The 57,671-nt window shown below is 38.4% G+C and carries 54 protein-coding genes, 2 tRNA genes, 3 pseudogenes and 1 other annotated feature (1 of these 60 running past the window's edge); of the genes and pseudogenes, 46 read left to right on the top strand and 13 right to left on the bottom strand.

The features are described 5' to 3' along the window. The 3 genes and pseudogenes from rplS to O3658_RS02170 form a co-directional block, all read left to right on the top strand. Positions 1–146, top strand: partial view of a 50S ribosomal protein L19 gene (rplS, locus tag O3658_RS02180; RefSeq protein WP_001068669.1) — the 3' portion only. Its footprint begins 202 nt before the window's first position; only the last 146 of its 348 coding nucleotides appear in the window; its start codon lies off the left edge, out of view; its stop codon occupies positions 144–146. A 42-nt stretch (positions 147–188) separates the two neighbouring features. Next, positions 189–260: transfer RNA gene (locus O3658_RS02175), tRNA-Arg, on the top strand. 273 nt (positions 261–533) lie between these two features. Beyond that, positions 534–714 (top strand): annotated as a pseudogene (locus O3658_RS02170) (IS3 family transposase); the annotation flags it as partial. A gap of 120 nt (positions 715–834) precedes the next feature. Here O3658_RS02170 and O3658_RS02165 read toward each other — a convergent pair. Continuing rightward, positions 835–1,689 carry a helix-turn-helix domain-containing protein gene (locus O3658_RS02165; protein ID WP_371559113.1) on the bottom strand — a complete coding sequence of 285 codons (855 nt, stop codon included), beginning with the start codon at positions 1,687–1,689 and terminating at the stop codon, positions 835–837. A gap of 92 nt (positions 1,690–1,781) precedes the next feature. Here O3658_RS02165 and O3658_RS02160 point away from each other — a divergent pair, with 92 nt between their 5' ends. Both O3658_RS02160 and O3658_RS02155 read left to right on the top strand, forming a co-directional pair. Beyond that, entirely contained in the window at positions 1,782–3,020 is a 1,239-nt protein-coding gene (locus O3658_RS02160; RefSeq protein WP_371559112.1) for a caspase family protein, read from the top strand. Between the two features lie 12 nt (positions 3,021–3,032). Further along, a complete protein-coding gene (locus O3658_RS02155; RefSeq protein WP_371559111.1) occupies positions 3,033–4,121 on the top strand; it encodes an N-acetylmuramoyl-L-alanine amidase family protein in 1,089 nt (362 codons plus the stop codon). A gap of 48 nt (positions 4,122–4,169) precedes the next feature. On the opposite strand, the gene O3658_RS02150 is transcribed toward O3658_RS02155, so the two are convergent. Further along, a protein-coding gene (locus tag O3658_RS02150; RefSeq protein WP_371559110.1) for an IS3 family transposase occupies positions 4,170–5,518 on the bottom strand; the annotation gives its coding sequence in 2 pieces (ribosomal slippage) (positions 4,170–5,077 and positions 5,077–5,518; 1,350 coding nt in all). Positions 5,519–6,041: 523 nt separating this feature from the next. Further along, positions 6,042–6,938 carry a tyrosine-type recombinase/integrase gene (locus O3658_RS02145; RefSeq protein ID WP_371559109.1) on the bottom strand — a complete coding sequence of 299 codons (897 nt, stop codon included), beginning with the start codon at positions 6,936–6,938 and terminating at the stop codon, positions 6,042–6,044. Positions 6,939–7,030: 92 nt separating this feature from the next. Between O3658_RS02145 and O3658_RS02140 the strand changes: the two genes are divergently transcribed. Beyond that, positions 7,031–8,014 (top strand): hypothetical protein, encoded by a 984-nt coding sequence (locus tag O3658_RS02140; protein ID WP_371559108.1) that lies wholly within the window; start codon positions 7,031–7,033, stop codon positions 8,012–8,014. Here the strand turns inward: O3658_RS02140 and O3658_RS02135 are convergent. Then, positions 8,011–8,724: a methyltransferase domain-containing protein gene (locus tag O3658_RS02135; RefSeq protein WP_371559107.1), complete on the bottom strand. Its 714-nt coding sequence runs from the start codon at positions 8,722–8,724 to the stop codon at positions 8,011–8,013. The genes O3658_RS02140 and O3658_RS02135 overlap by 4 nt on opposite strands. A gap of 467 nt (positions 8,725–9,191) precedes the next feature. On the opposite strand from O3658_RS02135, the gene tnpA reads away from it, so the two are divergent. Further along, positions 9,192–9,656 carry an IS200/IS605 family transposase gene (gene tnpA, locus O3658_RS02130; RefSeq protein WP_371559106.1) on the top strand — a complete coding sequence of 155 codons (465 nt, stop codon included), beginning with the start codon at positions 9,192–9,194 and terminating at the stop codon, positions 9,654–9,656. Between the two features lie 205 nt (positions 9,657–9,861). Here the strand turns inward: tnpA and O3658_RS02125 are convergent, their stop codons facing one another. Beyond that, a complete protein-coding gene (locus tag O3658_RS02125) occupies positions 9,862–10,047 on the bottom strand; it encodes a hypothetical protein (protein WP_371559105.1) in 186 nt (61 codons plus the stop codon). A gap of 118 nt (positions 10,048–10,165) precedes the next feature. On the opposite strand from O3658_RS02125, the gene O3658_RS02120 reads away from it, so the two are divergent. The 15 genes from O3658_RS02120 (at position 10,166) to pyk (ending at position 29,037) form a co-directional block, all read left to right on the top strand. Beyond that, complete coding sequence (locus tag O3658_RS02120; RefSeq protein WP_371559104.1) at positions 10,166–12,640, top strand: bifunctional DnaQ family exonuclease/ATP-dependent helicase; 2,475 nt, start codon at positions 10,166–10,168, stop codon at positions 12,638–12,640. Between the two features lie 11 nt (positions 12,641–12,651). Next, the gene (locus O3658_RS02115) at positions 12,652–13,875 is read left to right on the top strand and encodes an FtsW/RodA/SpoVE family cell cycle protein (RefSeq protein WP_371559103.1); all 1,224 of its coding nucleotides are present in this window, start codon (positions 12,652–12,654) and stop codon (positions 13,873–13,875) included. Between the two features lie 10 nt (positions 13,876–13,885). Further along, positions 13,886–14,437: a DJ-1 family glyoxalase III gene (locus O3658_RS02110; protein WP_371559102.1), complete on the top strand. Its 552-nt coding sequence runs from the start codon at positions 13,886–13,888 to the stop codon at positions 14,435–14,437. 105 nt (positions 14,438–14,542) lie between these two features. After that, the gene (locus O3658_RS02105; RefSeq protein ID WP_371559101.1) at positions 14,543–15,106 is read left to right on the top strand and encodes an HAD family hydrolase; all 564 of its coding nucleotides are present in this window, start codon (positions 14,543–14,545) and stop codon (positions 15,104–15,106) included. A gap of 14 nt (positions 15,107–15,120) precedes the next feature. Next, complete coding sequence (gene gyrB, locus O3658_RS02100; protein ID WP_371559100.1) at positions 15,121–17,067, top strand: DNA topoisomerase (ATP-hydrolyzing) subunit B; 1,947 nt, start codon at positions 15,121–15,123, stop codon at positions 17,065–17,067. Positions 17,068–17,148: 81 nt separating this feature from the next. Continuing rightward, positions 17,149–18,876 (top strand): septation ring formation regulator EzrA, encoded by a 1,728-nt coding sequence (gene ezrA, locus O3658_RS02095; RefSeq protein WP_371559099.1) that lies wholly within the window; start codon positions 17,149–17,151, stop codon positions 18,874–18,876. 251 nt (positions 18,877–19,127) lie between these two features. Next, positions 19,128–20,519, top strand: a complete 1,392-nt coding sequence (gene pgdA / locus O3658_RS02090; protein WP_371559098.1) for a peptidoglycan-N-acetylglucosamine deacetylase PgdA — start codon at positions 19,128–19,130, stop codon at positions 20,517–20,519. An 87-nt stretch (positions 20,520–20,606) separates the two neighbouring features. Beyond that, positions 20,607–20,737 (top strand) — a sequence feature (ribosomal protein L20 leader region). Positions 20,738–20,752: 15 nt separating this feature from the next. Beyond that, positions 20,753–21,283 carry a translation initiation factor IF-3 gene (gene infC / locus O3658_RS02085; RefSeq protein ID WP_000848177.1) on the top strand — a complete coding sequence of 177 codons (531 nt, stop codon included), beginning with the start codon at positions 20,753–20,755 and terminating at the stop codon, positions 21,281–21,283. Positions 21,284–21,315: 32 nt separating this feature from the next. Next, positions 21,316–21,516 carry a 50S ribosomal protein L35 gene (rpmI, locus tag O3658_RS02080; protein WP_003003453.1) on the top strand — a complete coding sequence of 67 codons (201 nt, stop codon included), beginning with the start codon at positions 21,316–21,318 and terminating at the stop codon, positions 21,514–21,516. A 51-nt stretch (positions 21,517–21,567) separates the two neighbouring features. Then, positions 21,568–21,927 (top strand): 50S ribosomal protein L20, encoded by a 360-nt coding sequence (gene rplT, locus O3658_RS02075; RefSeq protein WP_000124830.1) that lies wholly within the window; start codon positions 21,568–21,570, stop codon positions 21,925–21,927. A 55-nt stretch (positions 21,928–21,982) separates the two neighbouring features. Next, entirely contained in the window at positions 21,983–22,369 is a 387-nt protein-coding gene (locus tag O3658_RS02070) for a VOC family protein (protein WP_000157160.1), read from the top strand. A 78-nt stretch (positions 22,370–22,447) separates the two neighbouring features. After that, a complete protein-coding gene (locus O3658_RS02065; protein WP_371559097.1) occupies positions 22,448–23,158 on the top strand; it encodes a B3/4 domain-containing protein in 711 nt (236 codons plus the stop codon). Positions 23,159–23,275: 117 nt separating this feature from the next. Beyond that, on the top strand, positions 23,276–26,377 hold the full coding sequence (locus tag O3658_RS02060; protein WP_371559096.1) for a DNA polymerase III subunit alpha: 3,102 nt from the start codon (positions 23,276–23,278) through the stop codon (positions 26,375–26,377). An 81-nt stretch (positions 26,378–26,458) separates the two neighbouring features. After that, a complete protein-coding gene (pfkA, locus tag O3658_RS02055) occupies positions 26,459–27,466 on the top strand; it encodes a 6-phosphofructokinase (RefSeq protein WP_371559095.1) in 1,008 nt (335 codons plus the stop codon). A 65-nt stretch (positions 27,467–27,531) separates the two neighbouring features. Then, entirely contained in the window at positions 27,532–29,037 is a 1,506-nt protein-coding gene (gene pyk / locus O3658_RS02050; RefSeq protein ID WP_371559094.1) for a pyruvate kinase, read from the top strand. A gap of 507 nt (positions 29,038–29,544) precedes the next feature. On the opposite strand, the gene O3658_RS02045 is transcribed toward pyk, so the two are convergent. Then, positions 29,545–29,617, bottom strand: a tRNA-Thr gene (locus tag O3658_RS02045). Between the two features lie 117 nt (positions 29,618–29,734). Then, the gene (locus O3658_RS02040) at positions 29,735–30,484 is read right to left on the bottom strand and encodes a 1-acyl-sn-glycerol-3-phosphate acyltransferase (protein ID WP_248034602.1); all 750 of its coding nucleotides are present in this window, start codon (positions 30,482–30,484) and stop codon (positions 29,735–29,737) included. Positions 30,485–30,615: 131 nt separating this feature from the next. Here O3658_RS02040 and O3658_RS02035 point away from each other — a divergent pair, with 131 nt between their 5' ends. Continuing rightward, entirely contained in the window at positions 30,616–32,952 is a 2,337-nt protein-coding gene (locus O3658_RS02035; protein ID WP_371559093.1) for a cation-translocating P-type ATPase, read from the top strand. A gap of 436 nt (positions 32,953–33,388) precedes the next feature. On the opposite strand, the gene O3658_RS02030 is transcribed toward O3658_RS02035, so the two are convergent. Next, positions 33,389–36,535: an SNF2-related protein gene (locus O3658_RS02030; RefSeq protein WP_371559092.1), complete on the bottom strand. Its 3,147-nt coding sequence runs from the start codon at positions 36,533–36,535 to the stop codon at positions 33,389–33,391. 225 nt (positions 36,536–36,760) lie between these two features. Between O3658_RS02030 and O3658_RS02025 the strand changes: the two genes are divergently transcribed. From O3658_RS02025 to O3658_RS02005, 5 genes are all read left to right on the top strand, one after another. Then, a complete protein-coding gene (locus tag O3658_RS02025; RefSeq protein WP_371559091.1) occupies positions 36,761–37,438 on the top strand; it encodes a tRNA (adenine(22)-N(1))-methyltransferase TrmK in 678 nt (225 codons plus the stop codon). Next, the gene (locus tag O3658_RS02020; protein ID WP_371559090.1) at positions 37,425–38,222 is read left to right on the top strand and encodes a Nif3-like dinuclear metal center hexameric protein; all 798 of its coding nucleotides are present in this window, start codon (positions 37,425–37,427) and stop codon (positions 38,220–38,222) included. Before O3658_RS02025 ends, O3658_RS02020 begins: the two co-directional genes overlap by 14 nt. Before the next feature lie 16 nt (positions 38,223–38,238). Beyond that, positions 38,239–39,336, top strand: a complete 1,098-nt coding sequence (locus O3658_RS02015) for an FAD-binding oxidoreductase (protein WP_153224920.1) — start codon at positions 38,239–38,241, stop codon at positions 39,334–39,336. 103 nt (positions 39,337–39,439) lie between these two features. Next, entirely contained in the window at positions 39,440–40,459 is a 1,020-nt protein-coding gene (gene galE, locus O3658_RS02010) for a UDP-glucose 4-epimerase GalE (RefSeq protein WP_153224919.1), read from the top strand. After that, the gene (locus O3658_RS02005; protein ID WP_371559089.1) at positions 40,443–41,390 is read left to right on the top strand and encodes a glycosyltransferase family 2 protein; all 948 of its coding nucleotides are present in this window, start codon (positions 40,443–40,445) and stop codon (positions 41,388–41,390) included. Before galE ends, O3658_RS02005 begins: the two co-directional genes overlap by 17 nt. A gap of 105 nt (positions 41,391–41,495) precedes the next feature. Here the strand turns inward: O3658_RS02005 and O3658_RS02000 are convergent, their stop codons facing one another. Continuing rightward, positions 41,496–41,693 (bottom strand): ferredoxin, encoded by a 198-nt coding sequence (locus O3658_RS02000; RefSeq protein ID WP_083303333.1) that lies wholly within the window; start codon positions 41,691–41,693, stop codon positions 41,496–41,498. A 45-nt stretch (positions 41,694–41,738) separates the two neighbouring features. Here O3658_RS02000 and O3658_RS01995 point away from each other — a divergent pair, with 45 nt between their 5' ends. From O3658_RS01995 to pdxT, 6 genes are all read left to right on the top strand, one after another. Beyond that, on the top strand, positions 41,739–42,227 hold the full coding sequence (locus tag O3658_RS01995; protein ID WP_281334601.1) for an SAG1386/EF1546 family surface-associated protein: 489 nt from the start codon (positions 41,739–41,741) through the stop codon (positions 42,225–42,227). 8 nt (positions 42,228–42,235) lie between these two features. Continuing rightward, positions 42,236–42,907 (top strand): (d)CMP kinase, encoded by a 672-nt coding sequence (gene cmk / locus O3658_RS01990; protein WP_075230401.1) that lies wholly within the window; start codon positions 42,236–42,238, stop codon positions 42,905–42,907. 139 nt (positions 42,908–43,046) lie between these two features. Then, positions 43,047–43,385 (top strand): zinc ribbon domain-containing protein YjdM, encoded by a 339-nt coding sequence (locus tag O3658_RS01985; RefSeq protein ID WP_075230400.1) that lies wholly within the window; start codon positions 43,047–43,049, stop codon positions 43,383–43,385. Positions 43,386–43,387: 2 nt separating this feature from the next. Beyond that, positions 43,388–44,020 carry a Pr6Pr family membrane protein gene (locus O3658_RS01980; protein ID WP_371559088.1) on the top strand — a complete coding sequence of 211 codons (633 nt, stop codon included), beginning with the start codon at positions 43,388–43,390 and terminating at the stop codon, positions 44,018–44,020. Between the two features lie 137 nt (positions 44,021–44,157). Next, positions 44,158–45,033: a pyridoxal 5'-phosphate synthase lyase subunit PdxS gene (pdxS, locus tag O3658_RS01975; protein WP_000138517.1), complete on the top strand. Its 876-nt coding sequence runs from the start codon at positions 44,158–44,160 to the stop codon at positions 45,031–45,033. After that, entirely contained in the window at positions 45,034–45,606 is a 573-nt protein-coding gene (gene pdxT, locus O3658_RS01970; protein WP_371559087.1) for a pyridoxal 5'-phosphate synthase glutaminase subunit PdxT, read from the top strand. 28 nt (positions 45,607–45,634) lie between these two features. Here the strand turns inward: pdxT and O3658_RS01965 are convergent, their stop codons facing one another. Continuing rightward, positions 45,635–46,282: a hemolysin III family protein gene (locus O3658_RS01965; protein WP_315639336.1), complete on the bottom strand. Its 648-nt coding sequence runs from the start codon at positions 46,280–46,282 to the stop codon at positions 45,635–45,637. Next, a complete protein-coding gene (locus O3658_RS01960) occupies positions 46,272–46,727 on the bottom strand; it encodes a DUF1836 domain-containing protein (protein WP_371559086.1) in 456 nt (151 codons plus the stop codon). Before O3658_RS01960 ends, O3658_RS01965 begins: the two co-directional genes overlap by 11 nt. A gap of 134 nt (positions 46,728–46,861) precedes the next feature. Between O3658_RS01960 and O3658_RS01955 the strand changes: the two are divergent. The 7 genes and pseudogenes from O3658_RS01955 to trxB all read left to right on the top strand — a co-directional run bounded on the left by O3658_RS01955 (position 46,862) and on the right by trxB (position 51,217). After that, positions 46,862–47,362 (top strand): annotated as a pseudogene (locus O3658_RS01955) (N-acetyltransferase family protein). After that, positions 47,355–47,864 (top strand): annotated as a pseudogene (locus O3658_RS01950) (methylated-DNA--[protein]-cysteine S-methyltransferase); the annotation flags it as partial. The pseudogenes O3658_RS01955 and O3658_RS01950, both read left to right, overlap by 8 nt. 15 nt (positions 47,865–47,879) lie before the next feature. Continuing rightward, a complete protein-coding gene (locus O3658_RS01945) occupies positions 47,880–48,236 on the top strand; it encodes a Spx/MgsR family RNA polymerase-binding regulatory protein (RefSeq protein ID WP_371559133.1) in 357 nt (118 codons plus the stop codon). A gap of 156 nt (positions 48,237–48,392) precedes the next feature. Next, entirely contained in the window at positions 48,393–49,193 is an 801-nt protein-coding gene (locus tag O3658_RS01940; protein ID WP_045762916.1) for an amino acid ABC transporter permease, read from the top strand. Further along, entirely contained in the window at positions 49,193–49,936 is a 744-nt protein-coding gene (locus tag O3658_RS01935; protein WP_311522753.1) for an amino acid ABC transporter ATP-binding protein, read from the top strand. Before O3658_RS01940 ends, O3658_RS01935 begins: the two co-directional genes overlap by 1 nt. A 79-nt stretch (positions 49,937–50,015) precedes the next feature. After that, positions 50,016–50,240, top strand: coding sequence for a DUF4059 family protein (locus tag O3658_RS01930; protein WP_000960970.1), 225 nt, complete (start codon positions 50,016–50,018; stop codon positions 50,238–50,240). Between the two features lie 65 nt (positions 50,241–50,305). Next, the gene (gene trxB / locus O3658_RS01925) at positions 50,306–51,217 is read left to right on the top strand and encodes a thioredoxin-disulfide reductase (RefSeq protein ID WP_371559085.1); all 912 of its coding nucleotides are present in this window, start codon (positions 50,306–50,308) and stop codon (positions 51,215–51,217) included. A 179-nt stretch (positions 51,218–51,396) separates the two neighbouring features. Here the strand turns inward: trxB and rlmB are convergent, their stop codons facing one another. Together rlmB and def are read right to left on the bottom strand one after the other, a co-directional pair. After that, positions 51,397–52,125 carry a 23S rRNA (guanosine(2251)-2'-O)-methyltransferase RlmB gene (gene rlmB, locus O3658_RS01920; RefSeq protein ID WP_000855759.1) on the bottom strand — a complete coding sequence of 243 codons (729 nt, stop codon included), beginning with the start codon at positions 52,123–52,125 and terminating at the stop codon, positions 51,397–51,399. Between the two features lie 44 nt (positions 52,126–52,169). Beyond that, entirely contained in the window at positions 52,170–52,781 is a 612-nt protein-coding gene (def, locus tag O3658_RS01915) for a peptide deformylase (RefSeq protein WP_001272935.1), read from the bottom strand. A gap of 160 nt (positions 52,782–52,941) precedes the next feature. On the opposite strand from def, the gene O3658_RS01910 reads away from it, so the two are divergent. The 5 genes from O3658_RS01910 (at position 52,942) to rpsU (ending at position 57,648) form a co-directional block, all read left to right on the top strand. Further along, the gene (locus O3658_RS01910) at positions 52,942–54,261 is read left to right on the top strand and encodes a CapA family protein (RefSeq protein WP_371559084.1); all 1,320 of its coding nucleotides are present in this window, start codon (positions 52,942–52,944) and stop codon (positions 54,259–54,261) included. A 24-nt stretch (positions 54,262–54,285) separates the two neighbouring features. Beyond that, positions 54,286–55,113 carry a Cof-type HAD-IIB family hydrolase gene (locus O3658_RS01905; protein ID WP_371559083.1) on the top strand — a complete coding sequence of 276 codons (828 nt, stop codon included), beginning with the start codon at positions 54,286–54,288 and terminating at the stop codon, positions 55,111–55,113. Between the two features lies 1 nt (position 55,114). Then, entirely contained in the window at positions 55,115–55,750 is a 636-nt protein-coding gene (locus tag O3658_RS01900) for an SGNH/GDSL hydrolase family protein (RefSeq protein WP_371559082.1), read from the top strand. Positions 55,751–56,260: 510 nt separating this feature from the next. Continuing rightward, positions 56,261–56,968 carry a glucosamine-6-phosphate deaminase gene (locus O3658_RS01895; protein WP_049526994.1) on the top strand — a complete coding sequence of 236 codons (708 nt, stop codon included), beginning with the start codon at positions 56,261–56,263 and terminating at the stop codon, positions 56,966–56,968. A gap of 503 nt (positions 56,969–57,471) precedes the next feature. After that, a complete protein-coding gene (gene rpsU / locus O3658_RS01890) occupies positions 57,472–57,648 on the top strand; it encodes a 30S ribosomal protein S21 (protein WP_000048054.1) in 177 nt (58 codons plus the stop codon). Positions 57,649–57,671: the final 23 nt, after the last annotated feature.

The raw sequence follows: 57,671 nt of genomic DNA, 5'->3' as shown, positions 1-57,671 counted from the left end.
TAGGTGTTGAACGTATCTTCCCAATCCACACTCCACGTGTTGAAAAGATCGAAGTTGTTCGTTACGGTAAAGTACGTCGTGCGAAATTGTACTACTTGCGTGCTCTTCAAGGTAAAGCAGCTCGTATCAAAGAAATCCGTCGTTAATTCGACCAAAAAACTCTGCTTATTCGGCAGAGTTTTTCTCTAGCTCCCTTAGTTCAATGGATATAACAACTCCCTCCTAAGGAGTAGTTGCAGGTTCGATTCCTGCAGGGGGCATTTTTACTAATGTAAAGAAAGACAAAGAATATGCAAAGTGTTTATTTAAAGGCAGTCATCACAAATTCATTTTTAAAAATAAATTAGTATTTTTTGTTTTTTTGACCAAATTTTGACCAAATTTTGACCAAAAATTATATTTTGGTCAATGATTATAGAATAAAATGGATCATGAAAATGTCTTTGATTTATAGTAGTGTTAAAAAGGACTTCCTTTATTGGAATGTCCTTATTTTTATTATGGAATTGACAAATGAGGTTAAGGTTTAGTTCTATGAATTAAGAAAACAAGAACAAAGCTTTAATCAGCTTTCAAAAAGATTTGGTATGGATATTTCTGGCTAAGGTATGTGACAAGGTGAATTGATCGTTATGGAACAGAGAGCGTTAAAAAAGGGAAGAATCGATACTATTCCCTGAATTAAAACAAGAAATAATTAACAAAAGCCTATATAATAACAAATATATTAAAAATAAAAAGATTTAGTTCAGTGTAATGCAGAACCAAATCTTATAGATAAATTATTTGTCTAATTTTTTAGGAATTATATCTCTAAACGATATCATTTAACAATTAAATTGTTAAATCTAGCTTAAATCTCTGGTTTAATTTATTTATTGTATCACTGTCATTATATTCCTTAAATATTCTCATAGCTTTAGAACATTCTTTTTTACCTAACTCTATTTGATTAGTTTTTATAAGATAAATACCTCTTAGAAAGAGCAAATAATTCTTTTCAAAATAATATCCTTGTCTAGTAAGTAAATTTTCTAAATCATCTATAAAAAATTGAGCGCTACCTAACAAATTATTTTCTAATAACATTTCTAGGTTAAATAAATATAGAGGAATTACTTTATGTGTTCCGGTATCCGTTTTTAAAAAATGTCGTGTTTTCTTGATTACTATTCTATATAGTAAGCTTATGGTCTTTGTATTCATAAAAAACACCGAATTATAGAAAATCTTTAGTTCATACTCCATCCAAGTATCTACAGAAAGCAGATATTTTATTAATTCATTGCATTTAGATGAATTATAAGGAAGGTTTGCAAGACGGTTGATCTGTTGTTCAGCAATCAATTTTATGTGATAATTGCATATACTTTTTTCATGCTTTTCTTTTAACTCTATTTTCTCCACTAATTCTTGAAGTAAAAATATATCTGAAGACTCTACAGCATGTTCTAATTCATCAAAAAGACATTCTTTTTTGGAATAATAACAATGAACCAATTCTTCAAATTCTGAAAATGATATTCCAAGACGATTTAACAGAATATAAAAATGGTTAATGGATAATTTTGTAACACCATTTTCGAAACGAGAAATAGTTGATTCACTAATTTCATTACATGATAAATCTTTAAGACGAAGGTTTTTTGAAATACGAATATCCTTTAAAACTGCTCCAAAATTTTCCATATTCATCCTCTTCCATTTTTGCAAAAAATAAAACACTTTTTTTAATTTTTGATATTATTATACAAAATTAAAAAAGAAAGGACAATAAATTTATGAAAAAAATTTTATTGTCAACAGTTGCTTTACTAAGCTTAGCAGCCTCCTTGCCAGCAAATAATCCAGTTTATGCTCAAGAATCATCCTCTCAAACGACTTATAGTAAGTCAAGTGGAAGTTGGATAAAATCTGGTAGCCGTTGGTGGTATAAACATTCTGATGGCTCTTATACTACAAATGGATGGGAAAAAATAGGTGGCACCTGGTACTATTTTGATAGTGAAGGTTGGATGAAGACAGACTGGATTAATGAATCTGGAAACTGGTATTATCTAGATGATAGTGGTGCTATGAAAACTGGATGGTGTTGGGTTTCTGGTAGCTGGTATTATTTAAATACTAGTGGTGTCATGCAAACAGGTCTACAGACTATCGAAGGTAAACAATATTACTTATCTAGTAGTGGTGATATGCAAGTTGGTTGGCACAATATCGGAGATGATACCTATTTCTTTGCTAATAGTGGGGAAAATCAAAATATCAATCGTCGGGCTTTAGTTCTTGGTGAAACATCAACGAGAGCAGTACCTATCGAAGATGTTAATGCTATGGAAAAGGTATTTAGTAACCAAAACTTTAGTGAAGTTGTTCGTTTTCCAGATAGAACCAAGTCCGAGATTATTGCAAAAATGCAAGAACTGTTTGAATCTTCTCGCGAAAGTGATGTGAACTATCTTTACTTTACCTGTCATGGAGGAGAAGATGGGACGATATCCATTGGTAGCGGTAAAACATCATTTTCAGGTTGGGAATTGGCATCTATACTGAAACAATACAAAGGTAAGTTTGTTGTTATGTTGGATTGTTGCTATTCAGGAACAATTATAGATGCAGATAAGCCAAACAAAAAGGTTGCCTCCAAGTCTGAAAAAAGATTTGATGAACAAGCATTTTTGGCAGGATTTTCAACAGGAGATATAGCAAGCAAGAATGGCGAAATGCTTGATTCTAAATTCCTCGTACTATGTGCCTCTTGTATGGGTGAAGAATCGTATAGTTTAGTCGGAGTAGGTAGTCTTGCCACCAGATACTGGGCAATGGGTACAGGTTGGGATCCACTTCAAAATAGAATTATTTCGCCTATGGCAGACACGAATACTAACGGAAAAATCACTTTAGAGGAACTGTATCAATACTCTTATCCTCTAGTCCTTCAAGCTGCATCACAAATTCACGAAGAGCAACATGTATCAGTTTATCCAGAAAACAGTCAATTTGTTTTATTCAAAAAATAAGGAGTTCATAAAATGAAAATATCACAAAAAATCACACTATTTAGTTTGTCTTTAGCAGGTTTAGCTATGCTGGCTCTCCCTCAATCTGCCAAAGCTTTTGAACTACAAGAGGTATGGCGTATTAAGGGTGGTGTTCAATATCAAGATGGCAAAATTCTTCGATTTGACAATGGCCATGACATAGATATTAAAGCATTGGATTTGCCAACAACTGAGAAAATCGAGTGGAAAGTTACTTTAGATGGTCAAGACCAGACTGTCAATTTCCTAGCTCAAGAAGTGGATAGATCCAATATTGGTGAAGAAGGACGTTATCTGAATTTCTATGTTCCATATGGCTATAGAGGAGATATCAAGGTAGAGGCCAAGAGCGGAAATGAAGTAAAGACCTGGTCCACTAAAGTGGTTGATGATGTATATCATGACGGTGGAAAGAGAGGCTACTACCATATTAAAGAATCAAATGATCAATACACCTATCTTGATACCAAATGGGACTATCAAACCAAGACTTACACTGCTACCTTACCAGAAACTGTCAATGGTCAAAAAGTCTATGCTTGGGCAGACGAATATGGTGGTATGAAACTTGTACAACCAGGTTCTATCAGTCATTCCTATAAGGGTGAGGGAGCTTTCCGAGAACTTTATCCGATTGTAAAAGCAGAAAGCTGGCTAAAGGTAAAAAATAATCACGGTGAAACCTGGTACTATCAAAAACAAGGTCAACTAGTTAAAGATGCTTGGATCAATGATCAGGGAACATGGTACTTTATGGATGATGAAGGGGTTATGTTTAATCAAACATGGCTATACCAAGGTGGTAGCTGGTATGCCTTTAAATCATCAGGAGCTATGATTTCAGCTGATTGGTTATATGATAATGGCTCTTGGTATTACCTAAAAGACTCAGGTTCAATGGCAACAGGTTGGCTTAAAAATGGTGGCTCTTGGTATTACCTAAACAATTCAGGTTCAATGGCAACAGGTTGGGTAAAAGATAGTGGTAAGTGGTACTATCTGGCTTCATCTGGTAATATGCTTAGCAATACACGCACACCAGATGGCTACTATGTAGATGCCAGTGGCGCTTGGAAATAAATTTTAAACAGAGAAAATGTACTGACCCCAAAAAGTTAGACAATTAATTTATTCAAAGGATTTAGTTCTGTATTGTACAGGACTAAGTCCTTTTAGTTTTACTTTAATTCTTTTATTGTTGTAGTAATCAATATAGTCTACAATAGCTTGTTCCAAGTGCTCAAGTGACTGAAACGTATTCTCATAACCATAAAACATTTCAGACTTAAGAATGCCAAAAAAAGATTCCATCATACCGTTGTCTTGGCTGTTTCCCTTGCGTGACATAGATGCTTGAATTCCCTTACTCTCTAGGAACCGATGATAAGAATCATGTTGGTATTGCCAACCTTGGTCACTATGGAGAATCGTATCCTCGTAGTGTTTCTCTGTGAAGGCCTGTTCCAACATCGTTTTTACTTGTTCTAAGTTGGGTGAAGTTGAAAGATTATAGGCGATAATTTCGCTATTAAATCCATCTAAAACTGGTGATAAGTAAAGCTTTTGAGTATTTGCTGGAATGGCAAATTCTGTCACGTCTGTGTAGCACTTTTCCATTGGTTTGGCTGCTTCAAATTGGCGTTGAATGAGATTATCTGCTTTCTTGCCAACGTCTCCTTTATGAGAAGAATATTTTCGTTTCTGTCGCATTTTAGCTTGTAAATTGAGTACTTTCATCAAGCGTTGAACTCTTTTATGATTGACTACATAACCACGATTTCTTAATTCTAAATGAATTCGACGATATCCGTAATTTCCTTTGTGTTCAGTAAAAATGGATTGAATTTCAGCTTTAAGCTCTTGCTCCTTATCTGGTTTGTCTAGCTGTTTCACGTGATAGTAGTAGGTCGAACGAGCGAGCTTAATAATCTTTAGAAGAATCTCTAACGAAAACTCAGTGATTAATTCTTGAACAATTTCTGTCTTTCTTCTTTCTCTTTTTCCTCCTTCAATCGGAGTTCTCTCAACTTTTTTAGGATTGCATTCTCCGCTCTCAGATATTCATTTTCTTCTTGAAGGCGTTCTAACTCTGTCAATTCCTCATGCTTTTTCTTTGGCTTACGTCCCATTTTAGATGGTCTCCCTCTTGTTTTCTCAACAATAGTATACCCGTTTTTCTTGTATTGTGCTAGCCAATTAAGAAGTATCGTACGACTTGGGAGGCCGTATTCAAGTGAAACTCTATCTTTAGTCCAGCCTTCATGTAAGACTTTATTAATCATTTCTTGTTTTAAATCAGGAGAATAGTAACGATTTTTTCCTTTTTTGACGAACTCTATTCCGTAACGATCAATCAATTTAATCATGTACCTAATATTAGAATTGTTTATCCCAAATTTATTTGAAAGCTTCTCTAAGCTATATCCTTGTTTTCTAAGTTCATAGATCTGAACTTTATCATCATAAGTTAATTTCATAATAAAAATACCCCAAAAGTTAGATTTTTTCTGTCTAACTTTTGGGGTGCAGTTCAAAATCTACTGAGAAGGTAGATTTTCTTTTTTAGTTAATGAATATAGAATAAAGTAGATTAGAAATTTGGAGTTTTTTTCTCTATTGCTAACAATCTGCTTACAAAGATTAAACTTATTGTGACCCTTACTAGTAAGTGAAATGCTAGGTAAAGAGTCTTAAAAATAAGAAAAAGGCATAGTATCAGATGTTGAAAATAACTTGATACTATGCCTTTTATTGTGGGAAGAATTACTTCATTTTATCCAGGAATCGTTTTTTGACAAAACTTTTTTTGTTTTATTTGAGGATGTTTTAAGATTGTATTTTAGAAAAACAATTACAGAAGTGCTTAATACGGAATATAGTATAAATGCTGGTTCAAAGTGAAGTTTTGTATGCTTTTGGTGAGTATAAAATCTATTAATTAAGGTTGAACTACAAAAATTAATTTTATATGAAGTGAACTGTAGACTTTGAGGATGTCTCTTACTCGCTTTCAGAATGAATCGCTGATATAGGATTAAAAGAACTAAGTATTTCTTTTTGTTTTGAATGGGATACGTGAGTATAGATTTGTGTGACTGATATAGAACTGTGTCCAAGAATTTGTTGAATGTATCGAATATCTACATCATTATCCAGAAGCATTGTTGCAAAGCTATGTCTAAACATATGTGGTGTAATAGTTCTAGATAAGTTATTTTGTTCAACGATTCTCTTTAAAATTAAACGTACACTTTGCTCTGACAATGGTTTTGGCGAATGTTTCCCTGGGAATAGAAAACCATTGGATTCCTTCCCTATTTTATTTATATATATTTCTAATAAATTAATTGTTGTTTGATCTCCTAAAAATATGATACGTTCTTTCTTCCCCTTTCCTATAATATGGAGTGTCTTATTGGAAAGATTAATATCTTTGAGATGAATGTGACAAAGTTCAGAAATTCTGATACCCGTCGAAAGTAAAAGAGAAATGATTAGTAGATTTCTTTCAGCTTTTTGTTTTTGAAAGTCAGTTTTAGAAATAACTACTCTCTGCTCTAAATATAAAAAAATATTTTTCAAAATATTATACGGAATCGTTTTAGGCAATATTTTTTCAGTTCTAAATTGAAAGCGCAATTGATTGAAGGGATTCTCTTCAATTATGTTCTGGTATTTTAGATAATTATAAAACACCTTCATACAAGCAATTTTTCTTCTTAGTGTATTCGTTTTTATGTTAGATTGTGTCAAGTGTTCGATATAGGATTCGACATTATCATAGTTTGAGTTATAAAATTGCATAAGATCATTTTTATAAGCTCGAATCGTATGTGAACTCAAACGTTTATGAGTTTTGCAATAATCTAAGTAAGTAGAAATAAGTTTATAATCCATGAAAATCTCCTTCATCAATAATCATGCTATTATAAACTTATTTGGGTGCTTTGTATAGTGATAATAAATAGTTATCGGTAGGAGAATGAAAAATGAGCAATCAATATCTTGAAAATAATTACAAAATTAAGTTAATTGAGTCATCATCCGATATTGACTATATTGATTCTGTTAAGATTTATTCAAGAGTTACTCCTTCAGACATTAGAACAAACACAAATGAGCTAACATATTGGTTAGATAATAAAACTGTAGAATTTGAGAGCTACTTTTTTTCTCTCTTCCTAAATGATACAAATATTGGCTTAGCAATGTGTACATACTTAAAGTCCACTAAAACAGTCGTAATTGAGTATATAGCTGTTGAAGATGCATACAGAAAAAATAATACTTACCTTAGCTATTTAAATGAACTTAGAATGTTTATATCAAGCTTATTAGAGGTCACATATTTCATTTGTGAAATCAGTAATAAGAATAACGGAGTTGAAGTTGACGATGAGAGTAAAATATTTAAAACTATTCTATCAATAGAGAATTTTTTCACTATAGATGCTGATTACCATACACCACCTTTAGGGATTAATAATGAGTTCAGCAGCTTCGAAGCTAAATTAATGATTAATTCAAATACTAACATAAAGACGATTCCCAAAGAGACTTATATTAGAATTATCCAATCTTTATATTTTGAATACTATATAAATTGGTATACACCGTTTTTTAGTGAAAGTGAAAGACTTCAATACAATAAGCAAATCCAAAATACTTTTGCTAGTATTCAAAATAAACTTGAAGAGTTGCCTGAACCATTGCAGTTTATTGAAGTTCATAAAGATAAAATCAAAAGTGCAGGTAGCGTTGAAAAGCTACCTGCACCTAAAAAGAAACTAAACCATAGTTTAACATCTATGTTTATATCAATATTCGTCTTTCCAATTGTTATCATTATATATTATAAAGTATTTAATTATTTTGGAATTGATACAACTACAAGCTTTACCCCAATAATTGGTGGAATTTCTAGCATAATCGTTAGCATACTCCCGTTCTTACTAAAAAAAGATACTGTCTAGTGAATTTTAGTACATTTCAAAATTATATTACTAGAACAGTTCCGGATTCCTGGAAAAAATTTAAAAATCTTATCTAGTCTAGTGAACTTTGCTGCAAAATCGTAGTTATTTGTTATTCTCAGAATGATAGAACTTATTATATGAAATTGCTGTTTTTTATTAATTTGAAATCCTTGTGATTTCAATAAATTTTCAATATATTTTATAGAAAAAATCCAATTACGATGTCTAGTCTTTAAGTAATCCGTTTCAATTATAGAGACGGATTTTTTATATTTATTACTTCCAAAATACTCGAAACTATTGCTAGGTTCAAATTCTAAATATAAAGTACCATCAACTTTTAACACACGCTCAAATTCACTAATCACTTTGCTGGCATCACAATAATTTATCACCGAACCTACACAGATAATATGGTCAAAGTACTTATCGTTAACAGGAATGTTCTCTACATTCCCAATAATTTTGTTAGAGACTGCACTTAATGTTTTTTCAGCAATATCCATATGGATTGTGTATCCTGATAAACCGTATGTATTCCCCCCAGATCCGGCATTCAGAATAATTTCATCATTAGTAAAAGTACAGTTTTTCTTTAAAAATAAATCAATTGACTTATTCGTATATCTATACCAATTGTTATACCAGATAACTTCATGTTCATTATAAAACTTTTCTATTTCAACTAAATCTACTTTAGTATTCACTGTAACTCTCCTACCGATAACTATTTATTATCATTAGTATACCATAAATTCATCTTTAGTAGATTGATTTGTATAATGATTTTTTTAGTTAAATTTAAATAGCAAACTATGATATTGGTCAACGAGAGCTTAAAACACGATTTTTAAATTATATCTAATACTTTTGATTTAATTACAAACTTGAAACAATGGGGTATTAGTATAGGTTGAAGGAAATAAGTACAAATTTATTAGAAAATCAAGATTTCATAGAATTAGCACGAAAAATTTCAATTTTAGAATTGTATTCTCTAATGATTTTGAATCGGTCTTTTTTATTATATGGCTTTCAGTTCGTCTCGCTCCGTTAGGTGCGAGACAAATAAACCACCCGCTATGCGGGTGCGCGTCGAAGGTTATACCAAAAAAACTCCGAACGCGATACAATAAAGGTGTTCAAGCCAATTGTAAAGCGAAAGGAGAAAAATATGGCACAAAAGGCTCATAGTTTATCACACACAAAGTGGCACTGTAAGTATCACATTGTGTTCACCCCTAAGTATAGACGAAAAATCATCTATAATCAATATCGAAGTAGTTTAGGCGAGATATTTCATCGATTGTGTAGTTATAAAGGAGTTGAAATTATTGAAGGACACTTGATGCCAGACCATGTACATATGTTAGTAAGTATTGCACCGAGGATAAGTGTTTCGAGTTTCATGGGTTATTTAAAAGGAAAAAGTGCGCTCATGATGTTTGACAAACACGCCAATCTCAAATACAAGTTTGGGAATCGGCATTTCTGGGCGGAAGGATATTATGTGAGTACGGTTGGACTCAATGAAGCCACAATTAAGAAATATATTCAAGAACAGGAAAAGCATGATATAGCACTAGATAAATTAAGTGTAAAAGAATATGAGGATCCCTTTAGGGATAGTGGTAAGTAATACCAAAGCCTCTTTGAGAGGCAAGTGACGAGTCAAGAGCAATAAGGCTTGAACAAAGTGAAAACCAGCGTCTTTAGGCGCTGGCTGGTAATTTGGGCTTATAGCCCTGCTACAAACCACCCGTTAGACGGGTGGTCATGATTTTATTAAAAGTAAGAGAGTTACTTTTTCAGTGGGCTCGAGGTTTTCAGGTGCCTTTTAAGAATTAGAAGAGGCCTTTGACCTTATCAACAAGATTACTGATCCCTTCTGTTCCTGAAATCAGGCTTTGAGCTTGACTAAGGTATTCACCGAGTTGGTCCTTATTTTCTTCGACAAAGGTTTTTGCGGCAGCCAAATCTTTTTTCTCGATTAGCTCTTTTACTTGATTAAACAAATCTAATGGGTTCATGATGTCCCTCCTTTTCTACATTTCTATTCAATCATTTTTTAGAAAAACTCGCAAGAAACTTGCCCCTTGCAATAAAGTTCATGGATGTCAAATGCTGTAAATTTTGATATAATTTTTAATGATGAATTTTAGAAATGATCGGTACGTTGTCGTGGATTTAGAGGCGACCAGTACCGGAAGCAAGGCAAAAATTATCCAAGTAGGAATCGTGGTCATTGAAAATAGCGAGATTGTTGACCAATTTGCAACGGATGTCAATCCCCATGAACCCTTGGATTCTCATATCAAAGAATTAACGGGCTTGACCGACCAGCGACTAGCAGAGGCACCAGAGTTTTCTCAGGTGGCTGGAAAAATTTTTGACTTGGTCAAGGACGGTGTTTTTGTTGCGCACAATGTCCAGTTCGATGCTAATTTGTTGGCAGAATTTCTCTTTTTTGAAGGTTATGAATTGCGCACTCCCCGTATCGATACAGTGGAATTGGCTCAAGTCTTTTATCCTCAGCTTGAAAAGTATAACCTGGGGATTCTCTGTCAAGAGTTGGGTATTTCACTAGAAAAAGCCCATACGGCCCTATCAGATGCCCAAGCAACAGCAGAGCTCTTTCTCTGTATGCGACAAAAAATGTTTCAACTGCCAAAAGGCTTATTGGAACGCTTGTTAAGTTTGTCAGATGGTTTATTATATGAGTCTTATCTGGTCATTGAGGAAGTTTATCAGAAGCAGTCCATCCTTGTAGAACATGACTTAGTTGAGGTGCAGGGTCTGTTTTTGAAAAAGGAAAAACCAGCCCTTTCTCCACGCAAACTCTCAAAAGATTTCCAGACCAATATTGCCTTGTTGGGGTTGGAGGAGAGAAACTTGCAAGAACGCTTCGCCCAGAAGGTTCAAACTTTTCTACAGAATGAGAATCTTGCCTTTGTGCAAGCTCAGACTGGAATTGGAAAAACCTACGGCTATCTCCTGCCAGCCTTATCACTAGAAAACGAAAAAGGAATCCTCCTCAGTGTTCCTACTAAAGTTCTACAAAATCAAGTGATGCAAGAAGAGGCTCGTAGATTGGAAGAGGTCTTTCACCTTTCGATTCATAGTCTGAAAGGACCACAAAATTACTTAAAACTAGATGCCTTTCATGTAGCGCTAGAGGAAGAAGAGTCCAATCGCTTGTACACACGTTTCAAGATGCAACTTCTAGTTTGGTTGACTGAAACAGAAACGGGGGACCTAGATGAGATTGGCCAGCTTTACCGTTACCAGCAATTTTTGCCAAACTTGGTACATGATGGGAAACTTCCCAAAGCTTCTCTCTTTTGGTTGGAGGATTTTTGGAGACGGGGGCAGAAAAAAGCTCGCTCTTGCCAGCTACTTGTGACCAATCATGCTTATCTCGTTACCCGACTTGAGGACGATCCCAGTCTACTAGAGGGCCGTCTCTTGATCTTGGATGAGGCCCAGAAGATCTTATTAACTTTGGAAAATCTTTCGCAGAAGAGTTTCGTTTTAAACGACATAGTAGACCAACTAGATCAAGCCTTAGTTCGAGAAAAAGGGACGCTTCAGAGACGCTTGATGGAGAGTATTCGCTTTGAGCTTTGTCACTTGATGGACCAGTTCCTATCTGGCAAACGAAGAATGTGCCCGACGACTACAATAGCACAACTCCAGCAGGATTTCTCTGAGCTAGACGTTCAAGCTTTCCAGGACTATCAGCGATTTTTCTGCACTGATGGAGAATTTTGGCTATCAGCCTCAGACTTGTCTAGCAAGAAGGTTGTCATTTCTTCCAGTCGCAATCAACGTCTGCTCTTTTCGGAGATCTTTCCAGAAAGCTGTCAGCTCTTAGCTGTCTCTGCAACCTTGGAAATTAGTAGCAGGGTATCTTTACCAGAACTAATGGGATTTCCTCATGCAGCTTTTGACAAATTGGATGAGAATTTTCAAGAAAATCAAGAAATCTTGGTTGTTAAGGATTTTCCATTGGTGACAGAAACCTCTCAAGAAGACTATGCTCAGGCTCTCGTAGAAGTACTGGAAGATTTGTCCTATCTTGAAGAACCCATGCTCGTTTTATTCACTTCAAAAGACCTTTTGTTGCAGGTATCAGATACTCTATCTCTTTCTCATCTAGCCCAGTATAAGAACGGAGATCCTGCTCAACTCAAGAAACGATTTGAAAGAGGAGACTCTCAACTCTTACTAGGGGCAGGAAGTTTTTGGGAGGGAGTTGATTTTGCAACTCACCCTCGAGTAATTGAAGTGGTGACACGCTTGCCCTTCCAAAATCCAGAAGATCCCTTTACGAAAAAAATGAATCAGGAACTTCGCATTGAAGGGAAAAATCCTTTCTATGACTATCAACTGCCGATGGCTATCATTCGCCTTAAACAAGCGATTGGTAGAACCATGCGTCGTCTTGGACAGCGCTCATCTGTCCTTATCTTGGATAGCCGAATGACAAGCAAACGATATGGAAAGCAGATTAGCAAGGCTTTGTCACAGACTAGTCGAGTGAGAGAAGTTGGCAAAGAGCAAGTATTCTCAAAAGTTCAAGAATTTTTACACAAAAAACAAAATAAACATCTGAAAGAATGAAGGAGACCTTTATGAAACGTTCTCTCGACTCTCGAGTCGATTATAGTTTGATTTTACCAGTATTCTGTTTGCTGGTGACTGGAGTGGTAGCTATTTACATTGCTGTCAGTCATGACTATCCACATAATATTTGGCCTATTCTCGGTCAGCAACTAGCTTGGATCGTATTGGGAATTGTTATCAGCTTTGTAGTCATGTTCTTTAATACAAAATTTTTATGGCAGGCGACTCCCTATCTCTACGCCCTAGGTCTAGTCCTTATGGTTTTACCCTTGATTTTTTACAATCCCAATTTAGTGGCAGCAACAGGGGCTAAAAACTGGGTGTCAATTGGAGGAGTGACACTTTTCCAACCTTCCGAATTCATGAAAATTTCCTATATTTTGATCTTGGCTCGGGTTGTTGTTCAATTCACACAGAAACACAAGGAAAGTGAACGAACGATTCCTTTAGATTTCCTCTTGATACTGTGGATGATTATCTTCACGCTGCCAGTCTTAGGTTTACTGGCCCTGCAGAGTGACTTAGGAACGGCCTTGGTCTTTGTCGCAATCTTTGCGGGACTGGTCTTGCTTTCTGGGGTATCATGGAAAATCATCATTCCAATTTTTGTAACAGCTGTATCGGGAATTGCAGGATTTTTGGCAATTTTCATCACAAAAGATGGGCGTGCTTTCATACATCAAATCGGGATGCCAACCTATCAGATTAACCGTATCCTTGCCTGGCTCAATCCCTTTGATTATGCACAAACGACCACCTATCAACAGGCGCAAGGGCAAATCGCCATCGGTAGTGGAGGTCTGTTTGGTCAAGGATTTAATGTATCCAATCTCCTCATTCCCGTTCGTGAGAGTGATATGATTTTTACAGTCATTGCAGAAGATTTTGGTTTTATCGGCTCTGTCCTTGTAATTACACTTTATCTCCTACTTATCTATCGAATGTTAAAAATCACTCTGAAGTCTAATAATCAATTTTATACCTACATTTCAACTGGATTTATTATGATGCTCTTGTTCCATATCTTTGAAAATATCGGTGCAGTGACAGGTCTCCTTCCTCTGACGGGGATTCCTCTACCATTTATTTCCCAAGGGGGATCAGCCATTATCAGTAATCTGATTGGTGTTGGATTGCTTCTATCGATGAGTTATCAAACGCATCTAGCTGATGAAAAGAGCGGTAAGACAAGATTTAAACGGAAGAAAGTTGTTTTGAAAAAAGTTAAATAAGGAGTAAATCATGGCTAAAGTTGCAGTTATCTTAGCAGATGGCTTTGAAGAAATCGAAGCCCTAACAGTTGTGGACGTATTACGTCGTGCCAATATTACTTGTCATATGGTTGGTTTTGAAGCCCGAGTGACGGGATCACATGCCATCCAAGTACAAGCAGATCGTGTGTTTGATGGTGATTTATCTGACTACGACATGATTGTCCTACCAGGAGGTATGCCAGGTTCAGCTCACTTGCGTGATAATGAGCAATTGATTGCTGAACTTCAAAAATTTGAGCAAGTTGGTAAAAAAGTAGCAGCCATTTGTGCAGCACCAATTGTACTGAATCGAGCTGGTCTCCTCAAGGATAAAGAGTTCACCTGCTATGATGGTGTTCAAGAGCAAATTGCTGCTGGTCACTATCGTAAGGAAACAGTAGTTGTTGATGGTCAACTGACTACCAGTCGCGGTCCAGCAACTGCCCTAGCCTTTGCTTATAACTTAGTAGAACAACTTGGTGGAGATGCAACTGCTTTGAGAGAAGCCATGCTCTATCGTGATGTGTTTGGATTAGATTAACTAAAACGAGAGGAATCTATCAATGAGGGGATTCTTCTCGTTTTTTACTGTTAAAATAGAAGGAAATCGTCGCTTTTTTGATGAAAAAATGTTATAATGAAGGGTATGAAATATCACGATTACATATGGGATTTAGGTGGAACTTTACTTGATAATTATGAGACTTCGACCGCGGCTTTTGTGGAAACATTAGCTCAATTTGGAATTGAAGAAGAACATGATAAAGTTTACAATGCCTTGAAAGTGTCAACTGCTTTTGCGATTGACCAATTTGCCCCAACAATAGAGCATTTTTTAGAAAAATATAAGGAAAACGAAGCGCGAGAGCTTGAACATCCTGCCTTGTTTGAGGGAGTACCTGCTTTATTGGAGGAAATCTCAGACCAGGGAGGACGGAACTTTTTGGTTTCGCATCGCAATGACCAAGTTTTGGATATCCTTGAAAAGACGGGTATTGCTGACTATTTTACAGAAGTAGTAACAGCTAGCTCTGGCTTTAAGCGAAAACCAAATCCAGAGTCTATGATCTATTTGCGAGATAAGTATAAGATTAGTTCTGGTATCGTGATTGGTGACCGTCCTATCGATATTGAAGCTGGACAAGCAGCAGGCTTAGCGACGCATCTATTTGAAAATATCGTGACATTGAGACAAGTATTAGAAATGTAAGAAAAAGGGAAAAAATGACAGAAGAAATCAAAAACCAACAGGCACAGGATTATGATGCCAGTCAGATTCAAGTTTTGGAAGGTCTGGAAGCCGTTCGTATGCGTCCTGGAATGTATATCGGATCGACTTCAAAAGAAGGTCTTCACCACCTAGTCTGGGAAATCGTTGATAACTCTATCGATGAGGCCTTGGCGGGATTTGCTAGTCATATTCAGGTCTTTATTGAGCCAGATGACTCTATCACGGTTGTTGATGATGGACGTGGTATCCCTGTTGATATTCAAGAAAAGACAGGCCGTCCTGCCGTTGAAACTGTTTTTACCGTTCTTCACGCTGGAGGTAAATTTGGCGGTGGCGGTTACAAGGTTTCAGGTGGACTCCACGGTGTAGGTTCATCGGTTGTAAATGCCCTTTCAACTCAGTTGGATGTTCGTGTTCACAAAAATGGAAAAATCCATTACCAAGAATACCGTCGTGGACATGTTGTTGCTGACCTTGAGGTGATTGGAGATACAGATAAAACAGGTACAACCGTACACTTCACGCCAGATCCAGAGATTTTTACAGAAACAACAACTTTTGATTTTGATAAATTAAACAAGCGGATTCAGGAGCTAGCTTTTTTGAACCGTGGCCTTCAAATCTCTATCACTGACAAACGTGAGGGACTTGAACAAACAAGACACTACCACTACGAAGGTGGAATTGCGAGTTACGTTGAGTATATCAATGAAGACAAAGATGTCATCTTTGATACGCCAATCTACACAGATGGAGAAATGGATGACATCACAGTTGAAGTAGCCATGCAATACACAACGGGTTACCATGAAAATGTCATGAGTTTCGCCAATAACATTCATACACATGAGGGTGGAACGCATGAACAAGGATTCCGTACAGCCTTAACCCGTGTCATTAACGACTACGCTCGTAAAAACAAACTCCTAAAAGATAACGAAGATAACCTTACAGGTGAGGATGTCCGTGAAGGATTGACTGCCGTTATCTCTGTTAAACATCCAAATCCGCAGTTTGAAGGACAAACGAAAACTAAACTTGGAAATAGTGAAGTTGTCAAGATTACCAATCGCCTCTTTAGTGAAGCATTTTCAGACTTCCTAATGGAAAATCCACAGATTGCTAAGCGGATTGTTGAAAAAGGGATTTTGGCAGCTAAGGCGCGTGTAGCAGCCAAGCGTGCGCGTGAGGTTACTCGTAAGAAATCTGGTCTTGAGATTTCAAACCTTCCAGGGAAATTAGCAGACTGTTCATCAAACAATCCAGCTGAAACTGAACTTTTCATCGTCGAAGGAGATTCAGCGGGAGGTTCTGCAAAGTCTGGTCGTGACCGTGAATTCCAAGCGATTTTACCAATTCGCGGTAAAATCCTCAACGTTGAAAAGGCCAGCATGGATAAAATCCTTGCCAATGAAGAAATTCGTAGCCTTTTCACAGCTATGGGAACAGGCTTTGGTGCTGAATTTGATGTTAGCAAGGCCCGTTACCAAAAACTCGTTATCATGACGGATGCCGATGTCGATGGAGCTCACATCCGTACCCTCTTGTTAACCTTGATTTATCGTTATATGAAACCCGTTTTAGAAGCAGGTTATGTTTATATCGCTCAACCACCAATTTACGGTGTTAAGGTCGGCAGTGAAATTAAAGAATACATCCAACCTGGAGCAGATCAAGAAATCCGTCTCCAGGAAGCCTTGGCTCGCTATAGTGAAGGACGTTCAAAACCAACTATTCAGCGTTATAAAGGTCTTGGAGAAATGGATGACCATCAACTTTGGGAAACAACTATGAACCCAGAACATCGTCTCATGGCGCGTGTATCAGTTGATGATGCTGCAGAAGCAGATAAAATCTTTGATATGCTCATGGGTGACCGTGTAGAACCACGTCGAGAATTTATTGAAGAAAATGCTGTTTACAGCACGCTTGACGTTTAAAAAAATTTGGAAATAGTTTCCATGGTTTGAAAAATATGATATAATCATTACAATTGTTTCAAGTATAAAAAGGAGTTTGATATGTCTGATAATCTGTTGATTATTATTATGATTGTAATCGCGGCTCTTCTGATCATTGCTTATGTTGTAGCGATTTTGTTACGCAAACGAAATGAAAAGAGGCTCGCAGTACTAGAAGGAAGAAAGGAAGAGTTGTATAACCTTCCAGTTAACGATGAAGTTGAAGCTGTTAAGAATATGCATCTGATTGGTCAAAGTCAGATTGCATTTAGAGAGTGGAACCAAAAATGGGTAGACCTATCCCTCAACTCATTTGCAGATATTGAGAATAACCTGTTTGAAGCAGAAGGGTACAATAATTCATTTCGCTTCTTGAAAGCTCAACACAAAATTGATCAAATTGAAAGCCAGATTACCCTTATCGAAGAAGATATTGCTTCCATTCGAAATGCTTTGGCAGATCTAGAAAAACAAGAATCAAAAAATAGTGGTCGTGTCTTGCATGCTTTAGATTTATTTGAAAGCTTGCAAAAAACAGTCGCAGAAGATTCTGAGAAATATGGTCAAGCACTTCCTGAAATTGAAAAACAATTGGAGAACATCCAATCAGAATTTTCTCAATTTGTGACGCTAAACTCTTCAGGAGATCCAGTTGAAGCAGCAGGAATTCTGGATAATGCTGAAAATCATATCCTCGCTTTGACGCATATCGTCGAGAGAATTCCAGCAATTGTTACTAAACTAACGACAGAACTCCCTGATCAACTTGAAGATCTAGAGGCTGGCTATCGTAAGTTGCTTGATGCCAACTATCACTTTGTAGAAACTGACATTGAATCACGTTTACAGTTATTGTATGAAGCTTTGAAAAATAACCAAGAAAATATTAAAAAATTGGAATTGGACAATGCTGAATATGAAAACACTCAGATTCAAGAAGAAATCAATGCTCTCTATAATATTTTCACACGAGAGATTGCTTCTCAAAAAGTTGTTGAAAACTTGTTGTCAACACTTCCAACCTATCTTGACCACTTAAAAGACAATAATCAAGTCTTGGTGAAAGATATTGAACGCTTGAGCAAAACTTACTTGATGTCTGAGAGTGATGTAAATCACGTCCGTCGTCTTCAAGTGGATTTGGATTCCCTAGAAGTTACAGTTAGTGATTTGACTTCAGAACAAGAGGAATATTCAGAAGCTTACTCTGTATTGGAAGAACGTTTAGAAAATGTTCAAGCTACATTAAAAGAAATTGAAGATGATCAAGTTTCAGTGAGCGAACGTCTAGTACAGATTGAAAAAGACGATGTCAATGCTCGTCAAAAGGCAAATGTCTACGTTAATCGACTCCACACCATTAAGCGTTACATGGAAAAGAGAAATCTTCCAGGAATTCCACAGAACTTCTTGAAATTGTTCTTTGCTGCTAGCCATAGTACTGAGGATTTGCTGGCAGAGTTGGAACAGTCACAAGTCAACATTGAGTCTGTTAATCGTATCCTAGAAATTGCATCACATGATATGGAAGTTTTGGAAACAGAAACTTACAGTATTGTGCAATATGCAACCTTGACAGAGCAATTGCTTCAATATTCTAACCGCTACAGATCATTTGATGAAGGGATTCAACAAGCCTTCCATGAATCTTTAGAAATCTTTGAAAATGCCTTTGATTATCAAGCATCTTTCGAAAAGATTTCCCAAGCTTTGGAAGTAGCTGAACCAGGAGTAACAAATCGCTTTGTTTCTTCATATGAAAAAACAAGAGAAATCATTCGATTTTAATTAATAAAAGGCGGTGGGAAAGAAATCGGTAGACAAAGTCTCGATTTCGTAGTCCCAGCCCCGCGAAGATGATTAGGAGTTTTTGGAGTCTCAAAGACGAACAAAAAGTCCAATCAGCTACCGCGTCAAAGTTTGATTGCTAATAAAAAGTGAGGTCGGGATCTTTTGTCCCAACCTCTTTCTTTTCTTAAAAAATGGACATTTTCCTATTTATCATTGAAATTATAGGCCTGATTTGATATGATAAGACTATGACTAAAAAAAGAACAAATTGTAAAATAAATGACAAGAAGAGAAGAAATTTGTGGATTATTGTGGGGCTTCTATTCTTCACAATCTTAACATTAGGTGCTGGTATTGCTTATAAAGTCTTGACGAAGCAAGCTTTTGAGCAAAAAATTGAAGCACTGAAAAAAGAAAAAGATGATTCTTATTCACAAGGAAGTCAGAAGGATCATTTTCGTAAGGGGCAGGCAGAAATCATCACCTACTATCCTATGACGGGGGACAAGGTCATTACCTCTGTTCAGGATATCATTGTAAAAGATATCACGGATAAGGTAGAAGATAAAGAACATTTGATTTTTTACTACTCTGAAAAAGATTCATCCTCTATCAAAGGTGTGGAGAGCCATCTTGTAAAAAAACAGGCCTATGACCTGAGTGATTCTACTGTGGTGGAATTAGAAAATACCTCATTAGATCAGCTTTATCTTAAGGAAGATGGGACCCTGTTTACATTAGATCAGCTCTTTACAGATGCTAGCAAAGCTAAAGAGAAGTTTCTTGAGGATATCAAGTCAACGCTCCAAGATAAAAAGATTGAACAAACTCTTGTTGATCAAGTAATAGCCGATTTTACAGCTAGCGATTTATCATCTTGGAAGTTTGCATACAAAGATAGTCAATTGGTTCTTTATCCAATCAAAGCAACCAATAATGTAGAAGAAATAGCTTTGCCTATTTCAGACTTCTTTGATGTTATCCAATCGTCCTATCTAACTGAAAAGGATGCAGAACTTTATAAGAAGGCTCAGGCTGAGAAAAATAAAAAAGTAGTAGCTCTTACCTTTGATGATGGACCAGATGGAAATACAACTCCACAAGCTTTAGATATTCTAGCCAAGTATAAGATCAAAGCAACCTTCTTTGTACAAGGAAAGAATATTGCAGGTAATGAGTCGATTCTTAAACGTATGCAGTCTGAAGGTCATGAAGTTGGAAACCATAGTTGGAATCACCCGGTTTTAACAAAACTGTCATTAGAAGACGCTAAGAAACAGCTTACAGATACCGAAGATGCTATTACAAAAGTTCTTGGGAAAAGCTCTAAATTGATGCGTCCACCATACGGTGCAATCTCAGATGATATTCGTAATAGCCTTGATTTAAGCTTTATCATGTGGGATGTGGATAGTTTGGATTGGAAGAGTAAAAATGAAGCAGCGATTTTGACAGAAATTCAGCGTCAGGTAAGCAATGGATCTATCATTTTAATGCATGATATCCATCAAACATCTGTTAATTCACTACCAAAAGTAATTGAGTATCTACAGGAACAAGGATATAGTTTTGTGACGGTATCAGATCTACTCAACACTCGTTTGAAGCCACATGAGATTTACTATTCTCGTAACCAGTAAGTTCACAGTAGGCAAATATTTAAAAAAATTAAAAAAAGATAGTTTTAATCTTGACAAGTAGGGGAAAACTTGATATCATATAAAAGTTGAGAAAAGCAGAAGTGAGAACTTCTCGCCTTGCGACTAACGTTGTCTGGCCCCTACGGATCAAATTTCAGAAATGAAATACAATCATGTAGTGCGGGTTTGCGTTAGCAAGTCCGCTCTTGTTTTTCTCTAAATTAAAAAAAGAGGTGAAAACCATAGCAAAGCAAGACTTATTCATCAATGATGAAATTCGTGTACGCGAAGTTCGCTTAATCGGTCTTGAAGGTGAGCAATTGGGTATCAAACCACTAAGCGAAGCGCAAGCACTTGCGGACGAAGCTAATGTGGACTTGGTTCTCATTCAACCTCAAGCTAAACCTCCTGTTGCGAAAATTATGGACTACGGTAAGTTCAAATTTGAGTACCAGAAGAAACAAAAAGAGCAACGCAAAAAACAAAGCGTTGTGACCGTGAAAGAAGTTCGTTTGAGCCCAGTTATCGACAAGGGTGATTTCGAAACTAAACTTCGCAATGCTCGCAAGTTCCTTGAAAAAGGAAACAAAGTGAAGGTATCCATTCGCTTTAAGGGGCGTATGATCACCCATAAAGAGATTGGTGCAAAAGTTTTAGCCGAGTTCGCTGAAGCAACTCAAGATATTGCTATCATTGAACAACGTGCTAAAATGGATGGACGCCAAATGTTCATGCAATTGGCGCCAGCAACTGACAAAAAATAATTGTCAGAAAGTTAAATAAAGGAGAAAAAATCATGCCAAAACAAAAAACACACCGCGCATCAGCTAAACGTTTCAAACGTACAGGTTCTGGTGGACTTAAACGTTTCCGTGCTTACACATCTCACCGTTTCCACGGAAAAACTAAAAAACAACGTCGTCATCTTCGTAAAGCATCTATGGTGCATGCAGGAGATTTCAAACGTATCAAAGCAATGCTTACTCGCTTGAAATAATCGCGTATTTGTAAGTAAACAATTCTAGGAAATATTTGGAGGAAATAAAACATGGCACGTGTTAAAGGTGGCGTTGTATCACGCAAACGTCGTAAACGTATTCTTAAATTAGCAAAAGGTTACTATGGAGCTAAACACATCTTGTTCCGTACTGCAAAAGAACAAGTAATGAACTCTTACTACTATGCATACCGTGACCGTCGTCAAAAGAAACGTGACTTCCGTAAATTGTGGATCACACGTATCAATGCGGCAGCTCGTTTGAACGGACTTTCATACTCACAATTGATGCATGGTTTGAAATTGGCTGAGATCGAAGTTAACCGTAAAATGCTTGCTGACTTGGCTGTTAACGATGCAGCAGCTTTCACAGCTCTTGCAGATGCAGCTAAAGCAAAACTTGGTAAATAATTATTCATAAGACTGGTACAAGTTTGTCCCAGTCTTTTTTAACAAAGGAGAAAAAATGGCTTCAAAAATGCTACACACATGCTTGCGAGTAGAAAATCTTGAAAAATCAATCGCTTTTTATCAAGATGCTTTTGGTTTTAAGGAATTACGTCGTAGAGACTTTCCAGACTATGCATTCACTATTGTTTATCTTGGACTTGAAGGTGATGATTATGAGTTGGAGTTGACTTACAACTATGATCACGGACCTTATGTTGTCGGTGATGGTTTTGCTCACATCGCCCTAAGCACACCTGATCTTGAGGCTCTTCACAAAGAACATAGCGACAAAGGCTATGAAGTGACAGCACCTAATGGACTTCCAGGGACTCAACCAAACTATTACTTTATCAAAGATCCAGATGGATACAAGGTAGAAGTGATTCGTGAAAATTCATTATAGTTCCTATCGAGTAGCTTGTATGCTACTCTTTTTTTTGAATTTGTGGTAGAATGAAAGAAAAAGAATGGAGGCAAGGTCATGAAAGTTCATGTAAAAGATGATTTTTGGCAACTATTTCCAGATGCTCAAATCTCTGTATTGGTGGTAAAAGGTCTCAACAATACTATTGATGAGAATGAGGATCCATATTTTAAAGCTTTACTAGATGAAGGGACGAAAAAAGCTCGGACTTTTATACCAGATGAAAATTTCACTCAGAATGAAGTGATTCAAGAATGGCGTCAGGCATTCACTAAATTCAAAACCAAAAAAGGTGCTCGTTCTTCTATTGAAGCTTTATTAAAGCGTGTAAGTCAAGGAAGAGAATTTAATCCAATAAATCCTTTGGTAGATATTTATAATAGTGTTTCACTTTCTTACGCTGTTCCTTGTGGGGGAGAGGATTTAGCTAAGATTGTTGGTGACTTATGTCTCGGAAGAGCTCAAGGGAATGAATCCTTCTTTCCACTAGGGGCCGAAAGTGATGCTCCTGCATTAGCCGATGAAATTATTTATTTTGATGAACAAGGTGCGGTTTGTCGGTGTTTAAACTGGCGTGAAGCCCAAAGAACCATGTTAACAGAAGAAACCAAAGATGCTGTTTTAGTCATTGAAGCTATCAATGAAGACCAAGCATCACGAGCTCGGGAAGCAATGCTAGAATTACATACTAAAATTGAGGAATATTTTGGTGTCAGTGGTAAGATCAGCCACTTGACAGCTACAAATCCTATCCTAGAGCTAGAATAATGAATGGGAATCACGGTTAATTCAACTGTGGTTCTTTTTTCTACAAGGGGAGAAAGAAATTGTTTTTCTATTTTCTAAAATGGTATAATATAAGGAGAAAAAGGGAGGTGATAGCGAGTGATTGCACAACTTGATACAAAAACGGTTTATAGTTTCATGGAGAGTATGATTTCCATTCGGAAGTATGTTGATCAAGGAAAAGCATACGGCTACTCAGCACTTGGAATCATGGATATTGATAATCTCTATGGGGCTTATTATTTTATCAAAGAGTGCCAAAAACAGGGGATTCAGCCTGTATTAGGTCTTGAGGTGTCTGTTCATCATAAGGAGGAACTCGTCAACCTTCGATTTTTAGCCTTGTCAAATCATGGCTATCGAAATATCATGAAGCTTTCGACTCTAAAAATGACAGGTAAAAAGGAATGGACTGATTTTTTCCCCTATCTAGAAGATGTTTGTGTTATTGTTCCCTATTATTCTGCAATTGATTCCTTGGACTTAGGGCATGACTATTATATCGGAGTATATCCAGATACAGTTCAGTCGAATTTTTCTCGACCAATTCTCCCTCTTTATCGTGTTAATTCTTTCGAACCTGAGGATTTAGAAACGCTTCAAATGCTCAAGGCGATTAAGGAAAATGTGACCTTGCGAGAGGTAGATGTTCAATCGCAACAAGGCTTGTTTTTACCTGCTGATCGTTTAGAACAGATTTTTTTAGAGAAATTTCCACTCGCGCTTGAAAATCTTGCAAGATTAATCAAGGAAGCTTCCTATGAGATTGATAGTAGTCTCAAGCTTCCACGTTTCAATCCAGAGCGTCCTGCTGTTGAAGAGTTGCGCGAAAGAGCTATTAAGGGCTTGGAACAGAAAGGCTTACTCGATTCAGTTTATCAGGAACGTTTGGAAGAAGAACTATCTGTGATTCATGACATGGGATTCGATGACTATTTCTTGGTTGTCTGGGATCTCTTACGTTTCGGTCGTTCTCAGGGATATTATATGGGAATGGGACGTGGGTCTGCAGTTGGAAGTCTAGTGGCCTATGCCTTAAATATTACTGGTATTGATCCTGTAGCTAAGAATCTTATCTTTGAGCGCTTTTTAAATCGTGAACGTTATACCATGCCCGATATCGATATTGATATTCCCGATATCTATCGTCCAGAGTTTATTCGCTATGTTCGTGACCGTTATGGTAGTATTCACGCTGCTCAGATAGTCACCTACTCGACTTTTGGTGCCAAACAGGCTATCCGAGATGTTTTTAAACGGTATGGTGTTCCCGAGTACGAGTTAACATCCATAACTAAGAAAATTGGTTTCAAAGATACCTTGACAAGCGCCTATGAAGGCAATCTAGGATTTAGACAACTGATTCAAAGTAAGATTGAGTACCAAAAGGCTTTTGAAATTTCCAAAAAGATAGAAGGCTATCCTCGACAGACATCTATCCACGCTGCTGGTGTCGTGATTAGTGATAAAAATCTAACGGACTATATTCCTCTTAAGTATGGTGAGGATATGCTCATTACCCAGTATGATGCTCATGGAGTCGAGGGAAATGGCTTGCTCAAGATGGATTTCTTGGGCTTAAGAAACCTAACTTTCGCTCAAAAAATGCAGGAGCTCTTATTTGAAACTCAAGGAATTCAGCTAAGGATTGAGAATATTGACCTTGAGGATAAGGAAACTTTAGCCCTCTTTGCAGCTGGAAAGACCAAGGGAATTTTTCAGTTTGAACAACCTGGTGCTATTCGCTTATTAAAGCGCGTGAAACCAGAAAGCTTTGAAGAAGTAGTGGCAACGACTTCCCTCAACAGACCGGGAGCGAGTGACTATATCGACAACTTTGTGGCTCGAAAACATGGTAAAGAAAAGGTAACAGTTCTGGACCCAGTTTTGGAAGATATTTTAGCTCCAACTTATGGAATTATGCTTTACCAAGAACAGGTTATGCAAGTGGCACAGCGTTACGCTGGTTTCAGCCTTGGGAAGGCCGACATTTTACGTCGTGCTATGGGGAAAAAGAATGCGGCCGAGATGCACCGAATGGAGGAAAGTTTCATCCAAGGAGCACTCGAAAAAGGTCATGGAAAAGAACAGGCTCAGCAGGTTTTTGCTGTCATGGAAAAATTTGCTGGTTATGGTTTCAACCGATCGCATGCTTATGCTTATGCGGCTTTAGCCTTCCAGCTTGCTTACTTTAAAACACATTACCCAGAAATCTTTTATCAAGTTATGCTCAACTATGCCAGTGGAGATTATATTCTCGATGCCCTTGAAATGGACTTTGAACTGACACCACTTTCTATCAATACAATTCCGTATCTGGATAAATTGACAGACAAGACTATCTACTTGGGACTTAAGAGTATCAAGGGGATGCCTCGAGATTTTGCCTATTGGATTTTAGAGAATCGTCCTTTTAGTAGTGTCGAAGATTTTGTCACTCGCTTGCCTAAAAATTATCAGAAGTTGAGTCTTTTAACTCCCCTAGTCGAGATTGGTTTATTCGATAGTTTTGAAAAAAATCGCCAAAAAATCTTATCCAACTTACCTACTTTATTTATTTTTGTGGAAGAATTGGGTAGTTTATTTGCAGATAATAGCTACAATTGGCTTGAGAGTGAGGATTTTACGCAAGTCGAAAAGTTTCGTAAGGAACAGGAGTGGCTTGGAGTCGGTATCAGTCCGCATCCCTTACTGATTTTAGCAAAGAATCCCCTCTATCCAATTGTGAGTTTGTCTGAACTATCTGAAGGACAGACAGCTACAGTACTCGTTGAGATACAGTCTATCCGAGTAATCAGAACTAAAAAAGGTGAAAATATGGCCTTTTTGAAAGTTAGTGATAGCAAATCAAATTTGGAAGTTACTGTTTTTTCTGACCAGTATCGCCAATTTAACAATCTCTTACATGAAGGAAGATTTTACTATCTTAATGGAAAAGTACAGGCAAGAGATGGTCGGCTTCAGTTAGTGTTAAATAATCTAAAAGAAGCAGTGAGTGAACGATTTTGGATACAGGCTGCTGATCATGAACATGATACTGAAATTTATCATATTTTAGAGCAATATAAGGGAGAAATTCCAGTCATCATTCGCTACGAAAATGAACAAAAAAATGTCCTTTTACCGAGTTATTTTGTTGCAAAAGATGTTAGTTTACAGGAATCTTTAAGTCAGATAGTTATGAAAACGATTTATCGTTAAAAATCAATGAAAATAAAAGAATTTTAACTTTAATTATGGTATAATCAGTTAGAATGTTAAAAGAAAAAGGAGCAAAACCAAATGAAACGTATTGCTGTTTTGACTAGTGGTGGAGACGCCCCTGGTATGAATGCTGCTATCCGTGCAGTAGTTCGTCAAGCAATCTCAGAAGGAATGGAAGTTTTTGGTATCTATGATGGATACGCAGGTATGGTTGCCGGCGAAATATATCCACTTGATGCAGCTTCAGTGGGAGACATCATTTCACGTGGTGGTACTTTCCTTCACTCTGCTCGTTACCCTGAGTTTGCAAAACTCGAAGGTCAACTTAAAGGGATTGAGCAGTTGAAAAAACACGGTATCGAAGGTGTCGTGGTTATCGGTGGTGACGGTTCTTATCATGGAGCTATGCGCTTGACTGAGCATGGATTCCCTGCTATCGGACTTCCGGGAACAATCGATAACGATATCGTAGGTACTGATTTCACAATCGGATTTGATACTGCAGTTACAACTGCGATGGACGCCATCGATAAGATTCGTGATACATCATCAAGTCACCGTCGTACTTTCGTAGTTGAAGTAATGGGACGTAATGCCGGAGATATCGCTCTTTGGGCAGGTATTGCCACTGGTGCTGATGAAATTATCATCCCTGAAGAAGATTTCAAGATGGAAGACATCGTAGCAAGTATCAAAGCTGGATATGAACACGGTAAGAAACACAACATTATCGTTTTGGCAGAAGGTGTTATGTCAGCGGCAGAATTTGGTCAAAAACTAAAAGAAGCTGGAGATACAAGCGACCTTCGTGTAACTGAACTTGGTCACATCCAACGTGGTGGATCACCAACTGCTCGTGACCGGGTATTGGCGTCACGCATGGGTGCACATGCTGTTAAACTCCTTAAACAAGGAATCGGTGGTGTCGCTGTTGGTATTCGCAATGAGAAAATGGTTGAAAATCCAATTCTTGGAACTGCAGAAGAAGGAGCTTTATTTAGCCTAACAGCTGATGGTAAGATCGTTGTTAACAACCCTCACAAAGCTGATATTGAACTTTCTGCTTTAAACAAGAGCTTGTCTTAATCAACTTTAACTAAACTGGTAAAATGACCATAAAAGGTCGAATTATATAAAGGAGTCACAAAATCATGAACAAACGTGTAAAAATCGTTGCAACTTTGGGTCCTGCGGTAGAAATCCGCGGTGGTAAAAAATTTGGTGATGACGGATACTGGGGTGAAAAACTTGACGTTGAAGCTTCAGCTAAAAACATTGCTCAATTGATTGAAGCAGGAGCTAACACTTTCCGTTTCAACTTCTCACACGGTGACCACCAAGAACAAGGTGACCGTATGGCAACTGTTAAACTTGCAGAAAAACTTGCAGGTAAAAAAGTTGGTTTTCTTCTTGACACTAAAGGACCAGAAATCCGTACTGAATTGTTCGAAGGTGAAGCTAAAGAGTATTCATACAAAACTGGTGAAAAAATCCGTGTTGCAACTAAACAAGGAATCAAATCAACTCGTGAAGTGATTGCTTTGAACGTTGCTGGAGCACTTGACATCTATGATGATGTTGAAGTTGGTCGTCAAGTATTGGTTGACGATGGTAAACTTGGCCTTCGTGTTGTAGAAAAAGACGATGCAACTCGTGAATTTGTTGTTGAAGTTGAAAATGACGGTGTTATCGCTAAACAAAAAGGTGTAAACATTCCTAACACTAAAATTCCTTTCCCAGCTCTTGCTGAACGTGATAACGCTGATATCCGCTTCGGTTTGGAACAAGGTATCAACTTCATCGCAATCTCATTCGTACGTACTGCAAAAGACGTGAATGAAGTTCGTGCAATCTGTGAAGAAACTGGTAACGGTCACGTTCAATTGTTCGCTAAAATCGAAAACCAACAAGGTATCGATAACTTGGATGAAATCATTGAAGCTGCTGACGGTATCATGATCGCTCGTGGTGACATGGGTATCGAAGTACCATTTGAAATGGTTCCAGTCTACCAAAAAATGATCATTACTAAAGTGAACGCTGCTGGTAAAGTTGTTATCACTGCAACAAACATGCTTGAAACAATGACTGAAAAACCACGTGCAACTCGTTCAGAAGTATCAGACGTATTTAACGCTGTTATTGACGGAACTGACGCAACAATGCTTTCAGGTGAGTCAGCGAATGGTAAATACCCACTTGAGTCTGTTCGTACAATGGCAACTATCGATAAGAACGCTCAAACTCTTCTTAACGAATACGGACGTTTGAACTCAGATTCATTTGAACGTAACTCTAAGACAGAAGTTATGGCTTCAGCAGTTAAAGATGCTACAAACTCAATGGACATCAAATTGGTTGTAACTCTTACTAAGACTGGTCACACAGCACGTTTGATCTCTAAATACCGTCCAAATGCTGATATTTTGGCATTGACATTTGACGAATTGACAGAACGTGGATTGATGTTGAACTGGGGAGTTATCCCAATGTTGACAGAAACTCCATCATCAACTGATGACATGTTCGAAATTGCTGAACGTAAAGCAGTTGAAGCAGGTCTTGTAAAATCTGGTGATGATATCGTTATCGTTGCAGGTGTGCCACTTGGTGAAGCAGTTCGTACTAACACAATGCGTATCCGCACTGTACGTTAATCTAATATTAAAAAGCCTATCATATCAAGCTTTCTAGCTTGTGTGGTAGGTCTTTTTTTGTGACGAGGGGCAAAATATATCATTTTCCTTTTAATGCTAAGGTATATATTACAGTTTTCCCTGTAACTTTTGCTGTAATTAGAGATTACAATGATCATCTTAGTATCTTTATGACTAAACCTAGCTAGGATTTTTTGGATAATAAGTCTATCAGTGTATGATTGAGGCTTGAGCTTATTGAGGTTTGTGCAGAAAGGATTGCTAAAAGATAGGATGTAATAGTGTTTAGGAAAATAAAAAAGCTCTCTGGAAAACCAGAAAGCTTTGAGAGGCATCTCCATGTGAGAAACAGGTTCACACAATTTCTCAAGGTCCGCTCCTGCGTTATGACCTCCTTTGCTCAATAGTAGCTCTTGCTACATATCGACTCATCGCATTGTCTATTCTACTATAAGGTTCATAAAATGTCAATAAAAAAAGTTCCTATACCAAGGAACTGTTAAAGAATGCTAATTGCCGGGATCGAACCGGCGACCTCATCCTTACCATGGATGCGCTCTGCCTACTGAGCTAAATCAGCTTACTTAAAAAGTATACTATAGAATCAAATCTTTGTCAATAAAATATTTTATTTAAAAGTAATCGGCTGTCAGTCAAATTAAAATAGCTTTAGGGAATGTCCTAAAGCCATTTTCTTCTAACCTAATTGATTTTGTTTTTTTTCTGGATTCCAGATAAAACTTGCGATAAAGCTAAAGATGATGGTAATAATCGCAACTAAGACAGCAAGAATCAGTGCTGGTATGCGAATAAACCACCACAAAGGATTTGGTTTTTTGTTATTGTGCCATTGTTTTGTTTCCTCATCTAGACGTTGGAATTCTGATTGGATACGTTCAGCAACCATCTCAATTCCTTCATCATTCATTTTCTTAATGTCTGAGATATCGATAGGATTTCCGAAGTTCATATCGACACGTTCGCGACTGATGAGTCCTTTTAAGGTCATTGGGCCAGTGTAAGTAACTGGCATGATGCGAACCTTGGCCATTTTAGCAATCAGAGCTACGCCACCTTTGACATCGTTAGAATGGCGACTACCACTTGGAAACATGATGAGAGATCGGTCGCTCTTTTTAAGAACATTGATAGGGTATTTGATAGCCGAAGCGCTAGGATTCTCCCGATCAATAGGAAAGGCACCACACATACGAATCCACCAACCAAAGATTCGATTAGAGAACAGTTCCTTTTTAGCCATAAAAACAAACTGTTTCGGTTTGGTCGCAAATGCCATGTAGACAGGATCCCACCAAGTACGATGGGGAGCAACTAGGATATAGTTTTCATCCTGACTCGGAATTTTATCCGTATTATGATAATGAGCATTACCGTTGATAGACCAGAGAATCAACATAACCAGCCCACGAAGATAAGTATAAAACATGGTATCTCCTTCAATTTTCTTTCTTTTATTATACCTTATCATACTAGGACAAGCAAATGTTTTTTGTTTAGGCGGAATTGCTCTTCATATGAAATTAGAATTATTTTTAAAAAAATGATATGATAGAACTTATGGATAAAAATAAAATTATAGGCTTAAGCCAATCAGAAGTTAATGAACGTCAGAAACAGGGACAGGTCAATGATTTCAAAGCATCAGCTAGTACCAGTACTTGGCAGATTGTAAAACGAAATGTCTTTACTCTCTTCAATGCTTTAAACTTTGCTATTGCCTTAGCGCTCGCTTTTGTTCAAGCCTGGAGCAATCTGGTTTTCTTTGCGGTTATCTGTTTTAATGCTTTTTCAGGAATTGTAACTGAGCTACGTGCCAAGCATATGGTTGATAAACTCAATCTCTTAAATAAAGAAAAGATTACGACTATTCGTGATGGACAAGAGATTGCTTTAGACCCTGAAGAGCTTGTTTTGGATGATGTGATTCGCTTGTCTGCAGGGGATCAAATTCCAAGTGATGCGATTGTATTAGAAGGTTTTGCAGAAGTCAATGAAGCCATGTTAACGGGCGAGAGCGACTTGGTGCAAAAAGAAGTAGAAGACTTAATGTTGTCAGGTAGCTTTCTTGCAAGTGGCTCTGTCTTCGCTCAGGTTCATCATATAGGAGCAGATAACTATGCAGCCAAACTCATGCTTGAAGCTAAGACAGTTAAACCAATCAATTCTCGTATCATGAAATCACTAGATCAACTTGCAGGATTTACTGGGAAAATTATCATTCCTTTTGGAATTGCCCTCTTGCTTGAAGCTTTGGTCTTGAAAGGTTTACCACTGAAGTCTTCTGTAGTGAATTCCTCTACAGCTCTTTTGGGAATGTTGCCTAAGGGGATTGCCCTCTTAACTATTACCTCTCTTTTAACCGCTGTTATCAAGCTTGGTTTGAAAAAGGTTTTGGTGCAGGAGATGTATTCCGTTGAGACCTTGGCACGTGTGGATATGCTCTGTTTGGATAAGACAGGAACCATTACTCAAGGAAAGATGCAGGTTGAGACAGTTCTTCCTCTGACCCAGGATTATGATAAAAATGCTATTGCCGACATACTAACCAGCTATATGGCAAACAGTGAGGATAAAAATCCAACTGCTCAAGCTATTCGTCAACGGTTCCAAGGTCAAGTAGCTTATCCGATGATTTCTAGTCTTCCATTTTCAAGCGATCGTAAATGGGGAGCAATGGAGTTAGAAGGTCTCGGAACTGTTTTCCTAGGTGCACCGGAGATGTTGTTGAATGCTGAAGTTCCTGAGGCTAGAGAAGCTCTTGAACGAGGATCTCGTGTCTTGGTTCTGGCCCTTAGTCAAGAAAAACTTGACTACCACAAGCCACAGAAACCATCGGATATGCAAGCCTTGGCTTTGCTTGAGATTCTAGATCCAATCCGAGAAGGGGCAGCTGAGACGCTAGACTATCTTCGTTCTCAGGAAGTAGGGCTGAAAATTATTTCTGGTGATAATCCAGTTACCGTTTCAAGTATTGCTCAAAAAGCAGGTTTTGCAGATTACCACAGCTACGTAGATTGTTCGCAGATCACGGACGAGGAATTGATTGCTATGGCTGAGGAGACAGCGATTTTCGGACGTGTCTCTCCTCATCAAAAGAAACTGATCATCCAAACGTTGAAAAAAGCAGGTCATACTACAGCCATGACGGGGGATGGTGTCAATGATATCCTAGCTCTTCGTGAGGCAGACTGTTCCATCGTTATGGCTGAAGGAGATCCAGCGACTCGTCAGATTGCAAATCTGGTTCTCTTGAACTCAGACTTTAATGATGTTCCTGAGATTCTCTTTGAAGGTCGTCGTGTGGTCAATAACATTGCCCACATCGCTCCGATTTTCTTGATTAAGACCATCTATTCCTTCTTGCTAGCAGTTATCTGTATTGCCAGTGCTTTGTTGGGACGTACTGAATGGATTTTGATTTTCCCATTCATCCCGATTCAGATTACCATGATTGACCAGTTTGTGGAAGGATTCCCACCGTTCGTATTGACCTTTGAGCGAAATATTAAACCAGTAGAACAAAACTTCCTCAGAAAATCCATGCTCCGTGCGCTACCAAGTGCCTTGATGGTAGTCTTTAGTGTTCTCTTTGTTAAAATTTTTGGAACCAGTCAAGGCTGGTCAGCCATTGAAATTTCGACTCTTCTGTATTATCTACTAGCGTCGATTGGTTTCATGTCTGTAGTTAGAGCTTGCTTGCCATTTAGTCTATGGCGTGTGCTCTTGATTATTTGGTCAGTTGGTGGCTTCCTTGGAACAGCTCTATTTCCAAGAATTCAAAAATTGCTTGAAATTTCAACACTGACAGGACAAACATTACCTGTCTATGGCATCATGATGCTCATCTTTACTGTGATTTTCATCCTGACAAGTCGTTATCAAGCTAGAAGATAAAGAAAGGCTGCAATCTGTGGATTGCGTTTTTCTTATACGACGAGTCTATCGTAGATCTGATGTGCAAGACCTAGGTGCCTATTATCTATCGGTGAACCCAAGAGCGTTTCTCAAGCCTGCTTGTATTGAGGTAGAAGAATCAAATGTCTGTGGCTAGACTATTTGAAGTTTGAAGAAATAATACTCTTCGAAAATCTCTTCAAACCAGGTCAGTGCTATCTGCAATCTCGAAGCTGTACTTAGAGCAACTTGTGGTTAGCTTCCTAGTTTGCTTTTCGGTATAAAAACTGTCAGATGAAGGGATGGCAAAATCGTATCTCTCCGAACAGAAACATGAAAGTAAGGTGTATAGAGCTCGTAAGAGGACGCGAAAGTCTGTAACCTAAAAAAGAACTAGATAAATCCACTAAGTGTAGTTATTCTAGTTCTTTTTCGTTTATTCAACACCCAAGATTTCTTTAATATCATCAACGCTCAGATTGCTTCTGCTTTCTTGTCCTTCAAGGACGGTGTTGAAGAGTTCTTTTTTACTTTCTTGGAGTTCTTGGATTTTTTCCTCTATGGTTCCAAGGGTGATGAGGCGATAGACATCAACTTGTTTGGTCTGGCCAAGGCGGTGGCTTCGTCCGATGGCTTGCATCTCGACTGCTGGATTCCACCAGAGGTCACAGAGGATGACGGTATCAGCTCCTGTTAGATTAAGTCCTGTTCCACCTGCTTTTAGGGAAATGAGGAAGCAGTCTTTTTCTCCCTGATTGAAGAGATTGACCATCTCTTGACGTTTATCTGAAGGGGTTTGTCCTGTGATTTTAAAGTGAGATAATCCCTTTTTCTCTAGTTCTTGCTCAATGAGATCAAGCATAGAGGTGAATTGTGAAAAGATAAGTGGTCGTGATCCTTTTTTACGAATGGCGTCCAGGAGTTCGAATAAGCTGTCCATTTTTCCACTATCCCCTGTGTAGTCTTCTAAAAAGAGAGCTGGGGTATTACAGATTTGTCTGAGTCGGGTCAGTCCTGCTAAGATTTCAATTTTATGACGTTTAATCTCATCAGCGCTGGCTCCTGCAACCATTTCTTGCATACGTCGAAGTTGAGCTAGATAGAGCGTTTTTTGTGAACTGCTGAGTTCATTGCTGTAGAGGTGCTCGCTCAGTTCAGGCAATTCTGTCAGCACTTCGTCTTTTTTCCTACGCAGAACAAAAGGTTGAATCAGTTTAGCAACGAGTTGAGGTGACAATTTTGAAAATTCCTTTTTACTTGGTAGGAGTCCTGGTAATACTATCTGGGAAATAGACCAAATCTCTTCGAGACGGTTTTCGATAGGAGTTCCAGATAGGGCATAGCAGGTTTTGACATCAAATTCTCTCAAAGCTTGTGCTGTTTTGGTCTGACTATTTTTTATCATCTGTGCCTCATCTAAGATGAGGTAGTCGTAAGACTGTTTTTGATAGTGTTCAAGGTCAGATCGAAAAGATGGATAGCTTGTAATAGTGATAGTGGCAGATTTTTCAATTTGTTTGATACGCTCAGTTTTTGTGCCATAGGCTACTTCAACCTGTTTGTGAGGTACAAATTTTCGGAATTCTTCTTTCCAATTGTAAAGAAGGCTAGCTGGAGCTAGGATAAGAGCTTTCTGTTCTGGTTTAAGGTTGGCTTCCAGAAGAGTGATGGTTTGCAAGGTTTTCCCTAGCCCCATATCATCCGCCAGGATTCCACCAAAATGATAATGATCCAACATACTCAGCCACTTGACTCCTTCTTTCTGATAGGAGCGGAGTTTGGCCTTGACTTCATAAGGCTTGATGTCAAATTCTTCAGGGTGGGTCAGGTCATAAGCCATCTTTTTGAAATCACGAGAAAAATTGACATGTTCATTGTCTTTGAAGGTTTCAGAAAGGCTAAAGGCACGAGATTTGTGCATCTTGATTTTTCCGTCTGAAAATTTAGCGCGAAGCTCTTGGAGACTTTGGGCAACCTTGAGACTTTCATCGTCAAAGACTAGAACCTTTCCTTGCTTGGTTTGGTAGTGGCTTTCTTGATTCCATAAAGCTTGGATAGCTTTTTCAACCTCATCTTCTGAAATCATAGAAAAATCAAACTGAACTGAAAGGAAACCTTCGTCGTCAAAAATGTCAATGACAGCAGGATCTTCTATTAAGAGTTTTTCAAGCGATTTATCTAGTTGAACTTGACCCAGAGTACGAAAACGAGGTAGTTCTTTTAGGAAGAAATCAACGACTTTGATTTTAGAAAGACTATGAAATTCCTCTTTGAAACCAGCAGAAAGCAGTTGATGATAGATTTTTCTAGCTTTGCTAGCTTGGTAAGTATAGGGGAGGCTTAGGAGCTCTTGTTTAGAGTGGACTTGCTTTTCTCCAAATGACCACACCATGTTGAGAGCAATTTCATTTCTAGTCTTGGAGAAGGCAAAGGTGGGGATGAAGTCATGGATTTGTAATTCATCTGGGATACTGATAGGAACATAGTTTGAGATGATATTACAGATTTGCATGAGTTCAGCTTTATTTTCCTTTGAAAAGATAAGAGGAGAACTTTCCTGATAATGGTAGATCCAAGTAGCTAATTTATGTAAAAAGTAACGGTGCTCTTTTTTGATGATGTGGAAGTGATTGTGCCGAATCCAAAGTTTTTTTTGAATAATGAAACCAAAATAAGCTGTATTGATGATTTCATAATGGTTATCAGATTTGACAACTTTAAAAATTTCTTCTTCTGGGATAAAGGGATTATCATCTAAGAATATAAGAGGATATTCGGCTTTTGAGGTTACATATTGAAAGACGTCCAAAGCTTGAAAAAGTGGGACGAGGTCGTTTAAATAGCTAACAGGAGCCTCTAAATAGCGTCCACAATCTCTAGGGCTAATGCCATAACTGAAGTTGGAATAAGAAGGTTCATTTCTATCGATGAAATATTTTTTGATATAGAGGAGTAGATTTTGAGAAGCTTTATTAAACTGGTCTAATGATAAGTTGATTGTCCCGATTTTCTGTGAAACAAAGTAATCTTCCTGTTGAAAAATGAGAAAAATGAAGTGAGCTATATCCTTGATAACATAGGCACGAGGAGCCTGTTCCACCTGTAGTTTTAAGGTCCAGAATAGGCTATGATTTCGAATTTCGAATTGTCCATGAAGTGCAAGTGAAGGCGCCACCGCTTTTTCTTCTAGCAGTTCGTCTTGGAGCTCTTCAGATGGCAAAGTAGGAATCAGTTGGCTGGCAAAACTTGGTTTATGACTAGATTTACGAATGCGTTCTTGAATAACTTGGGGGAGACTACGAAAGTAGAGATCCATGGCAACCCAGTGTTTACAGACTTCCTGATCTTGGAAATCATTACATTCGCAATGAAAGCCAGTCAAATCGAAGTGCTCCATACTGGTCAGGATGTTGGGTTCCAGATACATGGAGATGCCATTATAGGTATTGGGATGCTTAAAATATTCTTTGTTTTCAGTATCAAAATAGTTTTTTATCTGTTGGAAAATAGTTCGTCCATCCATTCTCATACGAGCAGGTAGTCTATCGGGAACCGTCATTGAAGTAACCTCTGTTCTAATCATTCTTTCCTCTATCTTATCAGATTTTATAGGAAAAGAATAGGCCTATCTTACATAAATTGCACTTGATAGGGATTGGAAAAATAAAGAGTTTCTCTTGATTGTAAATCTTTGAATTAAATCCATCTATTGTGTTAGGCCATTGAAACTTCTTTCGCTGTTACTGGAAAGTTGAGGTTTGAAATATGGTATAATAAAGAGAAATAGAGTTTTTGAAAGTGAGAGAAGATGATTTCAAAGAGATTAGAAACGGTAGCTTCTTTTGTTCCCCAAGGAGCTGTTTTACTGGACGTCGGAAGCGACCATGCTTATTTACCGATTGAACTAGTTGAAAAAGGTCACATTGAGCGTGCCATTGCAGGAGAGGTAGTGGTAGGTCCCTATCAATCTGCAGTCAAAAATGTTGAGAGTCATGGTTTGACTGAGAAAATTCAGGTTCGTTTAGCCAATGGCCTGGCAGCTTTTGAAGAGGCTGACCAAGTCTCTGTCATCACTATTGCTGGAATGGGTGGTCGTTTGATTGCTACGATATTAGAAGATGGTTTGGACAAACTAGCCAATGTTGAGTGTTTGATTCTTCAACCCAATAATCGTGAAGATGAGTTGCGCTCTTGGTTACAAGAGCACGGTTTTCAAATTATGTCAGAAAGTATCCTAGAAGAAGCTGGGAAATTTTACGAGATTTTGGTGGTGGAAGCTGGACAAATGAAGTTATCAGCGAGCGATGTCCGCTTTGGTCCTTTTTTGTCCAAAGAAGTCAGTCCAGTCTTCATCCAAAAATGGCAAAAAGAAGCTGCTAAGCTTGAGTTTGCCCTTAGTCAAATTCCAGAAAAAAATCAAGAAGAACGTCAGGTTCTAGCAGATAAAATTCAAGCCATCAAGGAGGTGCTCCATGAAAGCAAGTGAAGTGATTAAGCGTTATGAAGCCTATTGCCCACAAGAATTTTCTATGGAAGGTGATAGTCGTGGTTTGCAAATTGGCACCCTAGACAAGGAAATTAAAAAAGTCATGGTTGCCCTTGATATTCGTGAAGAGACAGTCGCTGAAGCTATTGACAAGGGTGTTGATCTGATTATCGTTAAGCACGCACCTATCTTTCGTCCGATTAAGGACTTGGTAGCTAGTCGTCCTCAAAATCAAATTTATATCAATCTCATCAAGCATGATATCGCAGTCTATGTCAGTCATACTAATATTGATATTGTTGAAAATGGTCTCAATGATTGGTTCTGCCAACTATTGGGTATTGAGGATACAACTTATCTGCAAGAAACAGGTTCTGAACGTGGAATTGGCCGTATTGGAACGATTAGACCTCAAACATTTAAGGAATTTGCAAATCATGTTAAGGAAGTCTTTGATCTAGATAGCCTTCGTATGGTGTATTATCATGAGAGTGATTTGCAAAAGACCATTTCAAGAGTGGCCATTTGTGGCGGCAGTGGGCAGTCTTTCTACTCTGATGCTTTAGCAAAAGGAGCAGATCTTTACATTACTGGTGACATCTATTACCACACTGCCCAAGATATGTTGTCAGACGGCTTGTTGGCTCTGGACCCAGGCCACTATATTGAGGTTCTCTTTGTTGAAAGAATTGCAACGTTTCTGAATGAATGGAAGGAAGAGAATGCTTGGTCGCTAGAAGTTGTCGCAAGTCAGGCTTCTACCAATCCATTCCATCATATCTAGTTAGAAGGTAAAGACAATGAAAAAAGTTGCCATTGTAGGAGCAGGAATTGTAGGGGCAACAGCTGCCTACTATCTCTCTAAAGAAGCAGATATCGAAGTAACTGTCTTTGATCATGGATACGGACAAGCGACCAAGGCAGCTGCAGGAATCATCAGTCCTTGGTTCTCTAAACGACGTAACAAAGCTTGGTACAAGATGGCTCGCCTAGGAGCAGACTTTTATGTAGATTTATTAGCTGATTTAGAAAAAACTGGTCAAAAGGTTGATTTCTACCAGCGCTCAGGAGTCTTCCTTCTCAAAAAAGATGATTCCAAGCTCGAGGAACTTTATGATTTAGCCTTGCAACGTAGAGATGAATCTCCCTTAATTGGCGAATTAGCCATTTTGGACCAAGCTGCTGCAAGCAGCCTATTCCCTGGTCTAAAGGGATTTGAGAGATTGCTCTATGCTTCTGGAGGAGCTCGAGTAGATGGGCAACTCCTAGTGGGTCGTTTACTGGAGGCCAGTCAGGTTAAGGTCGTAAAGAAAGAGGTTAGTCTAACTCCTTTATTATCAGGCTATCAGATAGACAATCAAATGTTTGATCAAGTAATTTTATCTACGGGAGCTTGGCTTGGACACATTTTGGAGCCTTTAGGCTATGAGGTGGATGTTCGTCCTCAAAAAGGTCAACTTAGAGATTATCAGGTTGATTTAGACATGGCAAGCTATTCTGTTGTCATGCCGGAAGGTGAGTGGGATTTGATACCATTTCCTGGAGGTAAGTTATCTCTAGGAGCTACCCATGAGAATGACATGGGATTTGACTTGACAGTGGATGAAACCTTGCTCGATCAAATGGTTGTGGCGGCGAGTCCATTTTATCCAGCCCTGGCTGAGGCAATTTCATCTGGTGAACGTGTGGGGATTCGTGCTTATACAAGTGATTTCTCTCCATTTTTCGGACAGGTTCCAAACTTATCAGGAGTCTATACAGCAAGTGGTCTAGGATCTTCAGGGTTAACGACTGGTCCTATTATCGGTTATCACCTAGCTCAAATGCTTCAAGGAAGAAGTGGAGTATTGGATCCAGCAGATTATCCAACTGAAAGATACATTAAAAAGAAACAATAGTAAATCTTTTACTTAGATTTTACGATAGTGTTAGGAAAGTAAATGACTTTCCCTATCAAAAATGGTAAAATGAAAAAAATAATCCAAGAATTGAGGAAATAAAATGCAAGAAAAAATTCTGGTAACGGGTGGAGCTGGTTTTATCGGAACTCACACCGTCATCGAACTGGTCCAAGCAGGACACCAAGTTGTTGTTGTCGATAATTTGGTAAACAGTAGTCGTAAAAGTCTTGAAGTAGTCGAAAGAATCACTGGGGTAGAAATTCCTTTCTACGAAGCAGATATTCGTGACACAGATACACTTCGTGATATTTTCAAACATGAAGAACCAACAGGTGTGATTCATTTTGCTGGTTTGAAAGCTGTAGGGGAATCTACACGTATCCCACTTGCCTACTATGATAACAATATTGCTGGAACTGTCAGTCTCTTGAAAGTTATGGAAGAGACAAACTGTAAGAATATCATCTTCAGCTCTTCAGCAACAGTTTATGGAGATCCGCATACTGTTCCAATCCTCGAAGATTTCCCTCTTTCTGCTACTAACCCTTATGGTCGTACTAAGTTGATGCTTGAAGAAATCTTGACGGATATCTATAAAGCCGATTCAGAATGGAACGTTGTTTTACTTCGCTACTTCAACCCAATCGGAGCGCATAAGAGCGGTGATTTGGGTGAAAATCCAAACGGTATTCCAAATAACCTTCTTCCATATGTTACACAAGTCGCAGTTGGTAAGTTGGAACAAGTTCAGGTCTTTGGAGATGACTACGATACAGAAGATGGAACAGGTGTTCGTGACTATATCCACGTCGTTGACTTAGCAAAAGGGCACGTTGCGGCCCTTAAGAAGCTTCAAAAAGGTTCAGGACTAAACATTTACAACCTTGGTACAGGGAAAGGCTATTCTGTCCTTGAAATTATCCAAAATATGGAAAAAGCAGTCGGACGCCCGATTCCTTATCGTATTGTGGAGCGCCGTCCTGGTGATATTGCAGAATGTTACTCAGACCCAGCCAAAGCTAAGGAAGAACTTGGATGGGAAGCAGGACTTGGTATTACAGAAATGTGTGAAGATGCATGGCGTTGGCAAAGTAAGCATCCAAATGGATTTGAAGACTAAAATGATGATTTCAATCATAGTCCCATGTTTAAACGAAGAGGAAGTACTTCCTCTTTTTTATCAAACTCTTGAAGTACTGATTCCAGATTTGGGAACAGAAATCGAATACATTTTTGTAGATGATGGTTCGACTGATAAGACTTTGGACCTTTTAAAGGTTTATCGAGAGAAAAATTCTGCAGTACATTATATCTCTTTCTCGCGAAATTTTGGGAAGGAAGCAGCCTTATATGCAGGTTTACAACAAGCTAGAGGAGATTTGGTGGTAGTTATGGATGCAGACCTTCAGGATCCACCAAGCCTCTTGCTTGAGATGAAGGAACTACTAGATCAGAATCCAGACTTGGACTGCGTTGGAACACGCAGAACCAGTCGAGAAGGAGAACCTTTTTTACGTAGTTTCTGCGCAGATTTTTTTTATCGTTTTATGCAAAAAATTAGCCCAGTAGCCCTTCCATCGGGTGTCCGTGATTTTCGGATGATGAGAAGATCAGTTGTGGATGCAGTGTTAGAATTGACAGAATACAATCGCTTTTCCAAAGGACTCTTTGCCTGGGTTGGTTTCCGTACTCACTATTTAGAATACCCTAATGTTGAAAGGCAGGCAGGTAAGACAAGTTGGAGTTTTAGACAACTCTTTTTCTACTCTATTGAAGGGATTGTGAATTTTTCAGATTTCCCTTTAATATTAGCCTTTGTTGCTGGCCTTTCGTCGTGTTTTCTGGCTTTAGTGATGACATTGTTTGTAGTTGTCCGTACTCTCGTACTGGGCAATCCAACTTCTGGTTGGACCTCTCTGATGGCTGTCATTCTATTTCTTGGTGGTGTCCAATTATTGACGATTGGGATTCTCGGAAAATATATCAGTAAAATTTATATGGAAACGAAAAAAAGACCCCTCTATCTGATAAAAGAACAGAGTGAGTCATGATAAGATTTACTAAAAATAAGTCCTTCAAAAGACTATAATTTTCTGGAAAAATATGCTAAACTAGAGGAAGTGGGATTTGGAAATCGAATCACCGCTGATGACAAATTAATCTTTGATGAGCGCGCGAGTGGGACACTGTTTCACAGCTTCCAGTAGCTCTTCACTAGCTGGGACGTCTCTCTCTAGTAGATTAGGATCATCATAGAAACGCACAATACCATTATCATGGTAATCAAATAAATCAGAATAGGTTTGGCATAGCCCACAGGCAATGCATCGTTCAGGTATAAGTGTGATTTTCATATTTATATTGTAATAAGAAATTAGAAAAAAAACAAGGAGTAAGGTATGGAAAAGGAACCATGGCAAGAAGATATTTACGACATCGAGGAAAGTCGTTCGGAACGAAGAAGTAGAGGAAATAAGGGAACAGGAGTGGTAGCCAACCGTATTCTAACCATTTTGGCTTGTATTTTCTTTGTTATCGTTGTCGGTATGATTGCTGTTTTAATCTACCTGTCATCTGGTGGAAGTGATCGTACAGCAGCCTTGAAAGATTTTCATGATTCTTCTGCGCCTAAGGTAGAGGAAGTTTCTTCAACATCATCAAGTAGTTCAGTTGAAGTATCAAGTTCTGAAGCAGGATCAACTTCTTCAAGTAGTTCAGAGGAACATACAAATGCTGAGGGAACCATTACTGTCCTTGCAGGTGAAGGTGAAGCAGCTATTGCAGCTAGAGCAGGCATTTCTATTGCCCAGCTTGAAGCCTTGAACCCTGGTCATATGTCTTCAGGAACTTGGTTTGCAAATCCTGGTGATGTCCTTAAGACAAGATAGGAGTTAGAATGAAAACAATTCAGATCGCTATTGATGGACCAGCATCCAGTGGTAAAAGTACAGTAGCTAAGATTATCGCTAAGGACTTTGGCTATACTTATCTGGATACAGGTGCCATGTATCGTGCGGCAACTTATATTGCCTTACAGCATCAAATCAATCCAGAAGAATCCTCTCAGCTCCTTGATTTATTGGATCAATATCCGATTAGTTTTGGGCGTTCTGAGGATGGAGAACAGCTTGTCTATGTCGGTGATGTAGATGTTAGCCATCCAATCAGAGAAAATACTGTGACTAATGCAGTATCAGCTTTTGCAGCTATTCCAGCTATTCGTGAAAAATTGGTAGCTCTCCAGCAAGAAATTGCCCAACAAGGCGGAATCGTCATGGATGGTCGAGATATTGGTACAGTGGTCTTGCCTAAGGCTGAATTGAAGATTTTTCTTGTTGCTTCAGTAGATGAACGTGCAGAACGACGTTATAAGGAAAATCTTTCAAAGGGGATCGAAACAGATTTGGAAACTTTGAAAGAAGAGATTGCTGCGCGTGATTATAAAGATAGTCATCGTGAAACTTCTCCTCTTAAGCAGGCAGATGATGCAATCTATCTGGACACGACAGGACTAAGTATTTTAGAAGTTGTCGAAAAAATTAAATCAGAAGCAGTCAAACATTTTTAATTTGAAATTTTAACCGATTGACCATGATAGTGGTGAGTCGGTTTTTTAGCAATTTGTCAAATTATTAATTTTAAGGTATAATAGTCATTGTTAACGAAAATTTGACAATCAAACAATCATGCAACTATAAGGAGATAAAATGAACAATCTACCAAATTGCCCAAAATGTAATTCAGAATACGTCTATGAAGACGGAGCATTGCTAGTCTGTCCAGAGTGTGCCTATGAATGGAATCCAGCAGAACAAACAGAAGCTGAAGATGGTGTTGTTGCTATTGATGCTAATGGAAATAAATTGGCTGATGGAGACACAGTAACCTTGATCAAAGATTTGAAAGTGAAAGGTGCGCCGAAAGATCTTAAGCAAGGAACACGTGTTAAAAATATCCGTATCGTCGAGGGTGACCACAACATCGACTGTAAGATTGATGGCTTTGGTGCTATGAAACTAAAATCAGAATTTGTTAAAAAGATTTAATCATGACTACTTGGAATAAATTTATTTTTTTCAGTCGGACTTTCTTGTTTTTCGCAGCATTTACAGGGGTTTATCTGGAAATTACCAAACGTGGTGGTTTAGGGATGTTGCTTTACTATACAGTCCTTTCCAATCTTTTGGTTGTCATCTTTACAGCTTATCTTTTGTTAAAGATGCGTAGTGGCGGTGATAGTTGGCAGAGTGCTGGGATTCTACGTCTCAAAGGTGGTGTCACTATGAGTATTATGATTACTTGTGTCATCTATCATTTCATGCTAGCTCCTTTGACGACAGATTTTTACCGTTTGGAAAATTTCCTTTGCCATTATATTGTCCCTCTCTGGTTTTTAGCAGATACAATTATTTTTGATAAGAGTCGTCAATATAAGTTAGTTGATCCCATGCTTTGGACTAGCCTTCCTTTGCTTTATATGATTTTTGCCCTCTTAAACGGTTTTGTTCTAAAGATGGATGTCCCTAATGCTAAGGATAGTCCCTTCCCTTATTTCTTTTTGAATGCTACCAAACATGGTTGGGGCTTTGTCTTTAAATGGGCGGCAACTATCTTTGTTGCCTACATGGTTTCAGGATATCTCTTTTATCTTGTGAAAAGTATTAAAAAATCTAAGAAATAAGAGTACCTTATATGGGTACTTTTTTGATGATTTAGATAATTGTACCCGGACAAATCGTTTTTTTTTATCTTGTACTTGAGTCATTTCTACCTTAAAATAAAATTGTAGCTACCAATACAACTATTGAGGAAGAGAAAATGACTGAAAATCGTTATGAATTAAATAAAAATTTGGCACAGATGCTTAAAGGTGGCGTCATCATGGATGTTCAAAATCCTGAGCAAGCAAGAATTGCAGAGGCTGCAGGTGCGGCAGCTGTTATGGCCTTGGAGCGAATTCCAGCTGATATTCGTGCAGCTGGTGGCGTTTCCCGCATGAGTGATCCAAAGATGATTAAGGAAATCCAAGAAGCGGTTAGCATTCCAGTAATGGCCAAGGTCAGAATCGGGCATTTTGTTGAGGCTCAGATTTTAGAGGCTATTGAAATTGACTATATCGACGAGAGTGAAGTTCTATCTCCAGCTGACGACCGTTTCCATGTGGATAAGAAAGAATTCCAAGTTCCTTTTGTATGTGGGGCCAAGGACTTGGGTGAAGCCTTGCGTCGTATCGCTGAAGGTGCTTCTATGATTCGTACAAAAGGAGAACCGGGTACAGGAGATATTGTCCAAGCTGTTCGTCATATGCGTATGATGAATCAGGAAATTCGCCGCATTCAAAATCTACGTGAGGACGAACTTTATGTTGCTGCCAAGGACTTGCAAGTCCCTGTGGAATTGGTTCAATATGTCCATGAACATGGGAAATTGCCCGTTGTAAACTTCGCAGCTGGAGGCGTTGCAACGCCAGCAGATGCTGCGTTGATGATGCAATTAGGGGCAGAAGGTGTATTTGTCGGTTCAGGTATTTTCAAATCCGGAGATCCTGTTAAACGAGCGAGTGCTATTGTTAAGGCTGTGACTAACTTCCGTAATCCTCAAATCCTAGCTCAAATCTCTGAAGATTTAGGAGAAGCTATGGTTGGTATCAATGAAAATGAAATCCAAATTCTCATGGCAGAGCGAGGAAAATAGATGAAAATCGGAATATTAGCTTTGCAGGGAGCCTTTGTAGAACATGAAAAAGTGCTTGCTGAACTAGGAGTAGAAAGTGTTGAACTGCGAAATCTAGAAGATTTTCAGCAGCATCAGAGTAATCTGTCAGGATTGATTTTACCCGGAGGTGAGTCGACAGCTATGGGAAAACTCCTACGTGACCAGCAGATGCTACTTCCTCTGAGAGAGGCTATTCTCAATGGCTTACCAGTCTTTGGGACTTGTGCTGGTTTGATTCTGCTTGCGAGACAAATCACTTCTCAAGAGGAAAGTCATCTAGCGACTATGGATATGGTAGTAGAGCGTAATGCCTATGGGCGTCAGCTAGGAAGCTTTTATACCGAAGCAGACTGCAAGGGTGTTGGCAAGATTCCCATGACCTTTATCCGTGGACCTATTATTAGTGAAGTTGGTAAGGGTGTTGATGTTCTGGCAGTAGTGAACAATCAAATCGTTGCTGCTCAAGAAAAGAATATGCTAGTGACCTCCTTTCATCCGGAATTGACAAATGATCTTCGCTTGCATCAATACTTTATCAACATGTGCAAATAAAATAGGTCGGGATTTTCCCGGCCTATTTTTACATGTAATAAACAATGGCAATGTATTGGAGAGCTGAAGCTGCTAGAATGAAGAGATGCCAAATCATGTGGAAGTATGGTTTCTTCTTAGCGTAAAATCCAGCACCAACTGTATAGCAAAGCCCACCTGATACCATAAGAGTCCAAAAGATTGGATTTGTTTGACTGATGATTGCTGGTAGGATAGCCACAACTAACCAACCCATAATGAGGTAGAGCATTAGACTAAATTTTTCATTGACTTTTTTGGCAAATATTTTATAAAGAATACCAAAAATAGTTGTTCCCCATTGGATAGCAATAATGAGATAACCAAACCAGTTATTCATCAAAGTCAAAACGACAGGAGTATAAGAGCCAGCAATCGCAACATAAATCATGGAATGGTCGATAATGCGCAAGACATACTTATGAGTGGAACCATAAGCCATAGAATGATAGATGGTTGATGAAAGGAACATGAGAAAGAGGCTAATAACGAAAATCGACACCCCAATCGATGATAAAAATCCATGAGCTTCATAACTATAAGTCGATGAGATGGGGAGCAAAATCAGCATGATAAGTGCCCCTACAGCATGGGTGACACTGTTTGCTATCTCTTCTCCAAAACTAAGGCGCTTGCTAAGTTTAAAACTAGTATTCATTTGTTTCCTCCTCTTCATTTTCTGTATAGACAAGAGCAAGTGTCTGATGATAGAGTTTAACCGTTTGGCAACTTGCTTGGATAATAGGATTGGCTGGGTCAATGTCTTCGTTCATGTAGTACACAAAAGCGTTGTAAAGCTCTTCTGAGTTAGTCTCTGTGTGTAGGGTATTAAGGGTTTGAGCAATTTCCTGGATTGAAAAAACAGACTTGAGCGTTGTGATAGCAATTAATCGGGCGATTTGTTTGCGTTGGTATTTTTTCTTTTCAGGTTTGCTGATATAGCCGTGTTTGACATAGTTGTTCACCATTGATGCAGTTAAACCTTTCTCTTTAGCAAGAGAAATAGGGGAACAAACTTTATTTACATAAAGTAGGACCTGATCCAAATAGAGATCAATGTTTGGAATTTCGTCCCATTCTGGGTAGGAAAAAGTAGATTTCATTTCCAACTCCTGTTTATCTAGTTTTTATAACTAGATTATAAAATAATAGAAATCAAAAGTCAAGCTTTAACTGCTTGTAGAAAGCCTTAAATTATGCTATGATGAGAGAAACTAGTCAGAAAAGAGGAGATAAGATGGAAATTCGTTTAGCCTTTCCAAATGAAGTAGATGCAATTATGCAGGTGATTGAGGAAGCTAAAAAATGCTTGGCGGAAGCTGGTAGCACTCAGTGGCAAAATGGTTATCCAAATACTGATACGATTATCGAAGATATCATCTCTGGTCAGGCTTATGTAGCCTTGGACGAAGGAGAACTTTTAGCCTATGCAGCAGTGACTAAAAGTCCAGAAAAAGCTTATGAAGCCATTTATGATGGAAGTTGGGAAGAAAGAGAACCAGAATACCTAGTTTTTCATCGGATTGCGGTTTCTAGAGATGTCTAAGGCCAAGGTGTTGCTCAGACCTTCTTGGAAGGCTTGATTGAAGGCTTTGATTACCTAGATTTTCGTTCAGATACGCACGCTAAAAACAAGGCCATGCAACATATCTTTGAAAAACTTGACTTTAAACAGGTCGGTAAAGTTCCAGTAGATGGGGAACGTTTGGCCTATCAAAAATTAAAATCAAATGTCTAAGAATTATGCAAAGATGCTGTACAAGTCTCCGATTGGAATCTTATCTTTGGTAGCAGATGATCACTATCTGTTTGGGATATGGGTTGAAGCACAGAGCCATTTTGAGCGAGGTTTGTCGTTAGGTAATCTAGTTGAGGTGGAAAGTCATCCCATTTTAAATCAAATTGCTAGCTATTTAGATGCTTATTTTAAAGGACAAAATCAAGATTTGTCTCAGTTACCTTTGGCTCCTGTTGGTAGTGACTTTGAAAAAAGAGTCTGGAACTACTTGCGTGGAATTCCTTTTGGTCAGACTGTTACTTATGGACAAATAGCTAAGGACTTGCAAGTAGCTTCTGCACAAGCAATCGGAGGAGCAGTAGGGCGCAATCCCTGGTCTATTCTTGTCCCCTGTCACCGTGTGCTAGGTGCTGGAGGACGTCTGACAGGCTATGCTTGGGGACTTGATAAGAAGGCTTGGCTCTTAAAGCATGAAGGTGCAGCATTTCAAGAGAATAAAGAACAGAAAGAAAAGAAAATGTTAGAATTTATCGAATATCCAAAATGTACAACTTGTAAGAAAGCGAAAAAGGAGTTAGATCAACTCGGGCTAGAGTATAAAGATGTTCATATTGTAGAAGAAACTCCGAACGAAGAGGTCATTTTAAATTGGCTTGAAACTTCAGGATTTGAGTTGAAGCAATTTTTCAATACCAGTGGAATTAAATACCGTGAACTGGGCTTAAAAGATAAGGTTGGGACTTTATCCAAAAAAGAAGCAGCCAAACTCTTGGCCAGTGATGGTATGTTATTAAAACGTCCAATATTAGTGGAGAATGGTGTTGTTAAACAAATTGGCTATCGTAAAACCTACGACAACTTGGATTTGAAATAGTTTTTTTCTATCTCCTTGATAGGTAAAATATATAACCTCACACTTTTAAAGTATGATAAACTAGTAGGTAGACAAAGTCTCTTCTGCTCGTAGCAAATATTTTAAATCTAGGCAGAAGTATGATAGAATGATTCATTATCAGGAGAGGATGTTTCTATGAATGTTACAACACTTTTAGCATCAGATTGGTACCAAAACTTGATGCAGTATATTCCAGACGGTAAACTGTTTAGTTTTCGTTCTGTCTTTGATGGGATTCCAAGAATTGTACAACAATTGCCAACAACATTGATGTTGACAGTATTTGGTGCTTTTTTTGGTATCATCTTGGCCTTGGTTTTTGCTATTGTAAAAATTAATCGCGTTAGAATTCTTTATCCATTACAAGCATTCTTTGTTAGTTTCTTAAAAGGGACACCAATCCTAGTGCAGCTGATGTTGACTTACTATGGAATTCCTCTAGCATTAAAAGCGTTGAATCAACAATGGGGGACTGCTTTTAATATCAATGCGATTCCGGCTGCAGCTTTTGCCATTGTAGCTTTTGCTTTTAACGAAGCAGCTTATGCTAGTGAAACTATTCGTGCTGCTATTCTTTCTGTCAATCCTGGAGAGATTGAAGCCGCTCGTAGTCTTGGGATGACACGTGCACAAGTTTACCGTCGTGTGATTATTCCAAATGCAGCGGTAGTAGCGACTCCAACCTTGATTAACTCCCTAATCGGTTTGACTAAGGGGACTTCCCTAGCCTTTAGTGCTGGTGTTGTAGAAGTCTTTGCGCAAGCTCAGATTTTGGGTGGTGCAGACTACCGTTACTTCGAACGTTTCATCTCAGTTGCCCTTGTATACTGGGTGGTAAATATCGCTATTGAAAATCTTGGTCGCTTTATTGAGAGAAAAATGGCAATCGAAGCACCAGATAATGTGAAAACAGATGTGAAAGGAGACCTTCGCTAATGATTAAGATTTCAAATTTAAGCAAATCCTTTTCAGGTCAAACCGTCTTGGATCATCTGAATTTAGATATTCAAAAAGGGGAAGTAGTGGCTTTGATTGGTTCATCAGGAGCAGGGAAATCAACCTTTCTTCGTAGCCTAAATTATCTGGAAACACCTGATAGTGGAAGCATTCAGATTGATGATTTTAAAGTTGATTTTTCTCAAATTACTCAAGAAGAAATCCTGACTCTCCGCCGCAAGTTGTCCATGGTGTTCCAACAGTTCAACTTATTTGAACGTAGAACAGCCCTAGACAATGTCAAGGAAGGTTTGGTAGTTGTTAAAAAACTATCAGATGAAGAAGCAACTAAGATTGCCAAAGAAGAGTTGGCTAAGGTTGGTCTTTCAGATCGTCAACAGCACTATCCTCGCCACTTATCAGGTGGACAAAAACAACGGGTAGCTTTGGCGCGTGCTTTAGCCATGAAGCCAGCAATCTTGCTCTTGGATGAACCTACTTCAGCCCTTGATCCAGAATTAGTTGGTGAGGTAGAACGATCTATTGCTAATGCTGCCAAATCAGGTCAAACTATGATTTTGGTCAGTCACGATATGTCCTTTGTTTCTCAGGTAGCCGATAAGGTTTTGTTCTTGGATAAAGGAAAGATTATTGAGTCTGGAACACCAGATGAGATTATCAATCATCCTAAAGAAGAACGAACAAAAGAATTCTTTGCTAGTTACAAACGGACCTATATTTGATATAATAGAAGATAAGAAAGACTCAGTTGGCTAGGCTAACTGGGTTTGCTATTTAAAATTAATAGAAATGAGAGAGAGCATGCTAGTTCAGCTATTTGCTTTGTATTTAGAGAGTTTAGTGTTGACAATTCTACTGGTCTTGATTATTTTGGGACTCTGGATTGGACTTAGAGCTCTGTCTGGGGTTGACAAAACTGCTAAAGCACGTCAAGCCCATCTCTACGATATGATTATGATTGGAGTTTTAACAATTCCAGTATTGTCTTTTGCAACCATGAGTATTTTGTTGGTTCTCAAGGCTTAATAGTTGTAAAATGGGATTTAATTCGTTAGAATAAAAATAGTTACAACAAGAAAGAAGGAAAGAGAATGTACGATACGATTATTATCGGTGCAGGTCCTGCTGGGATGACTGCAGCCTTGTATGCAGCACGCAGTAATCTGAAAGTGGCTTTGATTGAAGGGGGCCTTCCAGGAGGTCAGATGAATAATACTTCTGACATTGAAAACTATCCAGGTTATGCAAATATCAGTGGCCCGGAATTAGCTGAAAAAATGTTTGAACCTCTTGAAAATTTAGGTGTTGAACATCTCTATGGCTTTGTTGAAAATATTGAGGATCATGGCGAATTCAAAAAAGTCGTAACAGACGACCAAGTTTATGAAACTCGCACAGTTATCGTAGCGACTGGTTCCAAACACCGTCTCTTGGGAGTTCCAGGTGAAGAAGAACTCAATAGCCGTGGTGTTTCTTACTGTGCGGTTTGTGATGGAGCCTTTTTCCGCGACCAAGATTTGTTGGTCGTAGGTGGAGGTGACTCAGCAGTTGAAGAAGCAATCTTCTTAACACGATTTGCTAAATCTGTAATTATCATTCACCGTCGTGATGAGCTTCGTGCTCAAAAAGTCTTGCAAGATAGAGCTTTTGCCAATGAAAAAATCAACTTCATTTGGGATTCGGTTGTCAAAGAAATCAAGGGTGAAAACCGTGTTGAGTCGGTTGCCATTGAAAATGTTAAAACAGGACAAGTGACAGACCAAGCCTTTGGTGGTGTCTTCATTTATGTCGGCCTAGACCCTGTTAGTGACTTCGTTCAAGAGTTGCAGATTCGAGACCAAGCGGGTTGGATTGTGACAGACGACCACATGAAAACAAGCGTTGCAGGGGTCTTCGCAGTTGGGGATGTTCGTCAGAAAGATCTTCGTCAGGTTACAACAGCTGTTGGAGATGGTGCTATTGCAGGTCAAGAGGCCTATAAATATATTACTGAACATAGTTAAAAAGGCGGTGGGACAGAAATCGATAGACAAAGTCTCGATTTTGTAGTCCCAGCCCGCGAGTATGATTAGAGCTTTTTGGAGTCCAAAAGACGAACAAAAAGTTCAATCAGCTACCGCGTCAAAGTTTGATTACTAATAAAAAGTGAGGTCGGGATCTTTTGTCCCAACCTCACTTTTTATTAGAGTCGATTTCGGAAGACTTCGTACATGAGGATAGCAGCTGCGACACTGGCATTGAGGCTCTGTACGTGACCATTCATAGGAATGGTGATCATTTCGTCTACTTGTTTCTTGATGTTGCTTGAAATACCTTTGCCTTCATTTCCGATGATGAGAGCAATCTTTCCTTTGGTATTCCATTTGTGGCAAGGAGTTCCATTCATATCAGTACCGAATGTCCAGAAGCCTTCATCCTTGAGTTTGTCCAAGGTTTGGCTGAGATTGGTCACGCGAGCGATAGGAACGTGTTCAATCGCACCTGTTGCTGTTTTTGCTACGACAGGAGTAACACCGACAGCTCGGTGCTTGGGAATGATGACACCTGAAACATTGGTTGCATCCGCTGTTCTCAAGATAGAACCGAGATTATGTGGGTCCGTTAAACCATCAAGAATAAGTAGTAGTGGATTTTCTTCTTGACGTGTCTTAGCAAGAATTTGCTCAAGTTCAGTGTAGGCAAATTCAGAAACGCGCAAGACAAAACCTTGGTGAACAGCTCCTTCAGTCATCTCAGAAAGTGATTTTTTAGAAGTCCAAGAAATGGATACTTTCTTTTCAGTAGCCAATTCCTTAACTTTTTCCACATTCTTTCCTCGTAAATCTTCCTGAAGGTAGAGTTTGTTTCCAGTATTTGCTAAGAGAGCTTCTGTGACGGCATGAACGCCATAGACAATATCGTTTGTTTTCATATCTTCATTATAACACAAAATCCCGTCTTGCAACGGGATTTTCTTTATTCAAGAATGAGCAAACCATCTTTAACTTCAAATGGGTCTTTTTCATTGATACGATCGTAGAACATAATGCCATTTAAGTGGTCAATTTCGTGTTGAACTACAATAGAATTATAGCCTTTTAGTTTGATGCGGTGCTTTTCTCCATCCTTATCAAAATAGTCAACAGTTACTCGAGCATGGCGGATAACATAACCTGGAACAGCACGGTCAACAGACAAGCAACCTTCTCCTTCACCTAGAGCAGCATCTTGGACTGAATGTGAGACGATTTTAGGATTGTACATAACAGCTTGTAAGTCATAGGCTTCTTGAGGAGTTTCACCTTCCTCAGTGATATTTGGTACTAGCACGGCGATGATGCGTTTTGAGATATCCAGCTGTGGTGCAGCAAGCCCAACACCTCCACGTAAACCTAATTTTTCAGCCATAACAGGATCTTGCGAGTGTTTCAAAAATTGCATCATTTTTTCTCCAAGAATGATATCTTGGTCGCTCAAGGGGAAAGAGACCTCTTCGGCAACGGCACGAAGAGTAGGGTTCCCTTCGCGGATAATATCTTTCATATCGATTAAGTGAGCAGCTTTGGTAATTCGTTCTATAGCAGACATATTCTTTCCTTTCCTTCTATTACAATTACATGATAACACAAAACAGACGAGAAAGAAAGTCACAGAAGCTGTTAAAAAATTATAGAATAAAAGGAAATACCTATTTGTCTGTGGTATAATAGAATAAGAAAAATGACTTTAAAATTATGGGAGAAAAGATATGGAACAACGTAGTAGTAGAAGAAAAAGTGGTCCCGTTTTACAAGCTATTAGACATTCTGTTCGATTTTTCAGGAACTATAAGCAGTGGAATAATCGCACTTTTATTGTGGTCTTGTTAGCTTCGGTAGCCGTCTCGATGATGCTTACTTTATTAGTGGAAGGAGCTCGAGGGATTTCTTTAAGCAGTAGTGATCCAAGTTCCACACACCAACAGTCAAGTTCTCAGGCAAAGAATGCAGAGGCGGAACAAGAAACGAGTGCGCGTATCATGGCAAATGGTGATTTGCTCTATCATGACATTATCTACATTTCAGCCAAAAAATCAGACGGTACCTATGATTTCCATGAAAATTTTGAATATGTGAAACCTTGGCTTAAGCAAGCAGACTTAGTTCTTGGTGATTTCGAAGGAACCGTAAATAAAGACCACTATCTTGCAGGTTATCCTTTGTTTAATGCGCCTGGTGAAGTCATGGACGCTATAAAAGATGCGGGCTATCAAGTGCTAGATTTGGCTCACAATCATATCTTGGATTCTCAGATTGAGGGAGTGGTTTCAACTGCAGATGCTATTGAAAAGGCAGGAATGACACCAGTCGGGGTTTATACCCATGAATCACGAGATAAGGCGCCTTTAGTTATCAAGGAAGTCAATGGTATTAAAGTTGCTATTTTAGCTTATTCCTATGGTTTTAACGGCATTGAACAAAGCATTTCTCAAGAGGATTATAATCGTTATCTTTCAGACTTAGACGAAGATAAAATGAAGGCTGAAATTGAACGAGCAGAGAAGGAGGCGGATATTACAATCATCATGCCTCAGATGGGAGTAGAGTATCAAATTGAGCCGACTGAGGAGCAAAAGAAACTTTACCATAAAATGATTGATTGGGGAGCTGATATTATCTTTGGTGGTCACCCTCACGTTGTTGAACCAGCTGAAACGGTTGAAAAAGACGGTGATAAAAAGCTTATCATCTACTCTATGGGGAATTTTATCTCAAATCAACGGATTGAAACCATGCAGGATGTTGAAAATGCCAAGTGGACGGAACGTGGAGTCCTCATGGATGTGACTATTAAGAAGAAATCCGGAAAAACGACTATTGAGACGGCTCAAGCTCATCCAAGTTGGGTGAGTCGTACTCCAAAGGGAGGCTATTCTCCAGAAGGCTACCCACTCTATCTTTACCAAACCTATATCTTGGAAGATTTTATAGAGGGCGGGAAATACCGAAGTCAGTTAGACGAGGCCACCAAGCAAAGGATTGATACAGCCTATAAAGAAATGAACGAGCATGTAGGTTTGAAGTGGTAGTGACTTGGACCACAAGGAGACACAATGGAAATTAAGATAATAGCGACGGATATGGACGGTACTTTGTTGGATCCTCAAGGACAACTGGACCTACCTCGACTAGAGAAAATTTTAGATCAGTTAGATCAACGTGGCGTTCGTTTTGTCATTGCAACGGGAAATGAAGTTCATCGTATGCGACAATTATTAGAGCATTTAGCAGAGAGAGTGGTTCTTGTGGTTGCTAATGGTGCTCGTATATTCGAAAATGATCAATTGATTCAAGCTCAGACTTGGGATGATGACATGGTTACTCGGGCTTTAGAATTTTTCAAGTGCCGAGAATGCCAGGATCAGTTTGTCGTAACTGCTATGAATGGCGGTTTTGTCAAGGAAGGAACTGTCTTTACAGAACTTGATAAATTTATGACTCCGGAGATGATAGAGAAATTCTATCAACGAATGCACTTTGTTGATGAATTTGACTCCAGTCTCTTTGGAGGTGTCCTCAAGATGAGTATGGTTGTTGGAGAAGAACGATCAAATTCTGTTTTACAAGAAATCAATGAATTATTTGATGGTCAGGTTCGAGCTGTTTCTAGTGGCTACGGCTGTATTGATATTTTACAAGATGGGATTCATAAGGCGTGGGGCCTAGAAGAATTGCTCAAACGTTGGAACTTAAAACCTGACCAAATCATGGCCTTTGGTGATAGTGAAAATGACATCGAAATGTTAGAGTTGGCAGGAATTTCTTACGCCATGGAAAATGCTGAGGAGTCTGTTAAGGAAGTTGCGACAAAAGTAGCCCCAGCCAACAGTCAGGCGGGTGTTTACCAAGTTTTAGAAAATTGGCTAGAAAGAGGAGAATAACTTGGCAGTACAGCTTTTAGAAAACTGGCTCTTAAAAGAGCAAGAGAAAATCCAAACCAAGTATCGTGAACTCAATCAGATTTCTGTAATTGAACCTAATATCATTTTTATTGGTGATTCTATTATTGAGTATTATCCCTTGCAAGAATTATTGGGAACGTCAAAAACCATTGTGAACCGAGGGATTCGAGGCTACCAGACTGGACTTTTACAAGAAAATCTTGATGCCCATCTCTATGGCGATGCAGTGGATCAAATTGTACTTTTGATTGGGACAAATGACATTGGAAAAGATGTTCCAATGAATGAAGCGCTAAACAATCTTGAGAGTGTGATTCAAACTATTTCATGCGACTATCCACTGTCACAGATAAAGCTAGTTTCAATCTTGCCGGTCAATGAGGGGGAGGATTTTAAACAGACAGTTTATATTCGTACCAATGAGAAAATCAATGCCTGGAACCAAGCCTATCAAGACCTCGCCTCTGCCTATATGCAGGTTGAATTTGTGCCTGTTTTTGAGAACTTACTCGATCAGGATGGGCAACTCAAGGCAGACTATACAACGGATGGTCTTCACCTCAGTGTCGCTGGTTATCAAGCCTTATCAAATACTTTAAAAAAATATATTTTCTAGGTTCAGTATAGATGAACAAGATTTTTTATGATTAATATTTTTGGTAAAATAAATATGTTGTTAATATTATTAAAAAAATTCTCTCAATACTAGCGATCTCATGTTAGTTGATGATACCATTCACTTGTCGGAGGATATACTAAATAATAGACCTTGAAAGTATTAAAATCTGGATAAATTGATTAAGGAAGTCAAATCAATTTCTAGCAATGTTTTAGAAGTCACAGTGCACTATTCTGTATGCAATCTACTATCTGCTCTTCATTTGACAATTCGATACAATAAAAAGCTCCATAATATCTATAGGAATTTGCCTATTACAAATATTATTGAGCTTTTTTGGCTCTTTCCTACTATTTGTCAAGTCTATCAAGGTTTTAAGAATCAAATGAGACAAGACAGTAGCTGTTTTGAGGCTACTGTCATATTTTCAACAAAAATAAATCGTTTTCACTTGACAAAAATTGGTCTATACCATATAATAAAATAAAGAATATGGAGGACAAAATTATGAAAGTTATTCAAGTGGAAAATCCAATTGAAGGTGGAAAAGTTGCTTTTGATATCTTAAAAGAAAAATTGGAAAACGGTGCACAAACATTGGGACTTGCAACAGGAAGTAGCCCTCTGGAGTTTTACCAACAAATCGTTGAGAGCGATCTTGATTTTTCAAATCTTACAAGTGTGAACTTGGATGAGTACGTAGGTCTTGATGGGGACAATCCTCAATCATATCGTTACTTCATGCAAGAAAATCTTTTCAATAAGAAACCATTTAAAGAAAGCTTCTTGCCACGTGGTGTCAAGGATAATGCAGAAGCAGAAGTAGAACGCTACAACCAAATTCTTGCTGACCATCCAGTTGACCTACAAATCTTAGGAATTGGTCGCAATGGTCATATAGGCTTTAATGAACCAGGCACACCATTTGATAGTCAAACTCACCTTGTAGAGCTTGACCAGTCTACTATCGAAGCTAACGCGCGCTTCTTTGAGAAGATTGAAGATGTTCCAACCCAAGCTATTTCAATGGGGATTAAGAACATTTTGGATGCTAAGTCTATCCTTCTATTTGCTTATGGTGAATCAAAAGCAGAAGCTATCGCTGGAACTGTTGAAGGCCCTGTGACAGAAAGTCTACCTGCAAGTAGCCTGCAAAACCATCCAGATGTGACCATTATCGCAGATGCAGCAGCACTCAGCTTGTTAAAAAAATAAGATTTTAATCATTAAAGACCATTCGATCCTATGGATTGGGTGGTTTTTTGGTTTGGGTATATTTCAAATATGATAAGGGTTGAAAATCAAAATTTTTATATTTTTTACATGAAGAAGACAAATTTGACTGTTCTTCACTTTCTGCTTTATGTCAGTATTTAGCAAAGTTAGAAACTATTAGTTTAGGTCAAGTAAAGGATTTATATTTTATTCGAGAGCAAATACTGAAACATCTTGTTGATCACGTTGGCAGCAAGGACTTATATACCATTTTTGATCTACCGTCAGATTATTGGGAGTGCCTAGACCACATGGGGTTAGAAATTAAAAAATTAAGTGTTCGTTTAGAACAAACCTTAGAAGTGGAGAACTAGGCTAGATATAATGGTAAAATCTTGTAAATTTTAAATTGAATGATTTGGGAGAATTTCATTTTTTTCTTGACAATTTTCTTCATTCCGTGTAAAATAGAATAGATCTTGAACTTGAAGGGAGTGAAAAAAATGTCTAAAACAGTAGTACGTAAGAATGAATCTCTTGACGATGCTCTTCGTCGTTTCAAACGTGCAGTTACTAAAGCTGGTACTCTTCAAGAAACACGCAAACGTGAATTCTATGAAAAACCTTCTGTAAAACGTAAACGTAAGTCAGAAGCAGCTCGTAAACGTAAAAAATTCTAATTAATAAGAAAGGCTAGAGTAAT

It is taken from the genome of Streptococcus sp. 27098_8_69 (assembly GCF_041432445.1).
Classification (GTDB): domain Bacteria; phylum Bacillota; class Bacilli; order Lactobacillales; family Streptococcaceae; genus Streptococcus.
Note: the sequence above shows the minus strand (reverse complement) of the source record. Positions and strands in the feature narration are given on the sequence as shown.

What these genes read in the sequence shown, in the direction of transcription:
- rplT (WP_000124830.1), top strand. Translation starts at nt 21,568, where the DNA reads ATGGCACGTGTTAAAGGTGGCGTTGTATCACGCAAACGTCGTAAACGT.
- O3658_RS02065 (WP_371559097.1), top strand. Translation starts at nt 22,448, where the DNA reads ATGAAAGTTCATGTAAAAGATGATTTTTGGCAACTATTTCCAGATGCT.
- cmk (WP_075230401.1), top strand. Translation starts at nt 42,236, where the DNA reads ATGAAAACAATTCAGATCGCTATTGATGGACCAGCATCCAGTGGTAAA.
- O3658_RS02035 (WP_371559093.1), top strand. Translation starts at nt 30,616, where the DNA reads ATGGATAAAAATAAAATTATAGGCTTAAGCCAATCAGAAGTTAATGAA.
- trxB (WP_371559085.1), top strand. Translation starts at nt 50,306, where the DNA reads ATGTACGATACGATTATTATCGGTGCAGGTCCTGCTGGGATGACTGCA.
- O3658_RS02040 (WP_248034602.1), bottom strand. Translation starts at nt 30,484, where the DNA reads ATGTTTTATACTTATCTTCGTGGGCTGGTTATGTTGATTCTCTGGTCT.
- rpsU (WP_000048054.1), top strand. Translation starts at nt 57,472, where the DNA reads ATGTCTAAAACAGTAGTACGTAAGAATGAATCTCTTGACGATGCTCTT.
- O3658_RS01895 (WP_049526994.1), top strand. Translation starts at nt 56,261, where the DNA reads ATGAAAGTTATTCAAGTGGAAAATCCAATTGAAGGTGGAAAAGTTGCT.
- O3658_RS02155 (WP_371559111.1), top strand. Translation starts at nt 3,033, where the DNA reads ATGAAAATATCACAAAAAATCACACTATTTAGTTTGTCTTTAGCAGGT.
- O3658_RS01960 (WP_371559086.1), bottom strand. Translation starts at nt 46,727, where the DNA reads ATGAAATCTACTTTTTCCTACCCAGAATGGGACGAAATTCCAAACATT.
- O3658_RS02125 (WP_371559105.1), bottom strand. Translation starts at nt 10,047, where the DNA reads ATGAACCCATTAGATTTGTTTAATCAAGTAAAAGAGCTAATCGAGAAA.
- O3658_RS02160 (WP_371559112.1), top strand. Translation starts at nt 1,782, where the DNA reads ATGAAAAAAATTTTATTGTCAACAGTTGCTTTACTAAGCTTAGCAGCC.
- pdxS (WP_000138517.1), top strand. Translation starts at nt 44,158, where the DNA reads ATGACTGAAAATCGTTATGAATTAAATAAAAATTTGGCACAGATGCTT.
- O3658_RS02030 (WP_371559092.1), bottom strand. Translation starts at nt 36,535, where the DNA reads ATGATTAGAACAGAGGTTACTTCAATGACGGTTCCCGATAGACTACCT.
- O3658_RS01985 (WP_075230400.1), top strand. Translation starts at nt 43,047, where the DNA reads ATGAACAATCTACCAAATTGCCCAAAATGTAATTCAGAATACGTCTAT.
- O3658_RS01965 (WP_315639336.1), bottom strand. Translation starts at nt 46,282, where the DNA reads ATGAATACTAGTTTTAAACTTAGCAAGCGCCTTAGTTTTGGAGAAGAG.
- O3658_RS01905 (WP_371559083.1), top strand. Translation starts at nt 54,286, where the DNA reads ATGGAAATTAAGATAATAGCGACGGATATGGACGGTACTTTGTTGGAT.
- O3658_RS02115 (WP_371559103.1), top strand. Translation starts at nt 12,652, where the DNA reads ATGAAACGTTCTCTCGACTCTCGAGTCGATTATAGTTTGATTTTACCA.
- pdxT (WP_371559087.1), top strand. Translation starts at nt 45,034, where the DNA reads ATGAAAATCGGAATATTAGCTTTGCAGGGAGCCTTTGTAGAACATGAA.
- O3658_RS02145 (WP_371559109.1), bottom strand. Translation starts at nt 6,938, where the DNA reads ATGGATTATAAACTTATTTCTACTTACTTAGATTATTGCAAAACTCAT.
- ezrA (WP_371559099.1), top strand. Translation starts at nt 17,149, where the DNA reads ATGTCTGATAATCTGTTGATTATTATTATGATTGTAATCGCGGCTCTT.
- pfkA (WP_371559095.1), top strand. Translation starts at nt 26,459, where the DNA reads ATGAAACGTATTGCTGTTTTGACTAGTGGTGGAGACGCCCCTGGTATG.
- O3658_RS02000 (WP_083303333.1), bottom strand. Translation starts at nt 41,693, where the DNA reads ATGAAAATCACACTTATACCTGAACGATGCATTGCCTGTGGGCTATGC.
- O3658_RS02020 (WP_371559090.1), top strand. Translation starts at nt 37,425, where the DNA reads ATGAAAGCAAGTGAAGTGATTAAGCGTTATGAAGCCTATTGCCCACAA.
- O3658_RS01940 (WP_045762916.1), top strand. Translation starts at nt 48,393, where the DNA reads ATGAATGTTACAACACTTTTAGCATCAGATTGGTACCAAAACTTGATG.
- O3658_RS01930 (WP_000960970.1), top strand. Translation starts at nt 50,016, where the DNA reads ATGCTAGTTCAGCTATTTGCTTTGTATTTAGAGAGTTTAGTGTTGACA.
- galE (WP_153224919.1), top strand. Translation starts at nt 39,440, where the DNA reads ATGCAAGAAAAAATTCTGGTAACGGGTGGAGCTGGTTTTATCGGAACT.
- O3658_RS02015 (WP_153224920.1), top strand. Translation starts at nt 38,239, where the DNA reads ATGAAAAAAGTTGCCATTGTAGGAGCAGGAATTGTAGGGGCAACAGCT.
- O3658_RS01910 (WP_371559084.1), top strand. Translation starts at nt 52,942, where the DNA reads ATGGAACAACGTAGTAGTAGAAGAAAAAGTGGTCCCGTTTTACAAGCT.
- pgdA (WP_371559098.1), top strand. Translation starts at nt 19,128, where the DNA reads ATGACTAAAAAAAGAACAAATTGTAAAATAAATGACAAGAAGAGAAGA.
- tnpA (WP_371559106.1), top strand. Translation starts at nt 9,192, where the DNA reads ATGGCACAAAAGGCTCATAGTTTATCACACACAAAGTGGCACTGTAAG.
- def (WP_001272935.1), bottom strand. Translation starts at nt 52,781, where the DNA reads ATGTCTGCTATAGAACGAATTACCAAAGCTGCTCACTTAATCGATATG.
- O3658_RS01980 (WP_371559088.1), top strand. Translation starts at nt 43,388, where the DNA reads ATGACTACTTGGAATAAATTTATTTTTTTCAGTCGGACTTTCTTGTTT.
- O3658_RS01995 (WP_281334601.1), top strand. Translation starts at nt 41,739, where the DNA reads ATGGAAAAGGAACCATGGCAAGAAGATATTTACGACATCGAGGAAAGT.
- O3658_RS01945 (WP_371559133.1), top strand. Translation starts at nt 47,880, where the DNA reads ATGTTAGAATTTATCGAATATCCAAAATGTACAACTTGTAAGAAAGCG.
- O3658_RS02140 (WP_371559108.1), top strand. Translation starts at nt 7,031, where the DNA reads ATGAGCAATCAATATCTTGAAAATAATTACAAAATTAAGTTAATTGAG.
- O3658_RS02165 (WP_371559113.1), bottom strand. Translation starts at nt 1,689, where the DNA reads ATGGAAAATTTTGGAGCAGTTTTAAAGGATATTCGTATTTCAAAAAAC.
- O3658_RS02105 (WP_371559101.1), top strand. Translation starts at nt 14,543, where the DNA reads ATGAAATATCACGATTACATATGGGATTTAGGTGGAACTTTACTTGAT.
- rpmI (WP_003003453.1), top strand. Translation starts at nt 21,316, where the DNA reads ATGCCAAAACAAAAAACACACCGCGCATCAGCTAAACGTTTCAAACGT.
- rlmB (WP_000855759.1), bottom strand. Translation starts at nt 52,125, where the DNA reads ATGAAAACAAACGATATTGTCTATGGCGTTCATGCCGTCACAGAAGCT.
- O3658_RS02120 (WP_371559104.1), top strand. Translation starts at nt 10,166, where the DNA reads ATGATGAATTTTAGAAATGATCGGTACGTTGTCGTGGATTTAGAGGCG.
- O3658_RS01935 (WP_311522753.1), top strand. Translation starts at nt 49,193, where the DNA reads ATGATTAAGATTTCAAATTTAAGCAAATCCTTTTCAGGTCAAACCGTC.
- O3658_RS02070 (WP_000157160.1), top strand. Translation starts at nt 21,983, where the DNA reads ATGGCTTCAAAAATGCTACACACATGCTTGCGAGTAGAAAATCTTGAA.
- O3658_RS02110 (WP_371559102.1), top strand. Translation starts at nt 13,886, where the DNA reads ATGGCTAAAGTTGCAGTTATCTTAGCAGATGGCTTTGAAGAAATCGAA.
- O3658_RS02005 (WP_371559089.1), top strand. Translation starts at nt 40,443, where the DNA reads ATGGATTTGAAGACTAAAATGATGATTTCAATCATAGTCCCATGTTTA.
- gyrB (WP_371559100.1), top strand. Translation starts at nt 15,121, where the DNA reads ATGACAGAAGAAATCAAAAACCAACAGGCACAGGATTATGATGCCAGT.
- pyk (WP_371559094.1), top strand. Translation starts at nt 27,532, where the DNA reads ATGAACAAACGTGTAAAAATCGTTGCAACTTTGGGTCCTGCGGTAGAA.
- O3658_RS02025 (WP_371559091.1), top strand. Translation starts at nt 36,761, where the DNA reads ATGATTTCAAAGAGATTAGAAACGGTAGCTTCTTTTGTTCCCCAAGGA.